Genomic DNA, 55,978 nt, shown 5'->3' with positions numbered 1-55,978 from the left:
GCGCCCCACAGTTCGGGCAGAAATAGCGCACGCAGGTAGTTGAAGATTCGTACTGCGCCGGCGTCCCTTTCAGCCATTTAAAGGCCGATACGGGAACCGTGATCCAGGTTGTCACGATCCCGCCGCTGACGCGCCGGCAGATCGAACAATGGCAGTGGGCGATGTCGTGCAAAGGTCCGCTGAATTGATAGCGCAGATGTCCGCAGTGGCAGCCGCCGGTGTGAAATTCGCTCATGACCTTACCTCCTGATGCGTATTTCCTGACGCTTTCGCGAGCAGGCTCGCTCCCACATTGGTTTTGTGTACGACACAGATCCTGTGTGGGAGCGAGCCTGCTCGCGATGCCCGCAACTCGGTCGCCCTCCCTGCCCCAGTCCGACGACCGGTTGCACATCCGGTCAATGCTTTCATCAGCGAAAGCTGGGTGAAAGCTTCCCCGATTAGGATCGCCCCCACTGCCGGCAAAAGACCGGTCGGCCAATGCCAGTGTTTTATCGCTCGCACAGCCCATTTAACAACAACAATGGTGATTCTGATGTCCTCTGCTACCCGCCGCTTCGCTGCAACTCCGCCCGTACGCCTCGTGCTTCCCGTTCTGCGCTGACCCACCCGGTTCGCCCATTCCCTAGCCGCGCTACGCCTGGAGTATTCCCATGCTGACTTTCCTTGGCTTCGCCATGGTCATCACGTTCATGTTCCTGATCATGACCAAGCGCCTGTCCGCGCTGATCGCCCTGATCATCATTCCTATCGTCTTCGCCCTGTTCGGTGGTTTCGCGCCGAAGATCGGCCCGATGATGCTCGAAGGCATCACCAAGCTGGCGCCGACCGGCGTGATGCTGATGTTTGCCATTCTGTATTTCGCCCTGATGATCGACTCCGGCCTGTTCGACCCGGCCGTGCGCAAGATCCTCAAACTGGTCAAGGGCGACCCGCTGAAAGTGTCGGTCGGCACCGCCGTACTGGCGCTCGTCGTTTCCCTCGACGGTGACGGCGCAACCACTTATATGATCTGCGTGGCCGCCATGCTGCCGCTCTACAGTCGCATCGGCATGAGCCCGCGGATCATGGCCGGCCTGATCATCCTCGCCGGTGGCGTGATGAACATGACGCCATGGGGCGGCCCGACTGCCCGTGCGGCCAGTGCGCTGCATGTGGACCCGTCCGACATTTTCGTTCCGATGATTCCAGCGATGGCGTTCGGCGTGGTGGCAATCCTGGCGATTGCCTACTTCTACGGCAAACGCGAGCGTGCGCGTCTGGGTGAACTGCACCTGGTGGGCGATGAAATCGACCACAGTGAAATCAGCGTTTCGCAATTCCCGGATGCCCGTCGTCCGAAGTTGATCTGGTTCAACGGCGCCCTGACCCTGGGCCTGATGTGCACCCTGATTGCCGGTCTGTTGCCGATGCCGGTGTTGTTCATGGTGGCGTTCAGTATTGCCATGATCGTCAACTATCCTTGCCTGCAACAGCAGAAGGATCGCGTCGCGGCTCACGCTGGCAGCGTACTTGCGGTGGTCGGTTTGATCTTCGCGGCGGGCATTTTCACCGGTATCCTGTCGGGCACCGGCATGGTCGATGCGATGTCGAAAAGCCTGCTGGCGGTGATCCCTGATTTCCTCGGCCCGTACCTGGCCGTGATTACCGCGCTGGTGAGCATGCCGTTCACGTTCTTTATGTCGAACGACGCATTTTATTACGGCGTGTTACCAGTACTTGCCGAAGCCGCCAGTCATTACGGTATAACCGCGGTTGAAATGGCACGTGCCTCGATCGTCGGTCAGCCCGTCCACCTGTTGAGCCCGCTGGTACCATCGACCTACTTGTTGGTGGCCCTGGCCGGCATCGATTTTGGTGACCATCAGCGCTTTACCCTGAAATGGGCAGTGCTGGTGTGCATGTGCATACTGGTAGCCGCATTGCTGATGGGGATTTTTCCGCTGTTCAGCACTCTATAAGCCCAAGACTCACCACAAAGGGTCCAGGCTTCGCTGTTTGAAGCCGGGCCTTTTGTGGTTTAACACTCGCTCAAAGGAATACACATGGAATGGCTGACCAACCCTGAAATCTGGGTTGCCTTCTTTACCCTGACCGCCCTGGAAATCGTCCTGGGTATCGATAACATCATCATGATTTCGATCCTGGTCAGCCGCATGCCCAAACACATGCAGCAGCGCACCCGGATCTTCGGCCTGGCGCTGGCCATGGTCACACGGATCCTGTTGCTGCTGTCGATCACTTGGGTCATGCGCCTTACCGCCGACTTGTTCGAAGTGTTCGGCCAAGGCATTTCCGGGCGAGACCTGATCCTGTTCTTCGGTGGCCTGTTCCTGCTGTGGAAGAGCTCGCAAGAGATGTACCACGCGCTGGAAGGTGAAGACGAAACGAACGAAGAGCCGAGTGGCAAGGGCGGCAACTTCCTCTACACCATCATCCAGATCGCGATCATCGACATCGTGTTCTCGCTGGACTCGGTGATTACCGCCGTCGGCATGGTCTCCCACGTACCGGTCATGGTCGCGGCGATCATCGTTGCGGTGCTGGTGATGATGCTGGCTGCCGGCACCATCAGTGAGTTCATCGACAAGCACCCGTCGCTGAAGATGCTGGCGCTGTCGTTCCTGCTGATCGTCGGTACGGTGCTGATTGCCGAATCCTTCGACGTTCACGTGCCAAAAGGCTACGTCTACTTCGCCATGGCGTTCTCGCTGGCGGTGGAAGCGATCAACATCAAGATGCGCACCGCGATTGCTAAAAAGCGCAAACAGCAGGATCCGGTGAAACTGCGCAAGGACATTCCGGGGCAATAACCCGAACCTGTGCACTGGCTGCTGCCAGTCAGTGCACAAAACCTGTGGGAGCGAGCCTGCTCGCGATAGCGGCCTGTCATTCAACATCAACGTTGAATGTGACGGCCTCATCGCGAGCAGGCTCGCTCCCACTTTTTTTGCTCTGTGATTAGCCTGGCGGATCGAGGTTATTCAACACTCGATTGCGGATACTTCACGATGGCGTGTTCAAAGGTTGACGCACCGAGCTCTGGTGGTTAGCGTCCCTCGCTCGCTTCAAACGACATGACAAGGAATGCATGTGTCTGGAAAACCGGCTGCACGCCTCACGGACCCGACCACCTGTCCCCTTCCCGGCCACGGCACCAACCCGATTGCCAGCGGCTCACCCGATGTCTTTTTCAACGGTCTTGCGGCCGCTCGGGTCAGCGACACATGCACCTGCGACCAGGCCCTGAACGGTGGATTCTCTTCAACCGTGTTCATCAACGGCCTGAATGCCATACGCTCGATAGCACCACCAGCCATGGCGGTGTGGTGATTGGCGGCTCCGGCAACGTCATCATCGGCAACTCTCATTCCCCTGCGCCCTTCATCCCGCCCTTGCCGATCATTGGCCAGCCTTTGGTCGAATTCAAAGCCGTCAGCGCTGGCAATGGCGAACCGATTGCCCAACAGGACTACGAAATCGAAACCGCTGAAGGCCGGATCGTCAAAGGCCAGACCAACGCGGAGGGCATGACCCAAAGCGTCGCTACCCTGCAGCCCGACCTCGCCGTCGTCCGCTGGACTGTCTGACGCCTCAAGGAAGAATGAAATGACTGGACAATGCATGGCCCCAGACGACCTGGACATGAAGAAACTCTGGGACAGCACCTGCGAACTCCCCGTTTGCAAACGCGAAACCACTAAGGGCGGCCCTAACCCGAAAACCCGCGTTGAAGTGCCATTACTGACCTGTAATTGCCTGTGGCGCAGGTTTCAAAAAGAAGCCGAAGAGTGGGTCGCACCGGGCGGCGTGTTGATTGCCGACCCGCAAGCCCGTAACCGCAAGATCAACGCGGCCTATGCACAGTTGTGGCTGGCGGATAACCGGTTTCAATGGGCGGGGTTGGCGGCGTTTGCTTCGAAGCAGGTGGGGTGTGGGTTGATCCATGCCACCAAGTTGCAAACGGCTATTGCGGCGCAGAAGGCTGCGCAGGAGAAATTACGGACGGGGAAATCGGAAACCCTTTTCGAAGGGTTTGGGTTCAAGCTCAGCAAGACTGATCCGGAAATCGAGAAAGAGTTAGCGAGCGCCAAAGCGGCCAATCCTCTTCCCACTGAGGATATTACCTTCGGCGACAACTCCCGCTCCGCTGTTCAGCAGCAGTTGGACTACGTGTATGAAATGCTGGCCCTCGGTAATACCTCGCTGTTTCTGGATGTTTATCCGTTGCATCGGTTTTTTATGGTGCGGGGCTTCAAAGAAATGGAAGCCTGTCTTTCCAAACGCAACCAACTAAAAAATGAAGTTCTGTGGCCCATCGCTGACAAAGTAGAGTTCGGTGCAGCGCGTGCAGAAGTGACCGATACTTTCAAAGCCATAGATGAAGGAAGAATTACCAAAAGCGTCGAATTCATGGCCGGTCATGAACAGCTGAACATTTTGCAACCTGCGATGTATGACGATTCCCACTTCGCTTACCTAATGCGCGGCACCCATGCTGGAGATGTCGTATCAGTAGTCACAGGGATGCTGTCCGGAGCCGCAGAAGAAATCCAGTTGACTCTGGCAAGTCAATGCAAAGCGGCAGACGGGCGAAAGGTTGCCTTCGGCAGTAATCCATTGGCCAATCTGGCAAACAAGGATCAACGAATGGAATTCGTACTTCGTGCTGCAACACAATTCGATGCCTTATTAAAAAACCCCACTTCAAAAGCCCAACTAAAGCAATCCATTACAGAAATATCTCAAGGTGGAGGGATCCGCTGATGAAACCACTCACCAGGCTATCTCTGATAAGCATGAGTGCAATTGTTATTGGGCTGTGTATTGCCTACTTCAATTGGAATACGGAAGTTTTGAGTGCGCACATAGGGAAGTCTTACAAGGATACCGTTGAGGACTCAACGTTTTCGGTGCCTGCGAATACCGCTTTTTATCCGAGCACGCCACCGCATCCTAGTTCTACATGGATATCAGAGCCAGTCATCATCCATTTTGATGATCCTGAGCATGGTTTTACGCTACCAGCAACCAAGTTTGGCGCCGTTGGTTTTGATGAAGGCAAAGTCTCGACCATGACAACTTCTCCAATGTTGGAGACCTTGCCTTTCAATCAGCTGATTCCCTTACTCACTCAGTTGCAGGGGAAGCTAAAAGACTCGGGCTGGGTACCGCGCAACCCACAAGATAACTCTTGGTTAGCCGTCGGCAGCGAAGTAGAAAAAAACGCTTTGCAAAGGCAGTTGTTCGATCAGGTAGTCATCGTGATGCTCCTTATACCTCACAAATACAGTCTTGCGCTAAACGTCAAATGCTACGCCCGCTGTGATGAGCGCGACCCGAAAACGGCGAAGTATTTGATAGATGTTAGCGTCGGTTCGGATTACTACAGCGAATGATGAGTCGCGCCAGAAGGCGGCGTCGGTGTTTGCAAAGAGCAGCATTTTTTACGCTGTTCATTTGTCTGACTTCTTTTCACCACCCAGTTGATTTTTTGAACATTCATATCGGGAAGTCATACAGAGAAGTCGCACAAGACTCGACATTCCCAAATATTTGATCGACGTAGGGCTAGGCGACGATATCTTTAGCGATTGAACTCCCACCGATTTTAAGGCTGCTGCGCAGCCCAGCGGGAGCAAGCTCCCTCGCCACAGGGGTTGTGTCGCGCACCTTTTCAACTGTCCGGCTGAGACCTTCGGGTCCCTTTTTTACTCTCTGCATCAACCTGTTTTCATGACAGTTTTGTTTCAATCACTTCTTTAGCTATGCGATGCTGGCGCCCAGACCGTTAGCCAACTACAGCTTAAGTACAGAACGTAGAACGTCGCGCGGCACCGTCAATTTGCCCCTCTGGGGCGCTACCACCACAGGGGGCCTGCATGCTCACCCTGCTCAATTTGTTATCGGCCGTGGCCTTGTTGATCTGGGGCACGCACATCGTCCGAACCGGCATCTTGCGGGTCTACGGTTCCAATCTGCGCCATGTGATCGGCCAGAACATGTCCAAACGCTGGCTCGCGTTCATCTCGGGGATCGTCGTTACCGCGATGGTCCAGAGCAGCAACGCCACGGCCATGCTCGTCACATCCTTCGTCGGTCAGGGCCTGATGGCGCTGACGCCCGCCCTGGCAACGATGCTCGGCGCGGATGTCGGTACGGCGCTGATGGCGCGGGTGCTGACGTTTGATTTGTCGTGGCTGTCGCCGCTGCTGATTTTTCTCGGGGTGATTTTCTTCCTGTCCCGCAAGCAGACTCGCCTGGGCCAGATGGGTCGCGTCAGCATCGGTCTTGGGCTGATCATCCTGGCGCTGCAACTGATCGTCGAATCCGCCGCGCCGATTACCCAGGCGCAGGGCGTGAAAGTGATTTTCGCCTCATTGACCGGCGATATCCTGCTGGACGCCCTGGTCGGCGCGTTGTTCGCGATGGTTTCCTATTCCAGCCTGGCCGCCGTGCTGCTGACCGCAACCCTGGCTGGCGCCGGCGTCATCAGCCTGCCGGTGGCGATCGGCCTGGTGATCGGTGCCAACATCGGCAGCGGTATCCTCGCGTTTCTCAGCACCAGCATGCAAAACGCCGCTGGCCGTCAGGTGGCGCTCGGCAGCCTGCTGTACAAACTGATCGGGCTGCTGCTGATCATTCCGGTGCTGGACCCGCTGGTGCACTGGATCGACAGCCTCGACTTCAGCCCTCAGGAAATGGTCATTGGCTTCCATCTGCTCTACAACACCGTGCGCTGCCTGATCCTGTTGCCCAGCGTCGGCCCGATGGCCAGGCTTTGCGCGTGGCTGCTGCCGGAGCGGCCGGAGCTCAACGGCACGGCGAAACCCCGCCACCTTGATCCGACCGCGCTGGTTACCCCCAGCCTGGCATTGGCCAACGCCGCGCGAGAAACCCTGCGCATGGGCGATCTGATCGACAACATGCTCGAAGCAATGCTCGACGTGCTGCGTGGTAAACAATCCGCCATCACCCAGGAAATGCGCAAACTGACGGATGATGTCGAAGCGCTCTACAGCGCCATCAAGCTTTACCTGGCGCAAATGCCCCGAGAAGATTTGAGCGACCAAGACAGCCGGCGTTGGGCGGAAATCATCGAACTGGCGATCAACCTCAAGCTGGCCAGCGATTTGATCGAACGCATGCTGCGCAAGGTGCAGCAGCAGAAAACCTCGCAGCGCCGGTCTTTTTCCGAGGTTGGTCTGGAAGAACTGGCCGGGTTGCACAGCCAGTTGATCTCCAACCTGCGTTTGGGCTTGTCGGTATTTCTCAGTGCCGACAAGGAAAGTGCCCGCCAGCTTCTGCGTGAGAAACGTCGCTTTCGCGCACAGGAACGCCGCCTGGCCCATGCTCACGTCAGCCGTCTGCAACGTAAGATCGTGCAAAGTATCGAGACCAGTTCACTGCACCTGGAGCTGATCGCCGACATGAAGCGCTTGAACTCGCTGTTCTGTAGCAGCGCTTATGTGGTGCTGGAAACATCGGACACCGGTGCACTGGCGGTCGACGATATGGCTGACATCACGCATTCGCCTTGAACGTCTGGCGGTGTGGTCAGTCAGTAACAGTGGTTCCGGTTCAAGATCATCGCGAGCAGGCTCGCTCCCACATTTGAATTGTGGTGTTCACAAAACCAATGTGGGAGCGAGCCTGCTCGCGATGGCTGCCTGGAAAGCGACACGGATCTCCAATCAGCCGTATGGAAGCTTGCTATGCGTTGTCTGCTGTTCGCCTGTCTGTTGCTTGGCTCATTTCCTTCGTTTGCCCTGGATCGTTTCCAGGTCGAGGGCTATACGCTGCCCAACGGTTTGCAATTACTGCTCAAACCCGGCACCGAGCGCGGGCACGTGGCGATTCGCCTGGTGGTCGGCGTAGGTCTGGATGATTTCAGCTGCGCCGACAAGGAGCTGCCGCATCTGCTCGAACACTTGTTGTTCAGCGGCATCGATGCAACCGGCGAAGGCGGCCTGGAAGAGCGCATGCAGGCGTTGGGCGGTGAGTGGAACGCGTTCACCAGCAACGCTGACACGACGTTCGTCATTGAAGCCCCGGCGAAAAACCAGCGCAAGGTGCTCGACCTGCTGCTGGCGCTGCTGACGCAGACCCGAATCGACGACAACGCCATCAACGCCGCCAAACAAGTGGTCGAGCGTGAGGACGGCGGCCATTACTCGCACTTGCAGCGCTGGCTGGATCGTCAGGACCTGGGCCACACCGCGAGCAATCAGCTGGCAGTGGAGCTGGGCCTTAAATGCCCCGAGCGCCCGGAAGTCGATAACCTGACTCGCGAGCAACTCGAGACGGTACGCAAGGCCTGGTACGCGCCCAATAACATGACGCTGATCGTGGTCGGCGAGCTCGACAAGTTGTTGCCGGCGTATCTGGAACGCTCCTATGGTGAACTTGAAGCGGTCGAGCCTACCGATCACCTGCCCTTGCCGGAAATCCAGGCCAGTGCCGCCCATGAACGAACGCTGAGCGATGGTTTCGTCGGCGGCGGCGCCAAGTTGCATTGGCTGGTGCCGGAACCGGTGCTGCAGGATCAGCACGACGAAACCTTCGACCTGCTCAAGGACTATCTGGACTGGGCGCTCTACCGCCAATTGCGCCTGTCCCACGGTTTGTCCTACGGCCCCTCGGCCGAGCGCGAGGTGTTTGGCGGGGTGGGCTTCATGAGCCTGAACGCCGACCTTGAGCGCGATGACGTGCCTAAGGCCCGGCAGGTGCTGGAGGATTTGAAGGCCGATTTGCTCAAGGACGGTCTCGACGCAAACACCTTCAACCGCCTCAAACAGGCCGCCATCGCCCGCCAGGCTTGGGCCGTGCAAGGCACCAGCGCGCTGGCCGATTACTACTGGAGCGCGCTGGGCGACTACCAGGACGGGCGTTTCGCCGCCCCGGCCAGGGAACTGCAAGGCGTGACGCTGGAAGAAGCGAACAAGGCCATGCGCGAGTTGCTCATGCAACCGGGGTATGTGCGGATCGAGAAGCCGCTGATGAGTTATGACCAGTTGATGTGGGCGATGGCCGGGGTGTTTGGATTGCTTGTCCTCGGGGTATTGGCTTGGCGAGTCCATCGCCGCCGGTAACTGGCCGCCCTGGCAGCAGGGCTTTTGTGGCGAGGGAGCTTGCTTCCGCTCGGCTGCGCAGCAGTCGTAAAACCGGTGCTTGCGCTCTACCTGATGACACGCAGTGTGCGGGTTTGGGGGCGCTTCGCACCCCAGCGGGAGCAAGCGCCCTCTCCACAATGTTGTATAGGGAAAACGGACGTATCCCCCTCGCCACGCCCCCGCCCGGGCGGTACTCTGTCGAGGATTTTTCCCACGACTATTGCGAACCGCCGAATGCCTACTCTGACCCTGTACGTCCAGCGCATCCTGGAATTGATGAAGCGCTATCCAGGGGTCATTGCGCTCGGTGGTTTTATCTCCGGAGTCGGCAGCTTCATCCTGGTGGATCGGCAACAGGGCCTGGCGACCTGGATCACCATCATCATGGTGCTCAGCTGGATCTGGCTGATGCTGGAAAACAGCCTGACCAAGTTGTTCACCAAACTCTTCAAGCGCGAAATCCCCCAGCCTTTGCTGCGTTACGCCACGCAGATGATCCACCAGGAAAGCCTGTTCTTCGTCCTGCCGTTCTTTTTCATCACCACGACCTGGAACAGTGGCCAGTTTTTCTTCACCGGTTTGCTGAGCATGGCGGCGTTGATTTCCATCATCGACCCGCTCTACTACAAATGGCTGGCACCCCGGCGCTGGGCGTTCCTGGCGTTGCACACGCTGACGCTGTTTGCCGCGCTGCTCACCGCCCTGCCCGTCATCCTGCACCTGACCACTTCGCAAAGCTTCAAACTGGCGCTGGGCACCGCTGTTTTACTGTCGTTCCCGAGCCTGGCCTCGATCTTCCCGATCCGCACGGTGCGCAACGCGTTGGCGATCCTGAGTATCACGCTGGGCATCGGTGCCCTCGGCTGGGTGCTGCGTTCCTGGGTGCCGCCGGCCACTTTATGGATGACCGACGTGGCGATCAGCACGCAAATGCAGGACCGCACACCCGGCAAGAGTCTGGACGAAGTCAGCGCCGAGCAGATCCGTGGGGACGGGTTGTACGCCTACACCGCCATCAACGCACCGCGCGGCCTCGATGAGCGGATTTATCACGTGTGGCAGTTCAACGGTAAAGAGGTCGACCGTATCCCGCTGGACATCCACGGCGGACGCAAGGAAGGCTACCGTGCCTGGACCCACAAGCAGAATTTCCCGGGCAATCCTGCCGGTAAATGGCAAGTGCGGGTGCTGACCGAGGATGGCCAGGTCATCGGCGTGCTGCGCTTCAAGATCACGGACAGCACACCGATCAAAGAAAAGTAATCCGGTTCGTGCTATTACGTAGCGCTGCGCTAATAGCCGAACAAGCACGGAGCTTATGACCAGCAGCACAATGGCCGGCAATGCCCAGCTAGATGTCTCTCACTCCCCTGCTCAACTGCGGGTCACGGGCGACTGGACGCTCGCCCACTACGCCGATCTCAAGCACCTGAGCGAAAAGCTCCGTGGTCAATACGACGACAGCACGCACATCGACCTCAATGGCCTCGGTGCGCTCGATACCGCCGGGGCGTCGTTGTTGGTGGAATTGCTCGGGTCCGAGCGTCTGGGGCGATCCGCCGAACACCCCGATTGCACGTTGTCCCCTGCTGACCGTGCCTTGTTGCAGACGGTTTATTGCTCGCTCAGCGACTTCTGCGTACCGGTCAAGGAACCGGAGATCAGTGTCGGCATTCAACTGCTGACCCGCATTGGCCGCGCAGTCGACACCGTCTGGCAGGACACCCTGCAACTGCTGGGCTTCGTCGGCCTGATCCTCGAAACCATTGCCCGCAATCTGTTTCGTCCCAAGCGCTGGCGCATCACGCCCATGGTCGCGCACATCGAACAGACTGGCCTCGACGCCGCGCCCATCGTCGCCCTGCTGACCTTTCTGGTCGGTGCGGTGGTGGCGTTTCTCGGGGCGACGGTGCTGGCCAGCTTCGGTGCGAGTATTTTTACCGTGGACCTGGTGGCGTTCTCCTTCCTGCGAGAGTTCGGAGTATTGCTGACCGCGATTCTGATGGCCGGCCGCACCGCCAGTGCGTTCACCGCGCAAATCGGTTCGATGAAGGCTAACGAAGAAATCGACGCGATCCGCACACTGGGCCTCGACCCGATGGAATTGCTCGTGGTGCCACGGGTGCTGGCGCTGCTGGTGGCGTTGCCGATGTTGACCTTCCTGGCCATGCTCTCGGGGATTATCGGCGGTGGCGTGGTCTGTGCCGTGTCGCTGGGTATCTCGCCGGCGATGTTCCTGTCGCTGCTGCAAACCGATATCGGCGTTCAGCACTTTCTGGTGGGGATCGTCAAAGCGCCGATCTTCGCGTTCCTGATCGCTGCAATCGGTTGCCTCGAAGGCTTCAAGGTCAGTGGCAGCGCTGAGTCCGTGGGCGCGCACACCACGTCGAGTGTGGTGCAGTCGATTTTCGTGGTGATCGTGCTCGATGCCGTGGCCGCGCTGTTTTTCATGGAGATGGGCTGGTGAGTCGTTTACCCCGAGCGCCCTCCGAGGCGGTGATCGAAGTCCGTGGGCTGTGCAATCGCTTCGGCAGCCAGAGCGTGCACGAAAACCTCGACCTCGATTTGTACAAAGGTGAAATCCTTGCCGTGGTCGGCGGTTCCGGCAGCGGAAAATCGGTGCTGCTGCGCAGCATCGTCGGCTTACGCCAGCCCAGCGAGGGTGTGGTGAAGGTCTTTGGCAAGAACCTGCCGACGCTGCCCGAACATGAACGCTCGATGGTCGAACGGCGTTTCGGCGTGCTGTTCCAGAAAGGCGCCCTGTTTTCTTCGCTGACCGTGACCGAGAACGTCGCCCTGCCCCTGATCGAACACGCCGGCCTGAGCCGTGAAGACGCCGAGCATCTGGCGGCGGTGAAACTGGCGTTGGCCGGGTTGCCGCTGTCCGCGGCGGACAAATACCCTGCCTCGCTGTCTGGCGGCATGATCAAGCGCGCGGCGCTGGCCCGGGCGTTGGCGCTGGACCCGGACATTCTGTTTCTCGACGAACCCACCGCCGGCCTCGACCCGATTGGCGCCGCAGCCTTTGATCAATTGATCCTGACGTTGCGCGATGCGTTGGGCCTGAGTGTGTTTCTGGTGACCCATGACCTCGACACGCTCTACACCATCACCGACCGGGTGGCGGTGCTGGCGCAGAAAAAGGTGCTGGTGGCGGACGCCATCGACAAGGTCTCGGAAACCGACGACCCGTGGATTCACGAATACTTCCATGGCCCTCGCGGCCGCGCGGCGCTGACCGCCGCTCAACAGTTGAAAGAGGTCTGACATGGAAACCCGAGCCCATCATGTATTGATCGGCCTGTTCACCGTGATTGTGGTGGCAGGTGCCCTGCTCTTCGGCCTGTGGCTGGCCAAGTCCAGTGTCGACACCGAGTTCAAGGATTACGAAGTCGTCTTCAACGAGGCGGTCAGTGGCTTGTCCAAGGGCAGCGCCGTGCAGTACAGCGGGATCAAGGTCGGTGATGTGGTGACGTTGCGCCTGGACCCGAAAGACCCGCGCCGGGTGCTGGCGCGGATTCGCCTGGGCGGCGATACGCCGATCAAGGAAGACACCCGGGCCATCCTGGCGCTGACCGGGATCACCGGCACATCGATCATTCAACTCAGTGGCGGTACGCCGCAAAGCCCGACCCTCAAAGGCAAGGACGGCCATCTGCCGGTGATTGTCGCTTCACCCTCGCCTATCGCTCGCTTGCTCAATGACAGCGGCGACCTGATGGCCGGTGTGAACACACTGATGCATAACGCCAACCTGATGTTTTCTACGGAGAACGTCGAGCGCATCAGCAAGACGCTGGAACATCTGGAACAAACCACCGGGACCATCGCCGACCAGCGCGGTGATATTCGTCAGGCGATGCAGCAACTGGCGTCGGTCGGCAAGCAGGCTGGCGCCATGCTGGAACAGACGTCGACGCTGATGCGCAACGCCAACGGCTTGCTCAACGATCAGGGCAAGCAGATGTTCGGCAGCGCCGAGCAGGCGATGAAATCACTGGAACAAAGCAGCGCGACCATCAACAAGTTGCTCACGACCAACCAGGATTCCCTGAACAGCGGCTTGCAGGGCCTCAATGGCCTGGCGCCAGCGGTGCGCGAGCTGCGCGACACCCTGACGTCGTTGCGAGCCATCTCCCAGCGCCTGGAAGCCAACCCCAGCGGTTATTTGCTGGGCAATGACAAGAACAAGGAGTTCACGCCATGAAGCTTGCGACCTTCGCCCTCCTCGCCAGCTTCACGTTGGTCAGCGCCTGCTCGATCCTGCCCAAGTCCGAGCCCTCCGATGTCTATCGCTTGCCGTCGACCCAGAGCAGCGTTTCGGCCAGCCACGGCACGCCGCAACGCTGGTCGCTGCGCCTGACCAAGCCGCAGGCCAGCGAAGCGTTGAACAGCCCGAAAATCGCCGTGATCCCGCAAGGTGATCTGATCAGCAGCTACACCGCCTCGCGCTGGAGTGATCCGGCGCCGGTGTTGCTGCGTAATCGGTTGCTGGATGGTTTCCAGCGGGACGGCCGGGTGCCGTTGCTGAGCACGGATGACAGCAACTTCCAGGCAGATCTGGAGTTGGGCGGGAGCCTGCAAGCATTTCAGACTGAGTACCAAGGCACCGCTGCGAGCGTGGTCGTGCGGCTGGATGCCTTGTTGGTGCGTGGGTATGACCAGCGCATCCTCGCCAGCCGCCGCTTTGAAGTGCGTCAGCCATTGAGCGATGTGAAAGTGCCGGCGGTGGTGGCCGGATTTGGCCAGGCGAGTGATCAGTTGACGGCGCAGGTGGTGGCTTGGACGGTAGAGCAAGGCCAGAAAGTCGCCCTTAAAGCCAACACGGGACCCCTGTAGGCGTAAGCCTGCTCGCGATAGCGGTAAATCAGTCACCACTAATGTCGACTGTCACACCGCTATCGCGAGCAGGCTTGCTCCCACAGGGGATCGTTGGTTAACCGAAGAACCAGTAGCAAACGCCGATGGCGCCCAGTACGCCAGCAAACTCCGCCAGCAACGCACACCCCACCGCGTGCCGCGCCCGCTGGATGCCCACCGCGCCGAAGTACACCGCCAGCACATAGAATGTCGTTTCCGTACTGCCCTGGACCGTCGCCGCCACCAGCGCCGGGAAGCTGTCCACGCCAGAGGTCTTCATCGTTTCGATCAGCATCGCCCGCGCGGCGCTGCCGGAGAACGGTTTGACCATCGCCGTCGGCAGTGCGTCGACGAAGCGCGTGTCCCAACCGGCCCACTCCACCAGATGCCGAATCCCGTCGAGACCAAAATCCAGCGCCCCGGACGCCCGCAGTACACCGACGGCGCAGAGCATCGCCACCAGATACGGCAGCAGGTTCTTGGCCACGTCGAAGCCCTCCTTGGCGCCTTCGACGAACGCTTCGTAGACCTTCACTTTGCGCAATGCGCCAACCACCAGAAACAGCATGATCAACCCGAACAGCGTCAGGTTGCCGAGGATCGATGACAGGCCGGCCAGAGCGGTCGCCGAGAGCGTCGCCAGCAGCGCCATGAAGCCACCGAGGGCCAAGGCACCGGGAATCAGATACGCGAGCACCACGGGGTCCCACAGTCGCAGACGTTGCATGAACGCCACCGACAGCAGGCCCACCAGTGTCGAGCAGCTGGTTGCCAGCAAAATCGGCAAGAACACCAGCGTCGGATCGGGCGCACCTTGCTGGGCGCGGTACATGAAGATCGTCACCGGCAGCAGGGTCAGGGAGGAGGCGTTGAGGACCAGGAACAGGATCTGCGCGTTGCTGGCGATGGTGGCGCTGGGGTTGAGTTCTTGCAGCGCCTTCATGGCCTTCAGCCCGATCGGCGTGGCGGCGTTGTCCAGGCCCAGGCCGTTGGCGGCGAAGTTCAGCGTGATCAGGCCGATGGCCGGGTGACCGGCCGGCACTTCCGGCATCAGGCGCAAAAACAAGGGACCCAGCGCCTTGGCCAGCCATTCGACGATCCCGGCCTTCTCGGCAATTCGCAGAAAGCCCAGCCAGAGGGTCAGGGTGCCGAACAGCAGGACCATGACTTCGACCGATAACTTGGCCATGGCGAAAATGCTTTCCACCATCGCCGCGAAGATCCCGGCGTTACCGCCGATCAGCCATTGCGCCAGTGCCGAAACGGCAGCCACGATGAAAAAGCCAAGCCACAGGCCATTGAGCACAGTTAAATCCCCCGAAGAATGCCGCGAATGATAGCGGGGTGTGCAGAAACGACAAACCCCGGATTTCTCCGGGGTTTGTTTGTTCGGCTTACACCGGACCTTTGTAGGAGTGAGCCTGCTCGCGATGGGGGCGGCACATCCAACATCTCTGTTGTTTGATGCACCGCTATCGCGAGCAGGCTCACTCCTGCAAGGTTTTGCGTTAGTTCTTGGAAACCTCGCCAACTGGCAGCTTTTCCTTGCTGCGCCAGTGCGGCAGCGAGTTCCAGTAGCGTTGGCCCTTGGCGTCGTCGTACATGCCTTCCCAGCGGGAGATGACCAGCACGGCCAAGGCATTGCCGATCACGTTCAAGGCAGTACGCGCCATGTCCATGATGCGGTCTACACCGGCGATGAAGGCCAGGCCTTCCAGCGGAATACCCACGCTGCCCAAGGTGGCCAGCAGCACTACGAAGGACACGCCCGGTACGCCGGCGATGCCTTTGGACGTCACCATCAGGGTCAGCACCAGCAGCAATTGCTGGCTGATCGACAGGTCGATGCCGTACAGCTGGGCAATGAAGATCGCCGCGATGCTCTGGTACAGGGTCGAGCCGTCGAGGTTGAACGAGTAACCGGTCGGCACCACGAAGCTGCAAATGGCTTTCGGCGCGCCGTAGGCTTCCATCTTCTCGATCACGCGCGGCAGCACGGTTTCGGAACTGGCGGTGGAGTAGGCCAGCACCAGCTCATCCTTGAAGATGCGCATCAGCTTGATCACCGAGAAGCCAAACATCCTGGCAATCAGGCCGAGAATGACAAAGGCGAAGAAGGCGATGGCGACGTAAACCAGGATCACCAGTTTGGCCAGCGGTATCAGAGAAGCGAAACCGAAGTTGGCCACGGTCACCGCGATCAGTGCGAACACGCCGATCGGGGCATAGTTCATGATCATGTGGGTGACTTTGAACATGCTCTCGGATACGCCCTGGAACATCTTCACCAGCGGCTCGCGCAGGTCCGATTGCAGGCTCGACAGACCGAGGCCGAACAATACGGAGAAGAAGATGATCGGCAGCATTTCGCCACGGGCCATGGCCGCGAAGATGTTCGACGGGATCAGGTTGAGGATGGTTTCGATGAACGCGTGTTCATGCTGAACCTCGGCAGCTGTGGCCTGGTACTTGGAAATATCCACCGTACCCAGGGTGCTCATGTCGATGCCGGTGCCCGGATGGAACACGTTGGCCAGCACCAGACCGACCACGATGGCGATGGTGGTGACGATCTCGAAGTAAATGATGGTCTTGAGGCCGATACGCCCGAGTTTCTTCGCATCGCCTACGCCAGCGATGCCGACGATCAACGATGAGATGACGATCGGGATCACGATCATCTTGATCAGACGGATAAAGATATCGCCTGCCGGTTGCAGGACGTTGCTGATCCACCAGGCTTTTTCGGCACTGAAATGGTTGAGCAGCGCACCGATTGCTATCCCCAGAACCAGACCGATGAGGATCTGCCAGGCGAGGCTGAGCTTTGCCTTCTTCATATCTTTACCCTTACTTGCGTTTGACTCAGGCGAATGCAAGAACTGGAACGCTCGTGGCGAAAAAGTCTGCGCATCTGCCCCCGTATAAGGTGCCCCGGAGCGCTTTGTTTCGGCTCTCTGGCAGGCGAAAAAAGGCGCAACTATTCCGATGCAAGGATGCGACGTCTAATGCCGTAAACGCCTACCCTATGCCGAATCGGCATGAGCTTTTTTAATTGAAACTCGCGTCCCAACCGGTTCGAATACGACATTTCGGCAGGCATAAGTGCCGTGAACCGGCCATTTCAGAGGAGGTTGGTTGTTTTTTAAACAGTTGAATTCATGACGAAATTTCGGAAAAAGCCTACGTTTGGCAGCGAAAACTCTTCTGCCGAAAGTCGAAGGTTTCTCGATATACGGTCGTGAAGAAACACCGCGAAACGGTTTTGTGGGGAATATGCAGCAGGGGGAATAGGGTGCAGTGCTCTAGATCAACGCTTTGCACGTTGAAGCTCTTCGCAAGTCCGTCCAGCCACTCTGGGCTGGCGAACTTGCGTCGCAGCTTTATTACCTGACCCGGCCCTTGCGCAGACACTCCATGTGCCCGTAGGTCACTCCGACCCTGAAACAGTCAGAACGTCCCGACCCCTTGGTCATGCGTCTACCTTCCTCGGGTAGCGCACTGGAAAGAAGCGATGCTGCTCCTTTCATGTTTCAAACTCAGTACCAGTTCGGATCTTTCTTGAGCTGTTCCATCAACATGTCCTGCATGCCTTGGTTCGGTTTCCCGAGGAAGCGGTAGTCGGCATGTCGCGTTGGCGACTTGTCGGCCGGCAATCCTGCAGGTACTTCGACCAGCATGGCGTAGGCGTCCTTTTTGTCGAAGCTGAAAGCCACGATCAAGCGCTTGTTCAGGCACGTCGGTTGCGTTTCGCAAAGCGGCCCGACCAGGTACTTGTCGCCATCCTCTTCAACAGCATTCATTTGCTCGGCATCGCCAGACAGGTTCATCACCCATTCCGGCAGTCGTTCTTCCTTTTTAACGACTTTAGTCCACGTTTCACGGTACTGCGGGTCCGAATTCAATAATTCGCTGGCCCGCGTCTGGCCGTCATTGGCCGCCATCGCCATGGCACTACCGCCCAGAAGCAGGGCGGCTGCCAGTGTCTTTAACAAAACGCTCATGTTCAGCCTCGACCGCGACGGCCAAAGAAGAAGGAAGCAATAAACATCACCAGGAACACGACAAAGAGAATCTTGGCGATACCCGTGGCGGTGCCCGCGATACCACCGAAGCCCAGTACTGCAGCGATGATGGCAATGATCAAGAATGTGATTGCCCAGCTCAACATGGTGATTCTCCTTACGCTTCTATATTAGAGGTGCAGCTTGTGTTGCTTTTCCCGGCGCATTGAGCGCGCCAAGTCCGGTTGCTCAGAACACCCAACGTTCCTGACGGGGCATCTCATCCACAGGCTGCGCCTGGTCGACGTCCATCATTCGCATCGGTGCGAGGTCAGCCTGGCTGCTGCTGACGGCGCTGAAATGGGTCTGGGTAGCGCGTTGAATCGACAGGTGCGGAGCCTCTGGTTGCTGGCTCTGTTCCCAAAGCAAAAACTGCTGACCTGCGATCAGCGTGATCAGCAGCGCCAGAATGCCAAACAGTCCTTGTTGGATATGCAAAGGCGAGATACGCAATTGGGCGACACGTTGGCGATTCATCCTGAAACTCCTCCCACTCTGGTGGTGATCTTGTTTAGTGGGCGTCGATTCAAAATGGCCCTGGTTATCTAGGCTATTGCAGCCTGCATGCCAGCTTTTTCAAAGAAAAAAATCGTTTTAAATCAATATGTTAGATCTGGCATATAAATCATGACGGACGCATCCTGCACGATGGGCCGTGCAGGGTCGTGCGTATTGCACGATCGTTTCCCGGCAACTTTGATTATTTTTGAATTGAGAGGAGGGCGCGGATGTCAGAAAAGAACGCAGGTAATCGCCTCAACGGCGATTTTTGTGCAAAAAACCAGAGAAATCAGTCCATTAGCTAATGGATGAGTAGAGAGCTACCCTGCCATGGCCGGAATGGATCAGAATCAACCATGCAACTTGCCCGATTTTTCCGGGACTAACTCAAGATCATTCATTAAAGGAGCGCAGGAACATGGAATCAGCCACTGAGCATCAAGGCCGCATTCTGCTGGTGGATGACGAATCCGCCATTCTGCGAACCTTCCGCTATTGCCTTGAAGATGAAGGCTATAGCGTCGCCACCGCGAACAGTGCAGCGCAGGCCGATGCGTTGCTGCAACGTCAGGTGTTTGATCTGTGCTTCCTCGATCTGCGCCTGGGTGAAGACAATGGCCTGGATGTGCTGGCCCAGATGCGCATTCAGGCACCCTGGATGCGGGTGGTGATCGTCACCGCTCACTCGGCTGTCGACACCGCCGTGGATGCGATCCAGGCCGGTGCCGCCGACTACCTCGTCAAACCTTGCAGCCCCGACCAGTTGCGTCTGGCCACCGCCAAACAGCTGGAAGTTCGGCAGCTCTCGGCGCGGCTGGAAGCCCTTGAAGGCGAAGTGCGTAAACCCAAGGACGGTCTGGATTCCCATAGCCCGGCCATGAAAGTGGTACTCGAAACCGCACGCCAGGTCGCCAGCACTGACGCCAACATTCTGATTCTCGGCGAGTCCGGTACCGGTAAAGGTGAACTGTCCCAAGCCATCCACGGTTGGAGCAAACGCCAGAAGAAATCCTGCGTCACCATCAACTGCCCGTCGCTGACGGCGGAATTGATGGAAAGTGAACTCTTCGGCCACAGCCGAGGCGCCTTCACCGGTGCCAGCGAAAGCACCTTGGGTCGGGTCAATCAAGCGGACGGCGGTACCTTGTTTCTCGACGAGATCGGCGACTTTCCCCTGACGTTGCAACCCAAGTTGCTGCGATTCATTCAGGACAAGGAATACGAGCGCGTGGGGGACCCCGTGACCCGCCGCGCCGATGTGCGCATCCTCGCCGCGACCAACCTGAACCTCGAAGACATGGTGCGCGACGGCCGTTTCCGTGAAGACCTGCTCTATCGCCTGAACGTCATCACCTTGCACTTGCCGCCACTGCGCGAGCGCCGGGAGGACATTCTGAACCTGGCCGACCGTTTCCTGGCGCGTTTCGTCAAGGAGTACGCGCGTCCGGCACGTGGCTTCAGTGACGAGGCTCGCGAAGCGTTGCTGGGTTACCGCTGGCCCGGCAACATCCGCGAACTGCGTAACGTGGTGGAGCGGGCGAGCATTATCTGCCCTCAGGAACGGGTCGAGATCAGCCACTTGGGCATGGCCGAGACCCCGACCAACAACGCTCCTCGAATCGGTGCGGCGTTGAGCCTGGATGAATTGGAGAAAGCCCACATCGGTGCCGTCCTCGCCACCGCCGATACCCTCGATCAGGCGGCCAAGACACTTGGCATCGATGCCTCGACCCTGTATCGCAAACGCAAGCAGTACAACCTGTGAGCCGGCAATGAAACTGGCGATGAAGCTGCGTACTCGGCTGTTCCTGAGTATTTCGGCGCTGATTACCGTGGCGCTGCTCGGGCTCTTGCTCGGGCTGGTCAGCGTGATGCAGATGGCTGGCACCCAGGAAGTGCTGGTTCGCAACAACTTTGTCACGCTGGACCTGGGCTTGAAATTGCGTCAGGCCTTGGGCGATCAACTGATGATCATGATCGACGAAAATCCCGATCCCGCAGCCTTCCAGGCCTCCAGGCAGCACTACCTCGAGCTGCTTGAGGAAGGCATTACCCTTCAGCAATCCGGCAATGGCGGCTACGGTTTCACACAGGCGAAGGCTGACTACCTCGACTTTCTTCAGGCCTACGATCAAACACAAGCCTCGGTGCCCGTATTGACCGGCAACGAGGCGCTGTTGGAAAAATTCAATACCCTGCGCAGCGGTCTCGTCTCTGAACAAAAGCGTTCCCTGGATAACATCAATGACATCGAACGCCAGGCCCGGGAACGCGCGTTGCTGATTGCCGGGCTGCTCGGTTTGATAGGGCTGGCCGTGCTGATCATCGGGTTCGTGACCGCCCATGCAATCGCCCGGCGGTTTGGCGCTCCGATTGAAGCGTTGGTCCAGGCTGCCGACGACATCGGCCAGGGTAATTTCGAGGTGACACTGCCGGTTTCCTCCGCCGAGGAAATGAACCAGCTGACCAAGCGCTTCGGCATCATGGCAGAGGCGCTACGTGAGCATCAGGCGATGAACATCGACGAGCTGCTCGCCGGTCAGCAGCGTTTGCAAGCGGTACTCGACAGCATCGACGATGGGTTGTTGATGATCGACCGCGAAGGGTATCTGGAACACCTCAACCCCGTGGCCCAGCGTCAGTTGGGGTGGGACACCGACCGACTCGGTCAAGGGCTGGGCACAGCGCTCGATCGTCCTGAACTGGATGAGCAGCTGCAATTGGTGCTGCGCGGCGGGACCCTGGAGCGGGCGCCGGAAGACCTGAGTATTGAGGTCGACGGTGAGTCGAGGTTACTGACGTACAGCCTGACCCCTGTCAGCCATACGCAGGGCCACATTCTTGGCGCCGTGATGGTGCTGCATGACGTCACAGAACAGCGTGCATTCGAACGGGTGCGCAGCGAGTTCGTCTTGCGCGCCTCCCATGAGTTGCGCACCCCGGTGACCGGGATGCACATGGCCTTCGGGCTGTTCCGCGAACGGGCGAAATTTCCTGAAGACTCTCGCGAAGCCGATTTACTGGACACCGTGAACGAAGAAATGCAGCGCTTGATGCAGCTGATCAACGACCTGCTGAATTTCTCGCGCTACCAAAACGGGTTGCAGAAACTCACGCTGGCGCCTTGTTCCATTGAAGAGTTACTGGAACAGGCTCAGGCACGCTTTGCCGGGGCTGCGGCGCAGAAGGGTATTGAGCTGCGGGTGGAAGTGCAGGGGCCGTTACCCCGATTGCAGGCCGACCAGGCGCAATTGGACCGGGTGCTCGATAACCTGATCGATAACGCTTTGCGTCATACCGCCCAGGATGGACTGATACGTTTGCAGGCGCGGCGCCATGGCGAGCGAGTGATCATCAGCGTTGAAGACAACGGTGAAGGTATTGCCTACGGTCAGCAGGGGCGGATCTTCGAGCCCTTCGTCCAGGTCGGACGCAAGAAGGGCGGTGCCGGACTTGGTTTGGCGTTGTGCAAGGAAATCGTGCAGTTGCATGGCGGGCGAATGGGCGTTTATTCGCGGCCGGGACAGGGCACGCAGTTCTACATGGCGCTGGCGGTGTAGACCCAGCAGTCTGCTCAGGCTTCATCATCCAGGCGTCGATTGCTCAATCGGCGCCCACGGGTAATCAGTTCGATGAACTGCACGGCGCTCAGTGCATGGGCGAACAGCCAGCCCTGACCATACTTGACGCCTTCGCTGCTCAGAAACGCCGCTTGGGCTTCATGTTCTATGCCCTCGGCAATCACCCTGAGTTGCAGGGCCTGGGCCATATGAATGATGTGCGGTGCCACGCCGCTGCTGGCGGCATCATGGCCCAGCGCATCAATGAACGCCTTGTCGATTTTCAGGCAGTCCACCGGCAGGGTTTGCAGGTAGGCGAGGCTGCAATAGCCCGTGCCGAAATCATCGATCAGGACCTGATGCCCGACATCGCGCAAGGCTTGCAGGTTTTCCCTGGCCACCACTACATCGATCAAGCCCCGCTCAGTCACCTCAAAAGCAATCTGCTTTGCCGCGACCCGGTGCAAGGTCAGCAGGCGTGCCATCACCTGGCCGATACGCGGCACCATGACGTCGCAAGCTGCAAGGTTGACGGAGATGTACAACTGCGGATTGGCGCGTAGCAGTTGCCCCAGTTGTTCGAGAAGTCGCTGCAATACGAAGTCGGTCATCTGGCGGATCTGGCCGGTGTTTTCCGCCATCGGGATAAACAGGTCGGGGCTGGTCAGCGTGCCGTCCGGCCTTCGCCAGCGCAGCAAGGCTTCGGCCCCGACACAGTTGCGGCTGTCGAGATCGAAGATCGGCTGATACAACACCTGCAATTCGCCCCGTCGAATGGCGCCGTTCAGTTCAGCGTCCAGTGACTGACGCTGGCGCACCAGCAGAAACACCATGAAACCGACCAAGGCACTCAGCGCCAGACTGGCCGGCAGAAGCCACCACCACACGGCTGGCACATGCATGTTCGTGCGTGGGGTGATCAGCACCAATTGGTATTCGGGGTTGTTGGTGGGCATGCGGTAAATCAAGCGGGTTTGTGTCACCTGCAGCGCATCGCGGCTTTCCAGGGGCCAGAATTCCGTGGGCGGCCAGGCCTGTGCGGCACCGAGGACAGGAATCGCACGAGTGCCATGGGAGAGCACCACCAGCAGGCTACTGCCGGGGGATAGATCGACCATGTCGGTCAAATGGCCGCGAGAGGTAGCGACCCGAAAGTTGCCGCGTCCCAGCATCAGCGCAGCACGGTTTTCATCGGGCTCGGTGGTGGTGTTCAGCCAGTAGCTGTAGGTGGGGCCCTTGATGTCCGGTGGTCGACTCAGCGACAGCCCTTCCTGGCGAGGGCGATTCGAGCAAATCCGCGAGGCGTCCATATAGGCAGCTTCATAAACGAATCGGTAATTGAAGCTGACCTGTTGCAAGGTTGCGATCATTTCATCATCGCAGCCACGCAGGGGCTGGGCTTCCAGATCGTCGAGGCTTTCGCGTAGCTGCCCGAATAGCTGTTCAAGCCGGGCGAGGAAACGCTCGCCCTGGGCATTCATTTCCTGGCTTTCCCGCTGCTCCACTTGATGCATCGCCAGAAACAGGCTGGCGGTCATCAATAGCGTTGCACTCAAGGCAGCAGCCAGCGTCGCCAAAAACCAAGGGCGATAGAACCAGCTACGGAGCGTCTCTCGAGCTACAGCCATTATGGATATCCGAAGAATTACCAATGAGTTATAGCTGCTGATTGAGAAAAAGCCCTTACCGTCGGGCGGCCGTCATTATTTTGTCTGATTCAAAACTTGTAGAAGCGCCGCCGTCTGAGCGTCAGGAGTGCCATCGAATCGAGCGGGGCGGAAATGCATTTGAAAGGCCGCCAGTACATGGCGCGTGGCGACATCAAGCTCGCCCGTTTGTGGCGTGGCATAACCCAGTCGGGCCAGCTGTCCCTGATACCAGCTGATGCTCGGCAGTTCTGCTGCGAACTGGGTTTGCTGGCGTGCGACGGCCTGCTCGTTTGGCCAGACGCCTATGCCTTCGCCGGCCAGGCGCTTCCAGGGGAACAGCGGGCCGGGATCGAGCTTGCGCAGCGGCGCGATGTCGCTGTGCCCGATGATGGAACGAGGGTTGATGTTGTAACGCTTGCTGATGTCTTTGAGCAGGAAGATCAGCGACTGAACCTGATCTTCACTGTAGGGATACCAAAGGCGGCCCGTCGGAGTGTCTTTGAAGCCAGGATTGACGATCTCGATGCCAATGGAGCTGGAGTTCAGCCAGGTCCGGCCTTGCCATTCGCTTTCGCCTGCGTGCCAGGACCGAAGATTTTCATCCATCAGCTTATAGATGGTGGCGCCTTTGTCGTCACCGATCAGGTAGTGACTGCTGACCTCGCCGTGGGTCAGCAATTGCAGGGAGCGCTCGAGGGAGGCGGAGGTGTAATGCACCACCACGAACTGAATACGACTGTCGTGATTGGCTGAAGGGTGGCTGGTGTCGATCCGCGGGCCGCTGGCACAACCGGCCAACAGGAGCAGCGACGTAAAGAGGGCAAGACATTTCATGGCAGTAGGCAGTACACGCAAGTCAGTAATGCAACAGTGTAACGTACTGACTTGCGCGCAGAGGGCAAAAGCGCTGTTTTAAATAAAATGGAACAATTGGCTGTCAACCAGCCTCGACGCGATTGCGACCAGCATTTTTCGCACGGTATAGCGCCTGATCGGCTCTTTTAAGCACCAGGTCGCTGTGTTCTCCGGGTTTGAATGCCGTAAAACCTATGGAAATGGTGATGGTTACCCGCTCGCCCTTGAAGTGAAAAGGGCAGGCTTCAATCGATGCGCGCAAAGTATCCAGCAGTTGTGCGCCATTTATCGGTGACGTGTCTGGCATCAGCAAGACAAACTCCTCACCCCCGAACCGCGCAATGAAATCCGTCCCGCGCAGGCGTTTGCGCAACACGCTGGCAATGATTTTCAGCACTTTGTCACCTGCCAGGTGACCGTAGTTATCGTTGATGCGTTTGAAGTGGTCGAGGTCGAGCATCGCCAGCAACAGGATGTTGCCGTGTTGCTGCCATTCGCGGACTTCGTGTTCCAGCCGCTCACTCCAGGCCGCGCGATTGGGCAGGCCGGTGAGGGGATCGAGCAGCGCTTTCTGCCGTTGTTCTTCAAGGTGTTCGCGGTAGCCCAGCGCTTCCTGTTCCATGTGCGCCACGCGTTCGGCCAGGCTTTGCAACCGAGCCGCGACTTCCTGCTCACGTTCGTCGCGCTGTTTCTGGTGTTGATCCATGGTGCCGAGCAGGCCTTCGAGGTGGTTCTCCAGGACGTGCTTGAGGTCGTCCAGGTCCGCCGCCTCTTGCACGCTGCTCTGCAGGCCGTCGACTTGCTCGCGAATCTGCGTATCCATCTCGCGTGCAGCCGAGCGGTTGTCGGCATGGCCGTCGCTGGCAGCTTGCAAGTTGCTCTGGAACGATTCGAGACGTTCGTTGAGTTGTTGCAGGTACGCTTCGAATTCGTGCTGGCCGCTGTCGGTGATCGCCAGCATCAACGTCGCCAGATCATCGAGGATCGGGATCAGTTCGTACCAGTTCAACCCGTTTTGCAGACGATCACGCATCGCTTCGGCTTGTGGTCGATGGCGTTCGGGCAGCGTCAGGTCGTCGAGGAGGCCAAGGAGCGTGTCTTCGATATGCTTGGCGACTGAACTATAGGACGGCTCGGGTGAGTCGGGCAGGGCGTAGAGAACTTCCTCTGGCGCCAGGTGCTCCGCCTCGATAGTCACCGGGGTCAGTTCATCCGGGTTGACTGCCTGTGGCTCTTGCTCGGCTGGCGTTGGATCTATCGGTTGTTCGATGTTCGGCTGGGTCTGTGGCTCTACCGCTTGCGCAGATGCAGTCTCTGACTGAAGCACAGGCGGGACAAACACCACCAATTCCGGAGCAGGTTCCGTTGCCTGTACTTCCAGTGATTCAGGGATCGCAGCGGCAGGTTGGACGTCGATGACCGTTGGCTGTTCGAATGGCGGATGCTCCACCGCGGGGGCGAGATCAACCGTTGCCGGCGGGGTCTCGGCAATCGGTTCGACAGTTTGCAGGGGCGCCGCTTGCACCGCAGGAACGGTGGCCTGCGGGGTGGCCTCATCCGCTTCCCGGTTACCAAAAAGGCGCTGCAGAAAACCGGGGCGATCAGGTTCTGCCGGGGTATCCAGTTGACGTAAGGCTTTGCCTTGCAGGCCACTCAGTTCGCTGAGCAGCAACGGAATCTCACGGGCCTGACTGACTCGACCATCCAGTTGTTTGGCAAAGTTCTTCAGCGTCCGACTGACTTCGCGAGGCAGTGGCAGTGTTTGCAGCTGAGTCACCAGCGCAGTCAATGCGGCGCTGGTCTGGTTGACCCGGGTTTCCCGGCGCTGCTCGGAGTCGAGTACGGCTTTTTCCAGGCGCGGAAGCAGGGCGGCCAGACCGGCGTCCATGTCATCGGTGCGCACGACTTCGCGCATTTCCTTCATGCACTGGTCAACGGCGCGATCGGTGCCTTCTGCGGCCAGGGTGCTGCGCACCAGCCCACGGCGCAGCAAGTCGAGCCGGGCATCCCATCGGCGTTCGAGCTTTTCCTGTTGTTCGATGCTTTTAAGGTATTTCTCTTTCCAGCGCTGTGTTTCGTCGCTCATTCATGGGATCCGCGAAGGGGCAGGACTCAACGCGGGGAATGCATCGGCCGTGAGCGAACCCGGCAGACGAATCTCTACCGCGACGGGCAGGTGATCTGAAATCGGTTGTGCCAGCACTTCGACCTTTTCAAGGGTCAGAGTGGGGCTGAGCAGAATATGGTCGAGGCAGCGCTGCGGGCGCCAGCTGGGGAAGGTCGCTTCCAGTTGCGGTGCTAGCAGACCGAGGTCACGCAACGGTGAGTTCTGCAGCAAATCACTGGCGTGGGTGTTCATGTCGCCCATCAGCACCTGGTGTTTGTAACCGCCGATCAACTCGCGGATGTAAGCCAGTTGCATGCTGCGAGCCCGGGCACCCAGCGCCAGGTGCATCATCACCACCACCAGCGCCTCCGGACCTTCGCCGAAACGCACCAGAATCGCCCCGCGGCCCTTGGGCCCCGGCAGCGGATGATCTTCGATTGCCCACGGGCGCAGGCGGCTGAGCACGCCATTGCTGTGCTGGCCGAGGCGACCGAGATTGCGATTGAGTTGTTGATACCAGTAGGGAAAGGCGCCGAGCTGCGCCAGGTGTTCAACCTGATTGACGTAGCCTGATCGCAGGCTGCCGCCATCGGCTTCCTGCAAGGCGACCAGATCGAAGTCGCCCAGCAGATTGCCGATCTTTTGCAGATTGTCGGCACGCCCGGTGTGCGGCAGCAGATGCTGCCAGCCTCGGGTCAGGTAGTGCCGATAGCGCTCGGTACTGATGCCGACCTGGATATTGAAACTGAGCAAGCGCAGACGGCTGTCTGCGGGCAATCCCGTCGATTCCAGGTGATGCTCGTTGACCCGCGGATCATGCAGGCCAACGACACGTTCAGTTCCCCAGCGGCGCATGGCGGGCCCCGCGCTTAGTTGGCAGCAGCCTTGTTAGCCGCTCGCTCTTTGGCTACCAGTTGGTCGGCCAGTTTCAGCGCTTGTTCGGCGCCGCCGGCAGAACCGATGTCAAAGCGATACTTGCCGTTGACGATCATGGTAGGCACGCCGGTGATTTCATATTTCTTGGCCAGTTCTTTGGCTTTGTTGATCTGGCCCTTGATGGCGAAGGAGTCGAAGGTGGCCAGGAACTTGTCCTTGTCTACGCCTTGAGTGGCCAGGAAGTCGGCCATGTCGTCTTTGTCGGTCAGTTTCTTGTGTTCTTTCTGGATTGCGTTGAATACCGCAGCGTGAACCTTGTTCTCTACGCCCATCGCTTCAAGGGTCAGGAACATCTGGCCGTGTGCGTCCCATGGGCCGCCGAACATGGCAGGGATACGGACGAAGTTCACGTCGGAAGGCAGTTTCTCGACCCAAGGGTTGATCACCGGTTCAAAAGCGTAGCAATGCGGGCAGCCGTACCAGAACAGCTCCACGACTTCGATCTTGCCAGGCACGGCGACCGGAACCGGATTGGTCAGTTCGACATAAGGGGCGGCGGGTGCTTCGGCGGCTTGGGCAGTCATGCCGAACAGGCTGGCAGCGACGAGTGCGGCGCTGATGATCAGATTACGCATGCTTTACTCCTGGACAATTTGGGTCGCCTCGCGCGACCTGTTTTCAGACAGGTCCTGGCGGGCTTGAGTTCTGTAGTGTAACGGCAGCGGCCACAAAAAAGGGCGGCCTGAGCCACCCTTTTTATACTTGCTGCGACGGATTAATAGAGCGTTAACGTTGCAGGAGATGTACTTCCCGCGGCACGCCCGGTTCGCCGGTCTTAGTGCAGGCCTTGAATGTAGCTGGACACCGCAGCGATATCTTCGTCGCTGAGCTTTTTGGCAATGCTTTGCATTGGTTTGGTATCGCCATCGTTGGCACGACCGCCTTCTTCCTTGCGGAAGTCGGTCAATTGCTTGGCAACGTATTGAGCGTGCTGACCACCCAGATGCGGGAAGCCGGCAGCCGCGTTGCCCTTGCCATCCGGAGAGTGGCAGCCGGTGCAGGCTGGCAGGCCCTTGGCCAGGTCGCCACCGCGGAACAAGGCCTCACCGCGAGCCACGACTTTCGGGTCGGCGGCGCCAACGCTGCCTTTCTGGCTGGCGAAGTAAGCGGCGATATCAGCCAGGTCCTGATCGCTCAGGTTGGTCAGCAGGCCGGTCATTTCCAGAACGGTGCGTTTGCCGGACTTGATGTCGTGCAGCTGCTTGTTCAGATAACGCTCGCCCTGGCCTGCCAGTTTCGGAAAGTTAGGCGCCATGCTGTTGCCATCCGGGCCATGACAGGCGCCACATACTGCGGCTTTCGCCTGACCAGCAGTTGCATCACCTGCAGCATGGGCTACGCCGGAGATCCCCACGGTCAACAGCAGACTCACGATCAATTTGTTCATCAGCTAATCCAACTACGGCTAAGGGTTAAAGAGTTATGGACCGGGATCACTCGCTCATCCACTGGATGATTGCCTGGTAATCCTCGGCACTGCAGTCCATGCACAAACCACGCGGCGGCATCGCCTTGAAACCCTGGGTCACGTGTTGCACCAGCGTCCCCATACCTTTCGCCAACCTCGGCGTCCAAGCTTCCTGGTCGCCCTTTTTGGGCGCCATGGGTAGTTGGCCGGAATGACAGGCACCACAAACACGGTTGTACACAGCTTCCGGATCCTGTGTAGCCTGAGCGCTGTAAAGCGGCATCAAGACACCGGCAGCTAGCAGCCATTTCGTCATAAAACGACCTTTTCAGGGTTGAGAGCGTTCTGCGTTCTAATGCGCAATCAAGGTCAATCGCTCTCGTGAACTTCATCCTACGCTGGGACAAAGCGCACACAAAATCTGCGGCATTATATACTGGCGTCACTGAAACGGAAACGACACCGCTTGCCGCGTCCATTCCCGGCGCCGCCCACATCGGAAATCCCATGCAACTCAAGAACCCCATCCTCGGCCTGTGCCAACAGTCCACCTTCATGCTCAGCGCTGCCAAAGTCGATCAATGTCCCGACGACGAAGGCTTTGAAGTGGCCTTCGCCGGGCGTTCCAACGCCGGCAAATCCAGCGCGCTGAACACCCTGACGCACGCCAGCCTGGCGCGAACCTCGAAAACTCCGGGTCGCACGCAGCTCTTGAACTTCTTCAAGCTAGACGATGATCGTCGTCTGGTCGACCTTCCGGGTTACGGTTACGCGAAAGTACCTATCCCGTTGAAGCTGCACTGGCAGCGTCACCTGGAAGCTTATCTGGGTGGTCGCGAAAGTCTGAAAGGCCTGATTTTGATGATGGACATCCGTCATCCAATGACCGATTTCGACCTGTTGATGCTTGACTGGGCCGTCGCCAGTGGCATGCCGATGCACATTTTGCTGACTAAAGCTGACAAGCTGACCTATGGCGCGGCGAAAAACGTGCTGCTCAAGGTTCAGGCAGACATCCGCAAAGGATGGGGCGATGCGATTAGCATCCAGCTGTTCTCGGCGCCAAAGCGCATGGGTCTGGAAGACGCCTACACTGTATTGGCAGGCTGGATGGAGCTGGCGGACAAAGGCTCCGAGGTTGCGGAGCAATAAATCGCAGGCAAAAAAAACCCCGGACTTCTTATGGGGAGGGGGAAGTTCCGGGGTTCAAGTTCCGGACCGCTAGGGCGGGGTCCAGATATCTGCCAACACTTAACACAACATAGGAGCATCGAAGGGCTTCACCAGCCATTCAGTAACTCTGAGTGGCAGTTCACAGGTTTAGTTCCGGAGCTTCAGAAACCATTTGTAATAAGTGTGATTTCTTTCCGAAATAAGGGCTCTTGACCCATCTGCCGCGGCACTATGCCGCAGCAGAAAACGCTCTTTCAGACGGCTCAGTGAGCCTCATCCCAGTTATTGCCTACGCCAACCTCGACCAGAAGCGGTACATCCAGCTTCACGGCGTCGCTCATGTGCACGCGAATTTCATCGCGGACCTGGTCGACCAGATCTTCACGCACCTCAAGCACCAATTCATCGTGCACCTGCAGGATGACTTTGGCGTCGAGGCCCGAGGAGGTCAGCCAGTTATCCACCGCCACCATGGCTTTTTTGATGATGTCCGCCGCCGTACCCTGCATCGGGGCGTTGATCGCCGTGCGTTCTGCGCCTTTGCGCAGGGCCGGGTTTTTCGCGTTGATTTCCGGCAGGTACAGGCGTCGGCCGAAGATCGTTTCGACAAAACCTTGCTCGGCCGCCTGGGTGCGGGTGCGTTCCATGTACGCCAGAACACCCGGATAGCGGGCGAAATAACGGTCGATGTATGCCTGGGATTGCTTGCGATCAACGCCGATCTGCTTGGCCAGGCCAAACGCGCTCATGCCGTAGATCAAACCGAAGTTGATCGCCTTGGCGCTGCGACGTTGATCGGTGGTGACGTCGGCCAGTTCCACGCCGAACACTTCGGCGGCGGTGGCCTTGTGCACGTCCAGGTCATTGCGGAAGGCGTGCAGCAAACCTTCGTCCTTGGCCAGGTGCGCCATGATCCGCAGCTCGATTTGCGAATAGTCCGCCGCCAGCAGCTTGTAGCCCTTTGGCGCGACGAACGCCTGACGAATCCGCCGCCCTTCGGCCGTGCGGATTGGAATGTTCTGCAAGTTCGGATCGCTGGACGACAAGCGCCCGGTCGCCGCGACAGCTTGATGATAGGACGTGTGAATCCGCCCGGTGCGCGGGTTGATCTGTTCCGGCAGGCGATCGGTGTAAGTGCTTTTCAGCTTGCTCATCGAGCGGTACTGCATCAGCACTTTGGGCAACGGGTAATCCTGCTCGGCCAGTTCCGCCAGGACGGCTTCGGCTGTGGACGCCTGGCCCTTGGCGGTTTTGCTGAGGATCGGCAACCCGAGTTTTTCGTACAGGATCACGCCCAATTGCTTCGGCGAGCCCAAGTTGAATTCTTCACCGGCGATGGCGAATGCCTCACGCTCCAGCGCGACCATTTTGTCGCCGAGCTCGACGCTTTGAATGCCGAGCAGGTTGGCATCGACCAACGCGCCCTGGCGTTCGATTCGCGCCAGTACCGGCACCAACGGCATTTCGATTTCGCTCAGGACTTTGCTCAGGCTCGGAATGGCATTGAGCTTTTCCTGCAAGGTCTGGTGCAGGCGCAGCGTCACGTCGGCGTCTTCGGCGGCGTAAGGTCCGGCCAGTTCCAGCGAGATCTGGTCAAACGTCAACTGCTTGGCACCCTTGCCGGCGATGTCCTGAAAACTCGTAGTGGTGTGGTTCAGGTACTTGAGCGCCAGGCTGTCCATGTCGTGGCGGGTCGCGGTGGAATCCAGCACGTAAGATTCGAGCATGGTGTCGAACGCGATGCCTTGCACGGTGATACCGCAATTCTGGTCGCCACCGATGGCGCAGTTGGCGAGGATGTTCATGTCGAACTTGGCGTGCTGGCCGACCTTGAGTTTGTTCGGATCTTCCAGAATCGGTTTCAGCGCGCGCAGCACGGTGTCGCGATCAAGCTGATCCGGCACACCCATGTAGGAATGGGTCAGCGGGATGTAGGCTGCTTCGTTGGCCTGTACAGCAAACGACAGGCCGACAAGCTGCGCCTGCTGCGCATCGATGCCGGTGGTTTCGGTATCAAAGGCGATCAATTTGGCGTCGTTGAGCTTCTTCAGCCACAGGTCGAAATCGGCCTGGGTCAGGATCGTGGTGTATTTGAGCTCGGTCTCGACAGCGGCTTCTTCAGCCACCGGCACGGTAACTTCCTGGCCGGAACGCTTGGCATCACGCTGGTTCTCTTCGAACCAGCTCTTGAATTCGAGCAGGGTGTAGAGCTCAGCGAGTTTGTCGTGATCCGGCCCGCCCATTTGCAGGTCGTCGAGCCCGATGTCCAGCGGCACGTCGATCTTGATGGTTGCCAATTGATAGGAGAGGAATGCCATCTCCTTATGCTCTTCGAGCTTGGCCGGCAGGGTCTTGGCGCCGCGAATCGGCAGGGTCGGAACGATGTCGAGCTGTGCGTACAGCTCGGTCAGACCGCCGTTCACACCCACCAACAGGCCGGAAGCGGTTTTAGGACCAATGCCTGGAACGCCCGGAATGTTGTCGGAAGAATCGCCCATCAGTGCCAGATAATCGATGATCTGCTCGGGAGCGACGCCGAATTTCTCCTTCACGCCCTCCACGTCCAGCGCGCTACCGGTCATGGTGTTGACCAAGGTAATGTGGCCGTCGACCAGTTGCGCCATGTCCTTGTCGCCGGTGGAGATCACCACTGGTCGGTCAGCTGCTGCGCTGCTGCGGGCCAAAGTGCCGATCACGTCATCGGCCTCGACGCCTTCAACGCACAGCAGCGGGAAGCCCAGCGCGATCACGCTCTGATGCAGTGGCTCGATCTGTACGCGCATGTCGTCGGGCATGCTCGGACGATTAGCTTTGTACTCGGCGAACATTTCGTCACGGAATGTCCCGCCCTTGGCGTCGAACACCACGGCGAACGGACTGTCCGGGTACTGCTTGCGCAGACTCTTGAGCATGTTCAACACGCCTTTGACCGCTCCGGTCGGCAAACCCTTGGAAGTGGTCAGCGGCGGCAGGGCGTGAAAGGCGCGGTACAGGTAAGAAGAACCGTCCACCAGGACGAGGGGGGCTTGGCTCATGAGCAGGATCAACCTTTTCGGCGGGTCCGGCGCTAGAATAGCGGGACCGTTGACGACAAAGGGACAAGGTTATCATGCGCACACTAAATCGCCTGTTGCTGGCTGGCTTGTTTGCAACCGTTCCCCTGGCCGTCATGGCGGCGGATGATGCGCCCACACCGGAGCCGGAAGTCACGATCCGCACGGAAGGGGACAAAACGATTCAGGAGTACCGCCAAAACGGTTTCCTGTACGCGATCAAGGTCACGCCGAAGGGCGCACCGCCGTATTTCCTGGTGCGTGCGGATGGGACAGATGCAAACTTCATCCGCTCGGATCAGCCGGATATGCTGATTCCGTCGTGGAAGATTTTTGAATGGAAGTAGTTTCTTAATTTCAATCGGCGCTGGCTCATGCAGCGGCGCCCGTACTGGCAGTTTAAACATGTCTGTGTTCACCCCGCTGGCTCGGCCCGAGCTGGAAACCTTTCTCGCCCCATACGGGCTCGGCCGCCTGCTTGATTTCCAGGGAATTGCCGCCGGTAGTGAAAACACCAATTTCTTCATCAGCCTGGAGCAGGGCGAATTTGTCCTGACCCTGGTCGAGCGCGGTCCGGTTCAGGAGATGCCGTTCTTCATCGAACTGCTCGATGTGCTGCACGAGGCCGATTTGCCGGTGCCTTACGCACTGCGCACCACCGACGGCGTGGCCTTGCGCGAACTGGCCGGCAAGCCTGCGCTGTTGCAACCACGCCTGGCCGGCAAGCACATCAAGGAAGCCAACGCGCAGCATTGCGCCCAAGTCGGCGAGTTGCTGGGCCATCTGCATCTGGCGACCCAGGCCAACATGATCAAGCGCAAAACCGATCGTGGCCTGGACTGGATGCTGGAGGAGGGCACGCAGTTGCTCTCCCACCTGAATGCCGAGCAGAGTGATTTGTTGCAGCGGGCGCTGGACGAAATCACTCAGCAGAAGACGAAAATCCTGGCGTTGCCACGGGCCAACATCCACGCGGATCTGTTCCGCGACAACGCGATGTTCGAAGGCACGCACCTGACCGGGTTGATCGACTTCTACAACGCGTGCTCGGGGCCGATGCTCTACGACGTTGCAATTGCCTTGAATGACTGGTGTTCGGATGACGACGGGCTGATCGATGGGCCGCGGGCGCGGGCGTTGCTCGGGGCCTATGCTGCGTTGCGTCCGTTCACTGCCGCAGAGGCTGAACTGTGGCCGACCATGTTGCGCGTGGCGTGTGTGCGGTTCTGGTTGTCACGGTTGATTGCCGCGGAGTCGTTTGCCGGTCAGGACGTGTTGATTCACGATCCGATGGAGTTTCAGCAGCGGTTGGCGCAGCGGCAGAAGGTCAGTACGCCGCTACCGTTCGCCCTTTAACAGCTTCGCGGGCAAGCCTCGCTCCTACAGGTTTGTGTCGTGCACATTATCTGTGAACGGCACAAATTCCGTAGGAGCGAGGCTTGCCCGCGGATGGGGCGTCGCAGATCCCGCCGTTACAACGACTCCAGACACCCCGCCAAATCATTCCCCAACTTCTCCAGCACCTGCTCATACCCCTGCGCAGTCGCCGGCGTGTACCCGCCCAACGCATCCAGCTCCGCCAATTTCACCGGCAGGCCTGCCACCAGGGTTTCCGCCAGGCGCGGACGCAACGGCGGCTCACTGAACACACAGGTCTTGCCGACTTCCTGCAACCGCGTGCGCATCGCTGCGACGTGCTGGGCGCCCGGCTGGACTTCGGCGGCGACGCTGAATACGCCGGCGTGCTTGAGGCCGTAGGCGTCTTCAAAATAGTCGAAGGCCTCGTGGAATACGAAGTACGGTTTGCCTGCGATGCCGGCCAGACGCGCTTTCAAGCGAAGATCCATTGCATCCAGACGCTCATCGAACGCCTTGAGGTTGCTCTGATAACGCGTGGCGTTGGCCGGATCGGTTGCACTCAAGTCAGCAGCCATTTTTGTGGCGATCACGCGAGCGTTTACCGGAGACAACCACAAATGCGCGTCCAGGCTGCCAAGGCGATGATCGTGGTCATGCTCGTCGGCTTCTTCCGCGTGTGATTGGTTGTCTTCGCCGAAGTGGCGAAGTTTCAGTCCCGGCAGATCCTGCACAGCGACGCTCGGCAGCGTTCGACCGTTCAGCACGCGAGGCAGGAACCCTTCCATGTCTGGACCGATCCAGTAAACCAGATCCACCGATTGCACCTTCCGTACGTCGGAAGGACGCAAGGCATAGTTATGCGGTGAAGCGCCCGGTGGTAGCAGCACTTCCGGGATTGCCACGCCGTCCTGCACCGCAGCGGCAATCAGCTGTAGCGGCTTGATGCTGGTGAGGACTTTGACGTCGGCTTGAGCTGAGCCAATGAACAGAAAACTTGCGGCAAATGTGACAAAGATAGAAAAAAGTCGGGACACGATGACCACTCGAAGAGGCGAGAACGGGTAACATAATAACGTCTCTCACAAAACTCGTCGCCGCTCATGCCTAAAACACCGATTGCCAGCCGTCCACACGACCACTCTCATTGCGTACATAGCGCACTGACTGAGGCCGATGCCTTGTGCGCACGTCAAGGCCTGCGCCTGACCGCCTTGCGTCGGCGGGTGCTGGAGCTGGTGTGGCAAAGTCACAAGCCCTTGGGTGCCTACGACATTCTTGCGGTACTCAGTGAGCAGGATGGCCGCCGCGCTGCGCCGCCTACCGTGTACCGTGCGCTGGATTTCCTGTTGGAAAACGGCCTCGTCCACCGCATCTCCTCGCTCAACGCCTTCGTCGGCTGCAATCACCCGGAGCATGCCCACCAGGGTCAATTCCTGATCTGCCGCGAATGTCACGCCGCCATTGAGCTCGAACAGAAATCCATCAGCGACGCGATCATCAGCAGCGCCAAGGATGTCGGTTTCGTCGTCGAAGGCCAGACCGTTGAAGTGGTCGGCCTCTGCTCGGGTTGCCAGGGGGCTTGATGAGCAATGCGCTGATTCGCCTCGAGCAGGTTGTCGTCACCTTTGCCGGGCAAAACGTGCTGGATAACATCGAGCTGAGCGTCGAGCCGGGGCAGATCGTCACGCTGATCGGCCCGAACGGCGCGGGCAAGACCACGCTGGTGCGCGCGGTGCTCGGTCTGTTGAAGCCGGACAGCGGCAGCGTCTGGCGCAAGCCGAAACTGCGGGTCGGTTACATGCCGCAAAAACTTCACGTCGATCCGACGCTGCCGTTGTCGGTACTGCGCTTTTTGCGTCTGGTGCCCGGCGTGGACCGTGCCAGGGCCTTGGCGGCACTCAAGGAAGTCGGCGCCGAGCAGGTGATCGACAGCCCGGTGCAAAGTGTTTCCGGTGGCGAAATGCAGCGCGTGCTGCTGGCTCGAGCCCTGCTGCGTGAGCCGGAACTGCTGGTGCTCGACGAACCGGTGCAAGGCGTCGATGTGGCCGGCCAAGCCGAGCTCTACAGCCTGATCACGCGGCTGCGCGACCGTCACGGCTGCGGGGTATTGATGGTCTCCCACGATTTGCACCTGGTCATGAGCACCACCGACCAGGTGGTCTGTCTGAATCGTCATGTCTGCTGCTCCGGGCACCCGGAACAAGTCAGCGGCGATCCGGCTTTCGTCGAGCTGTTCGGCAAGAACGCACAAAGCCTGGCGATTTATCACCACCACCACGACCACGCCCATGACCTGCATGGTTCGGTGGTCAACGCGGCCCCGACGGCCCAACCCCATGTCCATGGAGATAGCTGCAAGCATGGCTGATTTTCTGCTCTACGCCCTGCTTGCAGGTCTGGCTTTGGCGCTGGTCGCAGGACCGCTGGGTTCGTTCGTGGTCTGGCGGCGCATGGCCTATTTCGGCGACACCTTGTCCCACGCGGCCTTGCTCGGCGTGGCATTGGGCTTTCTGCTGGATGTCAGCCCTACCGTTGCCGTCACCGTCGGTTGCTTGCTGTTGGCGGTGCTGCTGGTGACGTTGCAACAGCGTCAGCCGCTGGCGTCCGACACGCTTTTGGGAATTCTCGCACCAAGCACGCTCTCTCTGGGCCTGGTCGTACTAAGCTTCATGCACGAAGTGCGGATCGACCTGATGGCGTATCTGTTCGGCGACTTGCTGGCGATCAGCCCGACCGACTTGGCCTGGATACTCGGTGGCAGCGCCGGTGTTCTTGCGTTGCTGGTGACGTTGTGGCGGCCATTGTTGGCGATCACGGTGCATGAAGAACTGGCCCGGGTGGAAGGTTTGCCCGTGCCGGCGCTGCGCCTGGCATTGATGTTGCTGATCGCGGTGGTGATCGCTGTGGCGATGAAAATCGTCGGTGTGTTGCTGATTACTTCGCTGTTGATCATCCCGGCGGCTGCGGCACAACGTCACGCTCGCTCGCCGGAACAGATGGCGCTGGGCGCGAGCCTGCTGGGCATGCTCGCGGTCTGTGGCGGGCTGGCGTTGTCGTGGTTCAAAGACACCCCGGCGGGCCCGTCGATTGTTGTGACGGCCGCCGCACTGTTTCTGCTGAGTTTTGTCCTGCCCCGTCGAGGGGTGTAGACTTGCTCGTTTTTTGCGCAAATAGAGAGTCGCAGGAATGAAGCTGTCAGCCTCCCGTTATCTGCTCCTTGTCGCATTTTCGCTGCTACTGGGCGCTTGCCAAAGCACGCCATCGGCCACCACTGCGGCGACCGATGCCCGGGCCACGGCCATCGCGCAGCTGGAACAAAACCTGGCCAGCAGCGAGCTGGCCACCGCCGAAGACCAGTTGGCGACCTTGCAGGCCCAGTCGCCAGACGATCCGTCCCTCGTGCACTATCAGCGGCAATTGGCCGAAGCCTATCTGCGTCGCAGCCAGATCGTGCTGCAAAAAGGCGATGTGAATGCGGCCGCTACGGCGCTGGCCCGGGCCCGGGCATTAATGCCAAAGGCTCCGGCGCTGACGGGTGGGGTCAACAACGCCATCGTCAATGCCCGTAAAGCTGAACTGGACAGGGCTGAAGCGGCGCTCATGGCAGCCGAGGCCAAGCCACCGGCCAAAGTCATTGATCCTACGGCTGAGAGCACCACAATTGCCTTGAACCTCACGGATATGAGCAAACTTCGCCGTCAATTGGATGCGATTGCCGCCGATGTGGTGAATTACCAGTGCGATGTCAGCATTCAGGCGCCGCGTACCCAGGATTACCCATGGTTGGCGACGTTGCTGACTAAACGGGTGAAGAAGCTGGATTCGGAGTTCGATCTGAATCTGCAGAAGCAGATTCTGCGCAACGTTCCGGCGCAGATCGTCTTGAGTCCGCGTAAACCCTGAAAGCGTCGCGAGCAGACTCGCTCTCACAGTGAATCGGGGTTGATTACACTTTCTATGATCAAACCCAAACCCTGTGGGAGCGAGCCTGCTTGCGAAGGCGCCCTCCCTAACGATACAAAACCTTAAGCCGGAATCGCCTTGGCCTTCGGCTCCCGATCCCAAACCCGATGCTGCCCGATGGCGGCAAAGAACGGTTTGATCAACTTGGCATCCGCACCTACGACCAGCCCCGCATCCACCTCAAGCTTCAACACGTCCAGCAACTGCTTCGCCTCGCCATGCAGCGCAATCGCTTTCAAGTGTTTGTAAGCTTCCAACAGGTAATGCAGCGCTACGCCATCGCCACTCAACGCCTTGATCGACGCCGCGCCACCGGGTACGAACACCGCATCGAATGCCACCGAAGGCAAGCCTTCCATTGAAGCGTCCACCGGCAGTGTCTTGCCATCGGCGGTGGTCACTGGCGCGGAAGTCGGGCCGAGCAGCTTGGCGTGCGCACCTTCTGCCTTCAGCGCCTTCTTCATCGCATCAATCGCAGCACCATCGACACCGTTGGCCGCCAGAATCGCCACTTTCCGCGTTTTGATATCCCCCGGCAGCAGGTTGGCCTGGCTCAAGGCCGGTGAGCGATCGAGTGAAGTTTTACGCACTTCGACGGTGCCAGCCTTCGGCGCCGGCAAACCAAGGTTCTGCGCCACGCGTTTGGCCAGTTCCAGATCGATATTGGCCAGGATCTCGTTCACCTGACGTGCACGGATGAATTCACGCTCAACCTTGCCCAGCTCAAAGCTGTAAGCCGAGATGATGTGTTCCTGCTCGTGCTTGCTCATGCTGTGGAAAAACAGGCGCGCTTGGGAGAAGTGATCGCCGAACGACTCGCTGCGCTGGCGAATCTTGTTGGCGTCGATGCGCTCTGGATAGGTCTCGAATCCACCGTCCTGCGCGGCAGGCGGCGTTTCTTTCGGCCAACCGCCATCGATGGAATTCGGCTCGTAGGAGGCGCGCCCCTTGTCGATGGTGGTGCGATGCAGCGCATCCCGCTGGCCGTTATGGAAGGGTGCTACGGGACGGTTGATCGGGATCTCGTGAAAATTCGGCCCACCGAGTCGGCTGATCTGCGTATCGGTGTAGGAAAACAGCCGCCCTTGCAGCAGCGGATCATTGGAGAAGTCGATGCCCGGCACGATATGGCCCGGGCAGAACGCAACCTGCTCGGTTTCGGCGAAGAAATTATCCGGGTTGCGGTTGAGCACCATCTTGCCCAGCGGGGTAATGGGCACCAGTTCTTCCGGGATCAGTTTGGTCGGGTCGAGGATGTCGAAGTCGAAGTTATGTTCGTTTTCTTCTTCGATGACCTGCACGCCCAACTCCCACTCCGGGTAGTCGCCCATCTCGATCGACTCCCACAGATCGCGGCGGTGGTAATCGGTGTCTTTACCGGCGAGCTTCTGCGCTTCATCCCACACCAGTGAGCAAGTACCGGCGGTAGGGCGCCAGTGGAATTTGACGAAGCGTGATTTTCCTTCGGCATTGATCAAGCGGAACGTGTGTACGCCAAAGCCCTGCATGCTGCGCAGGCTTTTCGGGATCGCCCGGTCGGACATGGCCCAGATCACCATGTGCGCCGACTCTGGCACCAGCGAGACGAAATCCCAGAAGGTGTCGTGAGCCGAGCCGCCGGTAGGGATCTCGTTGTGTGGCTCCGGTTTCACCGCGTGCACGAAGTCAGGGAACTTGATCGCATCCTGAATGAAAAACACCGGCATGTTATTGCCCACCAGGTCGAAGTTGCCTTCGTCGGTGAACAACTTCACGGCGAAACCTCGCACGTCCCGCACGGTATCGCCTGACCCTCGCGGGCCCTGCACCGTGGAAAAGCGCACGAAGACCGGGGTTTTCTTGCCGGGATCTTGTAGGAAACCGGCTTTGGTCAGTACGGAATGGTTTTCATAGGTCTGGAAAAAACCATGAGCGCCAGTGCCCCGAGCATGGACGATGCGCTCTGGAATGCGCTCATGGTCAAAATGCGTGATTTTTTCACGCATGATGAAGTCTTCCAGCAACGACGGCCCGCGCGCGCCGACCTTCAACGTGTTTTGGTTGTCCGAAACCTTCACGCCCTGATTGGTGCGCAGGGCTTGTTCGGTGGCGTCGGAGCGAAACTTTTCCAGGCTCTCGAGCTTGGCATTGGTGTTGCCGCGGTCCAGGGTATCGGTCCCGGCCAGTGCGCTTTTAGGTGCGGCAGGCTTTTTAGTACTCATCAGTCGTAAACTCCTCGTTGCGATCCCGTAGCCAGGACTTATATGCATTCCCCAGGCACGGCACCGGGGGCGTTTTCGAGTTGCCTTATTAGTGACTGGCGAGCTTTTTAGCCGTTCCTTTTTTCTAACCTTCGATCGCGTTATTGCCAAATGGAAGGTTGAATGCGGAATAAATGCTAATAACCTCTATACGGACAGGCTAAAATGCGCGCCCGGCTAACCGCTGACCCTTTTCCAACGCGCCCCACAAGGTTCGCTACGTGATCGAGTTTCAAAACGTCCACAAAACCTACCGCGTCGCCGGTAAGGATATTCCCGCCCTGCACCCGACCAGTCTGACGATTGAGAACGGTCAGGTCTTCGGCCTGATCGGTCACTCCGGCGCGGGAAAAAGTACCCTGCTGCGTCTGATCAATCGCCTGGAAGAGTCCAGCGGCGGCAAGATCTTCGTCGACGGCGAAGAAGTCACCGCGCTCGACGCCAACAGCCTGCGCCGCTTCCGCCAGCAGGTCGGGATGATTTTCCAGCACTTCAACCTGCTGGCGTCCAAGACCGTGGCCGACAACGTCGCGCTGCCGCTGACCCTGGCCGGTGAACTGTCGCGCAGCGAGATTGACCAGCGTGTCGCCGAGTTGCTGGCGCGGGTCGGTCTGTCTGACCACGCCAAAAAGTACCCGGCGCAGCTGTCCGGCGGCCAGAAGCAGCGCGTCGGCATTGCCCGCGCCCTGGCGACCAAGCCGAAAATCCTGCTGTGCGATGAAGCCACCAGCGCCCTGGACCCACAGACCACGGCGTCGGTCCTGCAATTGCTGGCTGAGATCAATCGCGAGCTGAAACTGACCATCGTCCTGATTACCCACGAGATGGACGTGATCCGCCGGGTCTGCGACCAGGTCGCCGTAATGGACGCGGGTGTGATCGTCGAGCAAGGTTCGGTGGCCCAGGTGTTCCTGCATCCGAAACACCCGACCACCAAACGTTTCGTGCAAGAAGACGAGCAGATCGATGAAAGCGAACAGCGTGACGACTTCTCCCATGTGCCGGGCCGCATCGTGCGTCTGACCTTCCAGGGCGAAGCGACCTACGCACCACTGTTGGGGACCGTCGCTCGGGAAACGGGCGTGGACTACAGCATCCTGGCCGGTCGTATCGACCGCATCAAAGACGTCCCTTACGGGCAATTGACCCTGGCTGTTACCGGTGGCGACATGGAGGCGGCGTTCGCCCACTTCACCGCAGCTGACGTCCACATGGAGGTCCTGCGCTGATGGAAGTCCTGACAAGTTTCTTCGTTAACATCGACTGGTTCGAAATCTGGCTGGCTACCGGCGATACCCTGCTGATGCTCTTCGGTTCGTTGTTGTTCACCGTGTTGCTCGGCCTCCCGCTGGGTGTGTTGTTGTTCCTGTGCAGTCCGCGTCAGTTGCTGGAATCCAGAACGCTATACGCCGTGCTGTCGCTGGTGGTGAACATCCTGCGTTCGCTGCCGTTCATCATTTTGCTGATCGTGATGATCCCGTTCACCGTGCTGATCACCGGCACCTCGCTCGGCGTCGCCGGTGCGATCCCGCCGCTGGTAGTGGGTGCCACGCCGTTCTTCGGGCGACTGGTGGAAACCGCCCTGCGTGAAGTGGATCGCGGCATCATCGAAGCCACCCAGGCCATGGGTGCGACGACCCGGCAGATCATCATCAACGCCCTACTGCCAGAAGCCCGCCCGGGCATTTACGCGGCGATTACGGTGACGGCTATTACACTGGTGTCCTACACGGCGATGGCCGGTGTGGTCGGTGCCGGTGGGTTGGGCGACCTGGCGATCCGTTTTGGTTATCAGCGTTTCCAGACCGATGTGATGATCGTCACCGTGGTGCTGTTGCTGGTGCTGGTGCAGGTTCTGCAAATGGTTGGTGACAAACTGGTCGTCCATTTCTCCAGAAAATAAACAGTTCTCGTAAACAAGACATGAGCCGGCCATTCGCTGGCAGGCGCCAAATCCAGGCGCCGCAAGCGGGTACCCACAAGGAGTTAGCTGAATGAAAAAACTACTCGTCGCGTTCGCAGCCGTTGCAGCGTTTTCCGCTCACGCTGACACTCTGACCGTTGCAGCCACCCCGGTGCCGCACGCGGAAATCCTCGAATTCGTCAAACCGGCCCTGGCCAAAGACGGCGTGGACCTGAAGGTCAAAGTGTTCACTGACTACATCCAGCCAAACGTGCAGGTTGCCGAAAAACGCCTGGACGCCAACTTCTTCCAGCACCAGCCGTACCTCGATGAGTTCAACAAGGCCAAGGGCACCGACCTGGTCGCCGTTGCCGGTGTACACCTGGAACCGCTGGGCGCTTACTCCAGCAAGTACAAGGCCCTGACCGAACTGCCAGGCGGCGCCAACGTGGTGATCCCGAACGACGCCACCAACGGCGGTCGCGCGCTGTTGCTGCTGGCCAAGGCCGGCCTGATCAAGTTGAAGGATTCCAACAACATCCTCTCGACGGTCAAGGACATCACCGAGAACACCAAGGACCTGAAATTCCGTGAGCTGGAAGCCGCGACCATCCCGCGCGTGCTGACCCAGGTCGACCTGGCGCTGATCAACACCAACTACGCGCTGGAAGCCAAGCTCGATCCGTCCAAGGATGCACTGGTCATCGAAGGCAACGACTCGCCTTACGTGAACATCCTCGTAGCCCGCCCGGACGACAAGGACAGCGAAGACATGAAGAAACTGGTTGCTGCGCTGCACAGCCCGGAAGTGAAGGCCTTTATCCTCGAGAAGTACAAAGGCGCGGTATTGCCGGCGTTCTGATCTGAGTCGTTAACAAAAAATGGGGCGCATCGAATGCGCCCCATTTTTTTATGCCTGAAACACCGTCCCCTGTAGGAGCCAGGCTTGCCGGCGACGGCGATCTCACGGGCGCTTTCGCCGGCAAGCCTGGCTCCTACAGGGGGCGTGGTGTTTATTTGCGGTTGAGCATCACCGGCAACTGCGCCACCAACTTGGCGTTATTCAGCGGTGCACGAATGAAGCCACGCTGTGTCCCGTCCGGCCCGATCACCGCGAGGTTGCCGCTGTGATCAACCGTGTAATTCGGCTTGCTGGTGTCTGCCGGAATGAACGGAATGCTCACCGCATTGGCCAGTTTCTGAATGTCTTCAATCGACGAAGGCGTCAGGCCTGTGAACTGCGGATCGAAGTAGCCCAGGTACTGCTTGAGCTGCTTGGGCGTGTCGCGGTTCGGGTCGACGCTGACCAGGATGATCTGCAACTTCGCCACAGCCTCTGGCGGCAGTTCACTTTTGATCTGGCGCAGCTGGGCGAGGGTGGTCGGGCAGATGTCGGGGCAGAAGGTGTAGCCGAAGAACAGCAGTGACCATTTGTCTTTCAGCTCGTTGACCATCACCGGCTTGCCGTCCTGATCGGTCATCGTCACGTTTGGCAGGTTGCGGCTTTGCGGCAGCAAAATGATCCCGGCATCGATCAATGCCGTAGGATCGCCCTGGCCTTTTCCGGACAGCACTTTGTTGATGGTCAGGCCCAGAACCAGCGCGATCAGGGCGACGAGGATAAAGACGGTTTTCTGAGTTCGAGTCATAGGTTCAACAGTAAGTAGTGGTCTACGAGCAGCGCGATAAACAGCAGGAACAAGTAGTAGATAGAGTACTTGAAGGTGTTGATCGCCGCGTGCGGCCGAGTGCCACGGTACAGCACCACGGCCCATTGCAGAAACCTTGCGCCCAGTCCCAGGGCGCAAATCAGGTAAAGCATGCCGCTCATGTGGATCACGTAGGGCATCAGGCTGACCGCCAGCAGCGCGAAGGTATAAAGCAGGATGTGGACCTTGGTGTAATGCTCGCCATGGGTCACCGGCAACATCGGGATGTTGGCCTTGGCATATTCCTCTTTGCGGTGAATGGCCAGGGCCCAGAAGTGAGGCGGGGTCCAGGCGAAAATGATCAACACCAGCAACAGGGGTTCGGCGCTGACATGACCGGTGGCCGCGGTCCAGCCGAGCAACGGCGGGGCAGCGCCGGCCAGGCCACCGATAACGATGTTCTGCGGCGTCGCGCGCTTCAGGAAACCGGTATAGATCACCGCATAACCGAGCAGGGACGCGAGGGTCAGCCAGGCCGTCAGCGCATTGGTGAAGGCCAGCAGCACGGCTTGCCCAATCACCGCCAATACCAGGGCAAATGTCAGCGCCGCCGCAGGTGAAACCCGCCCTTCAGCCAAGGGACGTTTGTGGGTACGCGCCATCACTGCATCGATACGCCGGTCCACCACATGATTCACCGCCGCCGCACCCCCGGCACACAACGCGATCCCCAGGTTGCCGAACACCAGCACCGTCCACGGCACCCCGGCGCGGGTCGCGAGGAACATGCCGACCAGCGAGGTGATGAGCATCAGCACCACCACTTTAGGCTTGGTCAGCTCCAGGTAGTCACGCCAGATCGCCTGACTGTGACGTTCGCCGATCAAAGTCGCCATGGCATCTCTCCTTTTATTGTTATGGGCCCGGCTGAGTGTTTACGCGGGCTGAACCGCCAGCGTGCAAGGTTTTGCTGTTTGACCCGAACCAGGCTGGTTCGCGCGTGATAATTGACCAGCACCATCGTGAGCAACAGCGCTGCGCCCCCCGCGTTATGCGCGACCGCGACCGGCAGCGGCAGGTGGAACAAGACGTTGCTGATACCGAGGGTGATTTGGGCCGCAAGGGCGATCAGCACCATTGCGGCCAAGCGCGTCATGCCAACCACTTTCAGTTGCCAGGCCAGCCCCAGCAGCACGAGCGTCACCAGCAACGCGCCGATGCGGTGAGTCAGATGGATCGCTGTGCGGGCATCACTGTCCAGTTGCCCGCCCAGGTAATTGGGGCCGATGTGTTGGGTCAGGTGAAAACCGTTGGCGAAATCAGCCGGTGGCAGCCATTGCCCATGGCAGGTCGGGAAGTCGATGCAAGCCACGGCTGCATAGTTGGAACTGACCCAGCCCCCGAGGGCGATTTGCAGGATTACCAGCAGCAACCCGGCCGTCGCCCAGTGCTGCAAACGCCGTGGCACGGTCAGCGCCGGCAGTACGCCGGACAGGCGCAAGGTCAGCAAAAACAGCAGGCTCAAGGTCGCAAAACCGCCGAGCAAATGCCCGGTCACCACCTGCGGCCAGAGCTTGAGCGTCACCGTCCACATGCCGAACGCCGCTTGGGCGATGACAACCACCAGCAGAAACAGCGGCAGCTTCACCGGTTGCCCCGGATGATGACGATGCATCCAGGCGCGACCGGCCAGCACTGAAATCAACAACCCGAGGGTGCCGGCGAAATAGCGGTGGACCATCTCGTTCCAGCCTTTGTGGGCTTCGACGGGTGCATCGGGAAAATGCAATTCGGCATGGGCCAGTTGGGCTTCGCTTTTCGGCACGCTGATAAAGCCGTAGCAACCCGGCCAGTCCGGGCAGCCGAGGCCGGCGTGGGTCAGGCGGGTGTAGGCGCCGAGCAACACCACAATCAGTGCCAGCAAGGTGGCAAACAGCGCGAGGCGAAATCCAGGTTTGGCCATGACGATGCCCTTATCCGATGTTCGACAGTTTCAGCAAATGACGCAGGTCGTTGAGCAGGTCCTTACCCTTCACCGTCGGGTCGTAGCGCAGCACCAGATTGCCGTGCGGGTCGATGATCCACAGTTGCGGTGCGGTTTTGCCTCCCGCTGTTTTGGTGAAAGTGGTCAGGTCCATTGGGTAGCGTTGCAGTTGCGGGTATTCGCGGGTCAGCTTGGCGTCGTAATCGGCCGCCAACGGTTGGGCCGCGGCCAGGGCGTGACTGGCACGCCCGGCATCGCGACCGAGGCCGATCTGGATCTGCCGCGCCAGATAAACCAGCTGCTGGCAGTCCACCGAACACTCCTTGGGCGCCGTGACCAGCAATTGCCAACGGTCCTCCTGCGCTTGCACGCCAAGGTCGGCGCGGGTCTGGCCGTTGCCGATCAGCTCGCCGTGATAACTGCGGCCTTCCGGCACCCAGAACTGCAACTTGTACATGCCCGTGGCGAGGATCATCGGACCGATCACCCCCAGCAGGATCAGCAATAACTGCAACCGGCCCTTGCGCCGACTCGCCGGCGTTTTCGCCTCAGACATGCTGGGTGGATTCATGGCCGCTCCCATGGTGTTTCTCCTTTGCGTTGTGCCAGCCGAGATAGAGATAAAGGCCGAACAGGGCGATCGACATGGCGAACCACTGCACGGCATAAGCGATATGTTTTTCCGGCCCCATGGCCACTACCGGCCAATCGGCCTGGTAGGACGCGGAGCCGGCTTCTGCGCGTAATTCGTAGGCAAAACCGTCACGGTCGAGCGCCGTCCACAGCTTGGCGGGTTCGACGGCAGTGATCAGTTGTGGCCAGGTGGTGGTGCTCGGGTCGGCGTGCAATTGGAAGGTGGCGCCGGGGGAGACGTAGACCCAGGCATCCAGGCTCAGGGCCTGAGTCGGTGTCGTGAACTGCGGCGGGGTACGCCGATCCGGCCACGGCAGCCAGCCGCGATTGACCAGCAACCAGAGCCCGGTCGCCTGGTCCTGAAACGGTTGCAGCAGTTCGACGCCGACCTTGCCGTCGCGCTGGCGGTTATCCAGCAGCAGGCTGTGTGCGGCATCGAACTGGCCGTGAATTTGAACCCGGCGAAAGGCTGGATCCTCGGTGTGTAGCAGCTCGGTGCTGGCCATCGGTTCAGCCGTGCGGCGCTCGGCGTAGCTGTGCAGCAGCGCGCTTTTCTCCGCGCCCCGGCTCAATTGCCAGAACCCCAGTGACACCAGCATGGGCAATAGAAGTGCGACCACCAGGGTCGGCACGATGCCCGGCCGGAAGCGCTTCATGGCGTCGCCAGAAAGTCGCTGGTTGCGATAGCTATACTCAAGTGCATCGCCTTTCCCCCGGAGTCCCACCATGCTCAAAGCAGCCATCGTCCTGATGCTGATTGCCACGGTTGTCAGCCTGTTCAGCGGCCTGTTTTTTCTGGTCAAGGACGACAGCAGCTCGAACCGCCTCGTCATTGCCTTGAGTGTTCGTGTTGCCCTGGCCGCTATCACCGTCGGCTTGATTGCCTGGGGTTTTTTCAGCGGCCAGTTGGTTTCTAGTGCGCCTTGGTAAAGCCTCAGAGCACGTAGACGAAAACGAACAGCCCGATCCACACCACGTCCACGAAGTGCCAATACCAACTCGCCGCTTCAAACGCGAACTGGTGCTCGTTATCGAAGTGCCCACGCATGATCCGCATCAGCATCACAAACAGAATGATGGTGCCGATGGTCACGTGGGCGCCGTGGAACCCGGTGAGCATGAAGAACGTCGCGCCGTAGATGCCGGAACCCAGGGTCAGGCCCAGTTCGCGATAGGCGTGGATATATTCTTCGGCCTGAAAACCGAGGAACGCACAGCCGAGCAAGACAGTGATCGCCAGCCAGATTTTCAGCGCACCGCGATGGCCCTTTTTCAAAGCGTGGTGGGCGATGGTCACGGTGACGCTGGAGCTCACGAGCAATACGGTATTGAGCAGCGGCAGGCCCCAGGGGCTGATAACGTCCTTGGGTGCCGGGAAGAGTTTCGGATCCGGGTTGTTCAACAGCGGCCAAACGAACTCGAAGTTCGGCCACAGCATGTGCGCCAGGCCTTTCGCGCCTTCACCGCCGAGCGCCGGACCGGACACATGCCGCACATAAAACAGTGCACCGAAGAAGGCGATGAAGAACATCACCTCCGAAAAGATGAACCAGCTCATGCCCCAGCGGAACGAGCGGTCCATCTGGGCGCTGTACAACCCGCTGCGACTTTCCTTGATTACCGTGCCGAACCAGCCGAACAGCATGTAAGCCAAGAGCAGGCCGCCGACGAAAAAGATCAGCGGGCCGTGGGATTCCGGCCGCGCAGCCTTCAGGTCGTTGAACCAGGTGGCCAGGCCGAACACGGTGACAAACATGCCGACGGTGGCGATGATCGGCCATTTGCTCTGGGCCGGTACGTAATAGTGTTCATGAGTTGCCATTTATTGTTCTCCTTATCGGGCACGCTCAGCCGCCAGTGTTTACAGCTACCGGTGGATGTCGGGCGGTGATATCGAACAGCGTGTAGGACAGCGTCAGGTGCTTCACTTCCTTGGGCATGTCGCGGTCAACGATGAAACGTACCGGCATCTCGATCCGTTGACCGGGCTGCAGCACTTGCTGGGTAAAGCAGAAACATTCGGTCTTGTGGAAGTACGCTGCCGCGTTGCTGGGTGCGATGCTCGGCACTGCCTGGGCGCTCATCGGTTTGTCGGTCGGGTTGTGCGCGATAAAAATCATCTCGTTCACTGCCCCCGGGTTGGCCGTCAGTTCGTCACTTTTGGGATAGAAATCCCAGGACATGTCGGCGGAGTTGGTCGACAGGAACTGCACACGCACCTGTCGCGAAGTGTCGACCGTCTGCTCGCCCTCGTACTGCCCGGCGGTCTTGCCATTGATGCCGAACGCCTTGCACATCACGTCATAGATCGGCACCAGGGCAAACCCGAAGATAAACATCGCCACCACCACCAACAGCAGACGCGTGACCAGCTTCTTCATCGAAATCGAGTCAGCCATGGTTTCCAACCTCTTCGCCGAACCCTGTGGGAGCGAGCCTGCTCGCGAAGCAAACACCGCGGTTTAACAGGCAGACCGCGTCATCGTTCTTCGCGAGCAGGCTCGCTCCCACATAGGTTTGTGTGTTCATTTCACTTCCGGCGGCGTAGTGAAGGTGTGATACGGCGCTGGTGACGGAATGCTCCACTCCAGGCCTTCCGCGCCATCCCACGGTTTGGCGGGTGCTGGCGGGCCGCCGCGGATGGTCTTGATTACGATGAACAGGAAGAAGATCTGCGTGGCGCCGAACATGAACGCACCAATCGACGACACCATGTTGAAGTCGGCGAATTGCAGGTTGTAGTCCGGAATCCGCCGCGGCATGCCCGCCAGGCCCACGAAGTGCATCGGGAAGAACGCCATGTTCATGCCGATGAACGAGAGCCAGAAATGCAGCTTGCCGAGGGTTTCGTCGTACATGTGGCCGGTCCATTTCGGCAACCAATAGTAGGCCGACGCGAAGATCCCGAAGATCGCCCCCGGCACCAATACATAGTGGAAATGCGCGACCACGAAGTAGGTGTCCTGGTACTGGAAGTCCGCCGGGGCAATGGCAAGCATCAGCCCGGAGAAGCCGCCGATGGAGAACAGGATCACGAACGCCACCGCGAACAGCATCGGTGTCTCGAAGGTCAGCGAGCCTTGCCACATGGTGCTGGCCCAGTTGAACACTTTCACCCCGGTTGGCACCGCGATCAGCAGTGTGGCGTACATGAAGAACAACTCGCCCACCAGCGGAATGCCGACCACGAACATGTGGTGCGCCCAGACGATGAACGACAGGAACGCGATGCTCGCCGTGGCGTAGACCATCGAGGTGTAGCCAAACAGCGGCTTGCGCGAGAAGGTCGGGATGATCGAGCTGACGGCACCGAAGGCCGGCAGGATCATGATGTACACCTCGGGGTGACCGAAGAACCAGAACACATGCTGGAACAACACCGGATCACCGCCACCGGCGGCACTGAAGAAGCTGGTGCCGAAGTGGATGTCCATCAGCATCATCGTCACGCACCCGGCCAGCACCGGCATCACCGCGATCAGCAGGAAAGCGGTGATCAGCCACGTCCAGACGAACAGCGGCATCTTCATCAACGTCATGCCGGGGGCGCGCAGGTTGAGGATGGTGGCAATCACGTTGATCGCACCCATGATCGAACTGATCCCCATCAAGTGGATGGCGAAGATGAAGAACGTCACGCTTTCCGGTGCATAGGTCGTCGACAGCGGGGCGTAGAACGTCCAGCCGAAGTTCGGTCCGCCACCGGGGGTGAACAGGGTCGACACCAGCAGGATGAACGCCGCCGGCAACAGCCAGAAGCTGAAGTTGTTCATCCGTGGCAGGGCCATGTCGGGCGCGCCGATCATCAACGGGATCATCCAGTTGGCGAGGCCGACGAACGCCGGCATCACCGCACCGAACACCATGACCAGACCATGCATGGTCGTCATCTGGTTGAAGAATTCCGGCTGGACGATTTGCAGTCCCGGCTGGAACAGCTCGGCGCGAATCACCATCGCGAACGAGCCACCCAACAGGAACATGGAAAACGCAAACCACAGGTACAGCGTGCCGATGTCCTTGTGGTTGGTGGTCAGCACCCAACGCATCAGGCCTTTGGCGGGACCGTGGGCGTGATCGGCATGACCATGGTCATCGATGACGGCGCTCATGGCGTGTCTCCTGCAAACAGATGGGCTGGGCAGGCCGGGGCGTGCTGCCCCGACCGGTTCCTTGGTTGCGCAATAGAGCGGGTCATTTGCTTTCCGCCTGTTTCAGCTCCAGCACTTCTTTAGGAGTGACCATGTCGCCTTTTTTGTTGCCCCAGGCGTTACGTTCGTAGGTCACCACCGCCGCGATATCGACTTCCGAGAGCTGCTTGCCGAACGCCGCCATCGCGGTCCCCGGCTTGCCGTGGTAGACAATGCTCAGGTGACCTTCCTTCGGTCCGGTGGCGATTTTCGAGCCTTTGAGCGCCGGGAACATCGGCGGCAAGCCCTGACCTTCGGCCTGGTGACAGGCGACGCAGGCGGTGTGATAGACCTTGTCGCCGCGCTCCTTGAGCTCGTCGAGGGTCCATTCCTTGCTGGTCAGTTCTTTAAGCTGCAGGGATTCGGCCTTGCGTTCGGCCAGCCATTTTTCGTAATCGGCCTTTTCCTTGACCTCGACCACGATCGGCATGAAGCCATGGTCCTTGCCGCACAGTTCGGCGCACTGGCCACGATAGATGCCGGGCTTGTCGACGCGGGTCCAGGCTTCGTTGACGAACCCCGGAATCGCATCGCGCTTGACCGCGAAGGCCGGCACCCACCAGGAGTGGATAACGTCGGCGGACGTCACGAGGAAACGCACCTTGGCGCCAATCGGCAGCACTAAAGGCTTGTCGACCTCAAGCAAGTAATGCTCGCCCTTGGTTTCCTTGTTGTGGATCTGGTCGGCAGGGGTCGTCAGGTTGCTGAAGAATTCGACGTCCTGGCCCAGGTATTTGTAGTGCCACTTCCACTGATAGCCGGTGACCTGGATATCGATATCCGGCTCACTGGCGTCGTACATCTTGATCAGGGTTGCCGTCGCAGGAACCGCCATGGCCACCAGAATCAGGAAGGGCACGATGGTCCAGAGGATTTCGACGGTGGTGCTTTCATGAAATTTTGCGGCCACCTGCCCGGTGGAGCGGCGGTGGACCATCATCGACCAGAACATGGCGCCGAAGACGATGATGCCGATCACTACACAGATCCAGAAAATGGTCATGTGCAGGTCAAATACTGCGTGACTGATTTCAGTCGCTCCCGGCGCCATATTCACAGTCCAGGCGGCTTGCGCCTGGCTGAAAATCGACCACAACAGGAGGCCCATCCAGACGTGTGGATGTCGCATCATTGCGGGTTCCCCTTATCGTTCTTGTTATCCCGCCGGCTTTCACCTGCGGCAAGGGAGCGGCTTTTTCAGACTACGAAACTTGAATCGCCGAGCCTTGCTGCGTGTGCAGTCGGGCGTCATCAGCTAACTCCATTCCCACCCGAGTATAGACAGCGACTGCTACCTCGCAACGTGATGGCGTAAATGATCTGAAACAGCTGGGACTTGCGTTCAAGGTCACGAATGGAGAAGGATGCAGACGAGTGGTGGCAAATCGATATAACGGAGGCGTCTCAAGGATGAAACAATTATGACAAATGCGTCTTAGCATTTTTCATAAGCCAGCTAAGTTATGTCTTCCCTATTTCATTGCCTTTGTTTCCTGGAGTTTTCATGAACACCGCCGCATTGCGCGAGCAGATCCAAAAAGCCCAACAACACGAGGCCGAGACCGGCCTGCTGACTCGTCAGCTTGAAACTCAATTGCCACACCTTCACTCCGCCATCCAATTGCCGGATGCCGACGCCAACGGCGTGATGACGCGTTTTGTGGCCGCGTACATAGAGCAAGTGCCGGACCTGCTGGACGCAGCCAATGAAGTCGCCAGGGAAGCGGGTATCGAATCACAGATCAAGCCGGTGCTGACAATCGCCGAGCAGTTCTTCCTCCAGCCACCGGCAATCATGGCCGGTCATGTCGGCCTGGACAGCCTGCTGGATGAAGCCTATCTGGCGCATCGGTTGGTGGAAGAGGTCAATGACCTGTACATCAAGCATTTTGGCCAGCCACTGATCCCCTTGGACATGACGGTCGCCAACCTGATTGCTCACCAACTGATCGGCGAGGATTTTGCCAACCAACTGGATGAGGCGGTGCATCACGCTGTGGATGAGATGCTCAATGAAGACAGTTTCGCGCTGGAGTCCGTGGAGGCCTACCGCGAAAAACTCAACAGCCCGGACACCGGCGCCGCCTGGAAGCGCTGGCCGTGCCTGTCGCGCCAGCTGGGCGTAGGGCTGGAGCTGGATCAGCCGGCGGCTTGATTCTTTAGAATCAGCACCGTCCCCTGTGGGAGCGAGCCTGCTCGCGATTGCGATATGTCATTCAACATTTATGTCGATTGATACACCGCCTTCGCGAGCAGGCTCGCTCCCACATTGATTACTTCTATGCCGTAGAGCCCACTCCGGAGGTGGTTCGTAAACGCCCCTCCAACCGACGCTTCAACCCCCGCGCTTCAATAATCAGCTTCGACCCCTTGGCCGCATTGGCCCGACCCCATTCCTCAAGCAACTCCAGACACGAGTGATCGATGTAGCTCAGGTTATTGAGCGGCACATGCACCGTCGCGCCTGGGGGAATGGTCCCCAGCACCTGGGTCAGCGCCGGCACCTTGAGAAAGGTTGCGGCCCCCGTCAGTCGTAACTCCATCTCACCGTCGGCCGGCAGGTCGATCAGGCTGATTTTCAACCGCGAGGCCTTCCAGGCCAGTTTGGCCAGGGTCAACCCGAAGCCGATCAGCACGCCGGTCAACAGGTCGGTGAAGATGATTGCCAGCGCTGTCGCGGCGTAGGTGAACATCGGCATCCGGCCATAACGGCCCAGGCCGCGAAAGGCCTTGAGGTCGACCAGTTTGAAACCGGTATACACCAGCACACCCGCCAGGCTTGCCACCGGAATGCTTTGCAGCACGCTGGACAGCAACAACACGAAAGCCAGCAACCACAGACCGTGGAAGATCGCCGACATTCGCGTGGTGGCGCCAGCCTGGACGTTGGCAGAACTGCGCACGATCACGCCGGTCATGGGCAGCGCGCCAAGCAGGCCGCAGAGCATGTTGCCGACGCCCTGTGCCGACAACTCCCGATCGAAATCGGAGCGCTGGCCGCTGTGCATGCGATCCACCGCCGCTGCGGAGAGCAGGGTCTCGGCGCTGGCGATGAAGGCCACGGCGAAAGCGGCGATCAATAACGTCGGGTCGGCCAGATTGAGCAAGTCGGCAGGCTTCAGCCAGTCGATGGCTTCTGCCAGGTTGGCCGGGACTTCCACGCGTTTGACCTGCAAGGCGAGCATCAGGCTGGCCACCGTCGCCAGACCTACGCCAAGCAGCGCGCCGGGTATGAAGCGAAGGGAGTGCGGACGGAATTTTTCCCACAGCCACATCACCGCAATCGTCGACAGGCCAAGCAACCCAGCCTGCCAGCCGAGGGAAGGCAAGGCCTGGATCACGGCCGCCGGGAAGGCTGCAAGGTTATCCAGCCCCGAAGGCTTGGGCACGGCGTCCAGCATCACATGCACTTGCGACAACACGATCAGCACGCCAATCCCGGCGAGCATGCCGTACACCACCGCTGGCGCCGTAACCCGAAACCAGCAACCCAGCTTGAAGCGCCCGGCCATCAGTTGCAGAAAACCCGCCAACAGCAGGATGGGACCGAGCATGGCAACACCATGCTGGCGCACCAGTTCAAAAACCAGCACCGCCAGACCCGCCGCCGGGCCGCTGACTTGCAGAGGCGAACCTGCAAGCCAACCGACGACCAGTCCACCGATGATCCCGGTGATCAAACCCTTGGCCGGCGGCAGGCCCGAGGCGATGGCGATGCCCATGCACAAGGGCAGGGCGACCAGAAACACAACCACGGACGCCAGCAGCTCCCGTGGCAGAACAGCTTTGAGTTGAGCAGCACGCATGGTGACTCTCCCGAAGTTTTCTTCAGGCGTGGCAAAGCCAGGCTGCTTGATCAGCAACCTCGGCTAAACCACACCTGGGAGGATTTAGAAGCGCGCTTTGGGCGTCGCCACGGGGATCGGATGGCTGCCATCAAGCGGCAGGAAACACCCTTTGTCCGCGTCGTAAGCTCTGATTTCGCTGGTTTCGATGTTGTAGATCCAGCCATGGATAAACAGCTGACCGTTAGCCATGCGCGAGGCGACCGAAGGGTGCGTGCGCAAATGCTGAAGCTGGGCGATCACGTTTTCTTCGGTGAGGACATGCATGCTTTCGCTTTCGTCAGCGCAATGGCAGTTTTCCTGGACCATCGATTTCGCCACTTCGGCATGACGCAGCCAGGCTTTGACCGTGGGCATTTTTTCCAGGCTTTGCGGGTTGAGCACGGCGCGCATCGCGCCACAGTCGGAGTGCCCGCAAATGATGATGTGCTGTACGCCGAGGGCCAGGACCGCGTATTCGATGGCCGTGGAAACACCGCCGTTCATCTGCCCATAAGGCGGCACAACGTTGCCGACGTTACGGGTCACGAACAGGTCGCCGGGGGCGCTTTGGGTGATCAGTTCAGGAACGATGCGCGAATCGGCGCAGGCGATAAACATCGCTCGAGGGCTCTGAGCCGTGGCGAGTTTTTTGAAGAGTTCTTCCTGCTGGGGAAAAACTTCGTGATGAAAATGCAAAAAGCCGTCAACGATATGCTTCAGCGCTGCATCGGCGGTTTCCGCCTCGGGTTGGGCTGAAGCCGACGCAGCCAACGGCTGTTTATCCTTGTCACTCATGATTCATCCTCTTTGGCGGAGTCAGGGAATTTTCCCGTTTTGTCCGGTGTGAAGCCAGTGGCTGTTTAAAAAACATCCAGGCCGAAGATCTCGACCCGTCAGTCACTCGATGAACAAGGTATCTGTCGAAACTTAACTCAAACTGAATCAAGCGCT

The 55,978-nt window shown here is 59.2% G+C and carries 52 protein-coding genes and 1 pseudogene (1 of these 53 running past the window's edge); 26 read left to right on the top strand and 27 right to left on the bottom strand.

Annotated features, from left to right (window positions below; genetic code table 11):
* Positions 1–235, bottom strand: partial view of a GFA family protein gene (locus AB4N91_RS26570; protein ID WP_010465546.1) — the 5' portion only. The gene continues 167 nt to the left of window position 1, outside the view; only the first 235 of its 402 coding nucleotides appear in the window; the start codon lies at positions 233–235; the stop codon falls past the left edge of the window.
* Positions 236–653: 418 nt separating this feature from the next.
* Here AB4N91_RS26570 and AB4N91_RS26565 point away from each other — a divergent pair, with 418 nt between their 5' ends.
* The 12 genes and pseudogenes from AB4N91_RS26565 to AB4N91_RS26510 all read left to right on the top strand — a co-directional run bounded on the left by AB4N91_RS26565 (position 654) and on the right by AB4N91_RS26510 (position 13,952).
* Entirely contained in the window at positions 654–1,961 is a 1,308-nt protein-coding gene (locus AB4N91_RS26565; protein ID WP_017341736.1) for a CitMHS family transporter, read from the top strand.
* An 84-nt stretch (positions 1,962–2,045) separates the two neighbouring features.
* Positions 2,046–2,813: a TerC family protein gene (locus tag AB4N91_RS26560; protein ID WP_077748839.1), complete on the top strand. Its 768-nt coding sequence runs from the start codon at positions 2,046–2,048 to the stop codon at positions 2,811–2,813.
* Positions 2,814–3,093: 280 nt separating this feature from the next.
* A pseudogene (locus AB4N91_RS26555) lies at positions 3,094–3,590 on the top strand (PAAR domain-containing protein).
* Positions 3,591–3,609: 19 nt separating this feature from the next.
* Complete coding sequence (locus tag AB4N91_RS26550) at positions 3,610–4,767, top strand: DUF2515 family protein (RefSeq protein WP_083375356.1); 1,158 nt, start codon at positions 3,610–3,612, stop codon at positions 4,765–4,767.
* Complete coding sequence (locus tag AB4N91_RS26545; RefSeq protein ID WP_083375355.1) at positions 4,767–5,399, top strand: hypothetical protein; 633 nt, start codon at positions 4,767–4,769, stop codon at positions 5,397–5,399. Before AB4N91_RS26550 ends, AB4N91_RS26545 begins: the two co-directional genes overlap by 1 nt.
* A gap of 483 nt (positions 5,400–5,882) precedes the next feature.
* Positions 5,883–7,541, top strand: coding sequence for a Na/Pi cotransporter family protein (locus AB4N91_RS26540; RefSeq protein ID WP_460111905.1), 1,659 nt, complete (start codon positions 5,883–5,885; stop codon positions 7,539–7,541).
* Positions 7,542–7,715: 174 nt separating this feature from the next.
* A complete protein-coding gene (locus AB4N91_RS26535) occupies positions 7,716–9,092 on the top strand; it encodes a M16 family metallopeptidase (protein ID WP_083375353.1) in 1,377 nt (458 codons plus the stop codon).
* 255 nt (positions 9,093–9,347) lie between these two features.
* The gene (locus tag AB4N91_RS26530) at positions 9,348–10,376 is read left to right on the top strand and encodes a DUF5924 family protein (RefSeq protein ID WP_010465563.1); all 1,029 of its coding nucleotides are present in this window, start codon (positions 9,348–9,350) and stop codon (positions 10,374–10,376) included.
* A 55-nt stretch (positions 10,377–10,431) separates the two neighbouring features.
* Positions 10,432–11,580, top strand: coding sequence for an ABC transporter permease (locus AB4N91_RS26525; protein WP_424478976.1), 1,149 nt, complete (start codon positions 10,432–10,434; stop codon positions 11,578–11,580).
* The gene (locus AB4N91_RS26520) at positions 11,577–12,380 is read left to right on the top strand and encodes an ABC transporter ATP-binding protein (RefSeq protein ID WP_010465567.1); all 804 of its coding nucleotides are present in this window, start codon (positions 11,577–11,579) and stop codon (positions 12,378–12,380) included. Before AB4N91_RS26525 ends, AB4N91_RS26520 begins: the two co-directional genes overlap by 4 nt.
* A 1-nt stretch (position 12,381) precedes the next feature.
* Positions 12,382–13,320, top strand: coding sequence for an MlaD family protein (locus tag AB4N91_RS26515; protein ID WP_010465569.1), 939 nt, complete (start codon positions 12,382–12,384; stop codon positions 13,318–13,320).
* On the top strand, positions 13,317–13,952 hold the full coding sequence (locus AB4N91_RS26510; protein ID WP_460111904.1) for an ABC-type transport auxiliary lipoprotein family protein: 636 nt from the start codon (positions 13,317–13,319) through the stop codon (positions 13,950–13,952). Before AB4N91_RS26515 ends, AB4N91_RS26510 begins: the two co-directional genes overlap by 4 nt.
* Positions 13,953–14,049: 97 nt before the next feature.
* Here the strand turns inward: AB4N91_RS26510 and AB4N91_RS26505 are convergent, their stop codons facing one another.
* The 5 genes from AB4N91_RS26505 to AB4N91_RS26485 all read right to left on the bottom strand — a co-directional run bounded on the left by AB4N91_RS26505 (position 14,050) and on the right by AB4N91_RS26485 (position 18,514).
* Positions 14,050–15,279, bottom strand: a complete 1,230-nt coding sequence (locus AB4N91_RS26505) for a nucleoside recognition domain-containing protein (protein ID WP_010465573.1) — start codon at positions 15,277–15,279, stop codon at positions 14,050–14,052.
* 202 nt (positions 15,280–15,481) lie between these two features.
* Positions 15,482–16,813 (bottom strand): glutamate/aspartate:proton symporter GltP, encoded by a 1,332-nt coding sequence (gene gltP / locus AB4N91_RS26500; RefSeq protein WP_010465575.1) that lies wholly within the window; start codon positions 16,811–16,813, stop codon positions 15,482–15,484.
* Between the two features lie 699 nt (positions 16,814–17,512).
* Positions 17,513–17,977, bottom strand: a complete 465-nt coding sequence (locus AB4N91_RS26495; protein WP_460111903.1) for an inhibitor of vertebrate lysozyme family protein — start codon at positions 17,975–17,977, stop codon at positions 17,513–17,515.
* Between the two features lie 2 nt (positions 17,978–17,979).
* Positions 17,980–18,144 carry a DUF1328 domain-containing protein gene (locus AB4N91_RS26490; protein WP_003177151.1) on the bottom strand — a complete coding sequence of 55 codons (165 nt, stop codon included), beginning with the start codon at positions 18,142–18,144 and terminating at the stop codon, positions 17,980–17,982.
* Between the two features lie 82 nt (positions 18,145–18,226).
* A complete protein-coding gene (locus tag AB4N91_RS26485) occupies positions 18,227–18,514 on the bottom strand; it encodes a hypothetical protein (protein ID WP_010465600.1) in 288 nt (95 codons plus the stop codon).
* Positions 18,515–18,956: 442 nt separating this feature from the next.
* Between AB4N91_RS26485 and algB the strand changes: the two genes are divergently transcribed.
* Together algB and AB4N91_RS26475 are read left to right on the top strand one after the other, a co-directional pair.
* On the top strand, positions 18,957–20,303 hold the full coding sequence (algB, locus tag AB4N91_RS26480; protein ID WP_010465602.1) for a sigma-54-dependent response regulator transcription factor AlgB: 1,347 nt from the start codon (positions 18,957–18,959) through the stop codon (positions 20,301–20,303).
* A gap of 7 nt (positions 20,304–20,310) precedes the next feature.
* The gene (locus AB4N91_RS26475; RefSeq protein WP_304873358.1) at positions 20,311–22,098 is read left to right on the top strand and encodes an ATP-binding protein; all 1,788 of its coding nucleotides are present in this window, start codon (positions 20,311–20,313) and stop codon (positions 22,096–22,098) included.
* Between the two features lie 14 nt (positions 22,099–22,112).
* Here the strand turns inward: AB4N91_RS26475 and AB4N91_RS26470 are convergent, their stop codons facing one another.
* From AB4N91_RS26470 to AB4N91_RS26440, 7 genes are all read right to left on the bottom strand, one after another.
* Entirely contained in the window at positions 22,113–23,726 is a 1,614-nt protein-coding gene (locus tag AB4N91_RS26470) for an EAL domain-containing protein (RefSeq protein ID WP_042932459.1), read from the bottom strand.
* A gap of 75 nt (positions 23,727–23,801) precedes the next feature.
* A complete protein-coding gene (locus tag AB4N91_RS26465) occupies positions 23,802–24,581 on the bottom strand; it encodes an N-acetylmuramoyl-L-alanine amidase (RefSeq protein ID WP_077748832.1) in 780 nt (259 codons plus the stop codon).
* Positions 24,582–24,684: 103 nt separating this feature from the next.
* A complete protein-coding gene (locus AB4N91_RS26460; protein WP_460111902.1) occupies positions 24,685–26,688 on the bottom strand; it encodes a GGDEF domain-containing protein in 2,004 nt (667 codons plus the stop codon).
* Complete coding sequence (locus tag AB4N91_RS26455) at positions 26,689–27,564, bottom strand: endonuclease/exonuclease/phosphatase family protein (protein ID WP_010465613.1); 876 nt, start codon at positions 27,562–27,564, stop codon at positions 26,689–26,691.
* 14 nt (positions 27,565–27,578) lie between these two features.
* On the bottom strand, positions 27,579–28,220 hold the full coding sequence (locus AB4N91_RS26450) for a thiol:disulfide interchange protein DsbA/DsbL (RefSeq protein ID WP_145306404.1): 642 nt from the start codon (positions 28,218–28,220) through the stop codon (positions 27,579–27,581).
* 200 nt (positions 28,221–28,420) lie between these two features.
* Positions 28,421–29,032 carry a c-type cytochrome gene (locus tag AB4N91_RS26445; RefSeq protein ID WP_010465618.1) on the bottom strand — a complete coding sequence of 204 codons (612 nt, stop codon included), beginning with the start codon at positions 29,030–29,032 and terminating at the stop codon, positions 28,421–28,423.
* Between the two features lie 46 nt (positions 29,033–29,078).
* Positions 29,079–29,369 (bottom strand): c-type cytochrome, encoded by a 291-nt coding sequence (locus AB4N91_RS26440; protein ID WP_010465620.1) that lies wholly within the window; start codon positions 29,367–29,369, stop codon positions 29,079–29,081.
* A gap of 191 nt (positions 29,370–29,560) precedes the next feature.
* On the opposite strand from AB4N91_RS26440, the gene yihA reads away from it, so the two are divergent.
* Positions 29,561–30,205, top strand: coding sequence for a ribosome biogenesis GTP-binding protein YihA/YsxC (gene yihA / locus AB4N91_RS26435; RefSeq protein WP_010465622.1), 645 nt, complete (start codon positions 29,561–29,563; stop codon positions 30,203–30,205).
* Between the two features lie 284 nt (positions 30,206–30,489).
* Here yihA and polA read toward each other — a convergent pair whose 3' ends face one another.
* On the bottom strand, positions 30,490–33,261 hold the full coding sequence (gene polA / locus AB4N91_RS26430) for a DNA polymerase I (protein ID WP_169858122.1): 2,772 nt from the start codon (positions 33,259–33,261) through the stop codon (positions 30,490–30,492).
* A 74-nt stretch (positions 33,262–33,335) separates the two neighbouring features.
* Between polA and AB4N91_RS26425 the strand changes: the two genes are divergently transcribed.
* Together AB4N91_RS26425 and AB4N91_RS26420 are read left to right on the top strand one after the other, a co-directional pair.
* The gene (locus AB4N91_RS26425) at positions 33,336–33,626 is read left to right on the top strand and encodes a DUF2782 domain-containing protein (RefSeq protein WP_076029142.1); all 291 of its coding nucleotides are present in this window, start codon (positions 33,336–33,338) and stop codon (positions 33,624–33,626) included.
* 58 nt (positions 33,627–33,684) lie between these two features.
* Positions 33,685–34,635, top strand: a complete 951-nt coding sequence (locus tag AB4N91_RS26420) for a homoserine kinase (protein ID WP_083375345.1) — start codon at positions 33,685–33,687, stop codon at positions 34,633–34,635.
* 116 nt (positions 34,636–34,751) lie between these two features.
* Here AB4N91_RS26420 and AB4N91_RS26415 read toward each other — a convergent pair whose 3' ends face one another.
* A complete protein-coding gene (locus tag AB4N91_RS26415; RefSeq protein WP_154913665.1) occupies positions 34,752–35,672 on the bottom strand; it encodes a zinc ABC transporter substrate-binding protein in 921 nt (306 codons plus the stop codon).
* Between the two features lie 66 nt (positions 35,673–35,738).
* On the opposite strand from AB4N91_RS26415, the gene zur reads away from it, so the two are divergent.
* The 4 genes from zur to AB4N91_RS26395 are packed head-to-tail and all read left to right on the top strand — an operon-like array spanning position 35,739 to position 38,541.
* Complete coding sequence (zur, locus tag AB4N91_RS26410; RefSeq protein WP_010465632.1) at positions 35,739–36,221, top strand: zinc uptake transcriptional repressor Zur; 483 nt, start codon at positions 35,739–35,741, stop codon at positions 36,219–36,221.
* Complete coding sequence (znuC, locus tag AB4N91_RS26405) at positions 36,221–37,006, top strand: zinc ABC transporter ATP-binding protein ZnuC (protein ID WP_010465634.1); 786 nt, start codon at positions 36,221–36,223, stop codon at positions 37,004–37,006. The genes zur and znuC overlap by 1 nt, the downstream gene beginning before the upstream one ends.
* Positions 36,999–37,787, top strand: coding sequence for a zinc ABC transporter permease subunit ZnuB (gene znuB / locus AB4N91_RS26400; RefSeq protein WP_010465635.1), 789 nt, complete (start codon positions 36,999–37,001; stop codon positions 37,785–37,787). The genes znuC and znuB overlap by 8 nt, the downstream gene beginning before the upstream one ends.
* 37 nt (positions 37,788–37,824) lie before the next feature.
* Positions 37,825–38,541, top strand: a complete 717-nt coding sequence (locus AB4N91_RS26395; RefSeq protein WP_102594700.1) for a PA5502 family lipoprotein — start codon at positions 37,825–37,827, stop codon at positions 38,539–38,541.
* 122 nt (positions 38,542–38,663) lie between these two features.
* On the opposite strand, the gene katE is transcribed toward AB4N91_RS26395, so the two are convergent.
* On the bottom strand, positions 38,664–40,802 hold the full coding sequence (katE, locus tag AB4N91_RS26390; RefSeq protein WP_460111901.1) for a catalase HPII: 2,139 nt from the start codon (positions 40,800–40,802) through the stop codon (positions 38,664–38,666).
* A gap of 260 nt (positions 40,803–41,062) precedes the next feature.
* On the opposite strand from katE, the gene AB4N91_RS26385 reads away from it, so the two are divergent.
* From AB4N91_RS26385 to AB4N91_RS26375, 3 genes are all read left to right on the top strand, one after another.
* Positions 41,063–42,070, top strand: coding sequence for a methionine ABC transporter ATP-binding protein (locus AB4N91_RS26385; protein WP_010465641.1), 1,008 nt, complete (start codon positions 41,063–41,065; stop codon positions 42,068–42,070).
* Positions 42,070–42,744 (top strand): methionine ABC transporter permease, encoded by a 675-nt coding sequence (locus AB4N91_RS26380; RefSeq protein WP_010465643.1) that lies wholly within the window; start codon positions 42,070–42,072, stop codon positions 42,742–42,744. The genes AB4N91_RS26385 and AB4N91_RS26380 overlap by 1 nt, the downstream gene beginning before the upstream one ends.
* A 91-nt stretch (positions 42,745–42,835) precedes the next feature.
* Positions 42,836–43,606, top strand: coding sequence for a MetQ/NlpA family ABC transporter substrate-binding protein (locus AB4N91_RS26375; protein WP_460111900.1), 771 nt, complete (start codon positions 42,836–42,838; stop codon positions 43,604–43,606).
* 151 nt (positions 43,607–43,757) lie between these two features.
* Here AB4N91_RS26375 and AB4N91_RS26370 read toward each other — a convergent pair whose 3' ends face one another.
* Genes AB4N91_RS26370 through AB4N91_RS26350 form a run of 5 tightly spaced genes read right to left on the bottom strand, consistent with a single transcriptional unit; the run spans position 43,758 to position 47,666 of the window.
* Complete coding sequence (locus AB4N91_RS26370; protein WP_010465646.1) at positions 43,758–44,393, bottom strand: SCO family protein; 636 nt, start codon at positions 44,391–44,393, stop codon at positions 43,758–43,760.
* A complete protein-coding gene (gene cyoE, locus AB4N91_RS26365; protein ID WP_010465648.1) occupies positions 44,390–45,289 on the bottom strand; it encodes a heme o synthase in 900 nt (299 codons plus the stop codon). Before cyoE ends, AB4N91_RS26370 begins: the two co-directional genes overlap by 4 nt.
* Entirely contained in the window at positions 45,277–46,356 is a 1,080-nt protein-coding gene (locus AB4N91_RS26360; RefSeq protein ID WP_010465651.1) for a COX15/CtaA family protein, read from the bottom strand. Before AB4N91_RS26360 ends, cyoE begins: the two co-directional genes overlap by 13 nt.
* Positions 46,357–46,366: 10 nt before the next feature.
* Positions 46,367–46,960, bottom strand: a complete 594-nt coding sequence (locus AB4N91_RS26355; protein ID WP_042932974.1) for a hypothetical protein — start codon at positions 46,958–46,960, stop codon at positions 46,367–46,369.
* On the bottom strand, positions 46,926–47,666 hold the full coding sequence (locus AB4N91_RS26350) for an SURF1 family protein (protein ID WP_460111898.1): 741 nt from the start codon (positions 47,664–47,666) through the stop codon (positions 46,926–46,928). Before AB4N91_RS26350 ends, AB4N91_RS26355 begins: the two co-directional genes overlap by 35 nt.
* Positions 47,667–47,736: 70 nt before the next feature.
* On the opposite strand from AB4N91_RS26350, the gene AB4N91_RS26345 reads away from it, so the two are divergent.
* Positions 47,737–47,940, top strand: a complete 204-nt coding sequence (locus AB4N91_RS26345; protein WP_010465658.1) for a twin transmembrane helix small protein — start codon at positions 47,737–47,739, stop codon at positions 47,938–47,940.
* Positions 47,941–47,944: 4 nt separating this feature from the next.
* On the opposite strand, the gene AB4N91_RS26340 is transcribed toward AB4N91_RS26345, so the two are convergent.
* The 4 genes from AB4N91_RS26340 to coxB form a co-directional block, all read right to left on the bottom strand.
* Positions 47,945–48,832 carry a cytochrome c oxidase subunit 3 gene (locus tag AB4N91_RS26340; RefSeq protein ID WP_010465659.1) on the bottom strand — a complete coding sequence of 296 codons (888 nt, stop codon included), beginning with the start codon at positions 48,830–48,832 and terminating at the stop codon, positions 47,945–47,947.
* 25 nt (positions 48,833–48,857) lie between these two features.
* Positions 48,858–49,409: a cytochrome c oxidase assembly protein gene (locus AB4N91_RS26335; RefSeq protein ID WP_010465661.1), complete on the bottom strand. Its 552-nt coding sequence runs from the start codon at positions 49,407–49,409 to the stop codon at positions 48,858–48,860.
* Between the two features lie 126 nt (positions 49,410–49,535).
* Complete coding sequence (gene ctaD / locus AB4N91_RS26330; RefSeq protein WP_010465663.1) at positions 49,536–51,122, bottom strand: cytochrome c oxidase subunit I; 1,587 nt, start codon at positions 51,120–51,122, stop codon at positions 49,536–49,538.
* Positions 51,123–51,204: 82 nt separating this feature from the next.
* Positions 51,205–52,332: a cytochrome c oxidase subunit II gene (gene coxB, locus AB4N91_RS26325; RefSeq protein WP_460111897.1), complete on the bottom strand. Its 1,128-nt coding sequence runs from the start codon at positions 52,330–52,332 to the stop codon at positions 51,205–51,207.
* Between the two features lie 372 nt (positions 52,333–52,704).
* On the opposite strand from coxB, the gene AB4N91_RS26320 reads away from it, so the two are divergent.
* A complete protein-coding gene (locus AB4N91_RS26320) occupies positions 52,705–53,355 on the top strand; it encodes a hypothetical protein (protein ID WP_010465667.1) in 651 nt (216 codons plus the stop codon).
* 124 nt (positions 53,356–53,479) lie between these two features.
* Here the strand turns inward: AB4N91_RS26320 and AB4N91_RS26315 are convergent, their stop codons facing one another.
* Both AB4N91_RS26315 and AB4N91_RS26310 read right to left on the bottom strand, forming a co-directional pair.
* On the bottom strand, positions 53,480–55,006 hold the full coding sequence (locus tag AB4N91_RS26315; protein WP_010465670.1) for a SulP family inorganic anion transporter: 1,527 nt from the start codon (positions 55,004–55,006) through the stop codon (positions 53,480–53,482).
* Between the two features lie 84 nt (positions 55,007–55,090).
* Complete coding sequence (locus tag AB4N91_RS26310; protein ID WP_010465672.1) at positions 55,091–55,822, bottom strand: carbonic anhydrase; 732 nt, start codon at positions 55,820–55,822, stop codon at positions 55,091–55,093.
* Positions 55,823–55,978 lie beyond the last annotated feature (156 nt).

The sequence above is a fragment of the Pseudomonas sp. H3_D04 genome (assembly GCF_054669175.1).
This window is presented reverse-complemented; position numbering and strand designations above follow the sequence as displayed.

What these genes read in the sequence shown, in the direction of transcription:
- AB4N91_RS26565 (WP_017341736.1), top strand. Translation starts at nt 654, where the DNA reads ATGCTGACTTTCCTTGGCTTCGCCATGGTCATCACGTTCATGTTCCTG.
- AB4N91_RS26560 (WP_077748839.1), top strand. Translation starts at nt 2,046, where the DNA reads ATGGAATGGCTGACCAACCCTGAAATCTGGGTTGCCTTCTTTACCCTG.
- AB4N91_RS26550 (WP_083375356.1), top strand. Translation starts at nt 3,610, where the DNA reads ATGACTGGACAATGCATGGCCCCAGACGACCTGGACATGAAGAAACTC.
- AB4N91_RS26545 (WP_083375355.1), top strand. Translation starts at nt 4,767, where the DNA reads ATGAAACCACTCACCAGGCTATCTCTGATAAGCATGAGTGCAATTGTT.
- AB4N91_RS26540 (WP_460111905.1), top strand. Translation starts at nt 5,883, where the DNA reads ATGCTCACCCTGCTCAATTTGTTATCGGCCGTGGCCTTGTTGATCTGG.
- AB4N91_RS26535 (WP_083375353.1), top strand. Translation starts at nt 7,716, where the DNA reads ATGCGTTGTCTGCTGTTCGCCTGTCTGTTGCTTGGCTCATTTCCTTCG.
- AB4N91_RS26530 (WP_010465563.1), top strand. Translation starts at nt 9,348, where the DNA reads ATGCCTACTCTGACCCTGTACGTCCAGCGCATCCTGGAATTGATGAAG.
- AB4N91_RS26525 (WP_424478976.1), top strand. Translation starts at nt 10,432, where the DNA reads ATGACCAGCAGCACAATGGCCGGCAATGCCCAGCTAGATGTCTCTCAC.
- AB4N91_RS26515 (WP_010465569.1), top strand. Translation starts at nt 12,382, where the DNA reads ATGGAAACCCGAGCCCATCATGTATTGATCGGCCTGTTCACCGTGATT.
- AB4N91_RS26510 (WP_460111904.1), top strand. Translation starts at nt 13,317, where the DNA reads ATGAAGCTTGCGACCTTCGCCCTCCTCGCCAGCTTCACGTTGGTCAGC.
- gltP (WP_010465575.1), bottom strand. Translation starts at nt 16,813, where the DNA reads ATGAAGAAGGCAAAGCTCAGCCTCGCCTGGCAGATCCTCATCGGTCTG.
- AB4N91_RS26495 (WP_460111903.1), bottom strand. Translation starts at nt 17,977, where the DNA reads ATGAGCGTTTTGTTAAAGACACTGGCAGCCGCCCTGCTTCTGGGCGGT.
- AB4N91_RS26490 (WP_003177151.1), bottom strand. Translation starts at nt 18,144, where the DNA reads ATGTTGAGCTGGGCAATCACATTCTTGATCATTGCCATCATCGCTGCA.
- AB4N91_RS26485 (WP_010465600.1), bottom strand. Translation starts at nt 18,514, where the DNA reads ATGAATCGCCAACGTGTCGCCCAATTGCGTATCTCGCCTTTGCATATC.
- algB (WP_010465602.1), top strand. Translation starts at nt 18,957, where the DNA reads ATGGAATCAGCCACTGAGCATCAAGGCCGCATTCTGCTGGTGGATGAC.
- AB4N91_RS26475 (WP_304873358.1), top strand. Translation starts at nt 20,311, where the DNA reads ATGAAACTGGCGATGAAGCTGCGTACTCGGCTGTTCCTGAGTATTTCG.
- AB4N91_RS26470 (WP_042932459.1), bottom strand. Translation starts at nt 23,726, where the DNA reads ATGGCTGTAGCTCGAGAGACGCTCCGTAGCTGGTTCTATCGCCCTTGG.
- AB4N91_RS26465 (WP_077748832.1), bottom strand. Translation starts at nt 24,581, where the DNA reads ATGAAATGTCTTGCCCTCTTTACGTCGCTGCTCCTGTTGGCCGGTTGT.
- AB4N91_RS26460 (WP_460111902.1), bottom strand. Translation starts at nt 26,688, where the DNA reads ATGAGCGACGAAACACAGCGCTGGAAAGAGAAATACCTTAAAAGCATC.
- AB4N91_RS26455 (WP_010465613.1), bottom strand. Translation starts at nt 27,564, where the DNA reads ATGCGCCGCTGGGGAACTGAACGTGTCGTTGGCCTGCATGATCCGCGG.
- AB4N91_RS26450 (WP_145306404.1), bottom strand. Translation starts at nt 28,220, where the DNA reads ATGCGTAATCTGATCATCAGCGCCGCACTCGTCGCTGCCAGCCTGTTC.
- AB4N91_RS26445 (WP_010465618.1), bottom strand. Translation starts at nt 29,032, where the DNA reads ATGAACAAATTGATCGTGAGTCTGCTGTTGACCGTGGGGATCTCCGGC.
- AB4N91_RS26440 (WP_010465620.1), bottom strand. Translation starts at nt 29,369, where the DNA reads ATGACGAAATGGCTGCTAGCTGCCGGTGTCTTGATGCCGCTTTACAGC.
- yihA (WP_010465622.1), top strand. Translation starts at nt 29,561, where the DNA reads ATGCAACTCAAGAACCCCATCCTCGGCCTGTGCCAACAGTCCACCTTC.
- polA (WP_169858122.1), bottom strand. Translation starts at nt 33,261, where the DNA reads ATGAGCCAAGCCCCCCTCGTCCTGGTGGACGGTTCTTCTTACCTGTAC.
- AB4N91_RS26425 (WP_076029142.1), top strand. Translation starts at nt 33,336, where the DNA reads ATGCGCACACTAAATCGCCTGTTGCTGGCTGGCTTGTTTGCAACCGTT.
- AB4N91_RS26420 (WP_083375345.1), top strand. Translation starts at nt 33,685, where the DNA reads ATGTCTGTGTTCACCCCGCTGGCTCGGCCCGAGCTGGAAACCTTTCTC.
- zur (WP_010465632.1), top strand. Translation starts at nt 35,739, where the DNA reads ATGCCTAAAACACCGATTGCCAGCCGTCCACACGACCACTCTCATTGC.
- znuC (WP_010465634.1), top strand. Translation starts at nt 36,221, where the DNA reads ATGAGCAATGCGCTGATTCGCCTCGAGCAGGTTGTCGTCACCTTTGCC.
- znuB (WP_010465635.1), top strand. Translation starts at nt 36,999, where the DNA reads ATGGCTGATTTTCTGCTCTACGCCCTGCTTGCAGGTCTGGCTTTGGCG.
- AB4N91_RS26395 (WP_102594700.1), top strand. Translation starts at nt 37,825, where the DNA reads ATGAAGCTGTCAGCCTCCCGTTATCTGCTCCTTGTCGCATTTTCGCTG.
- katE (WP_460111901.1), bottom strand. Translation starts at nt 40,802, where the DNA reads ATGAGTACTAAAAAGCCTGCCGCACCTAAAAGCGCACTGGCCGGGACC.
- AB4N91_RS26380 (WP_010465643.1), top strand. Translation starts at nt 42,070, where the DNA reads ATGGAAGTCCTGACAAGTTTCTTCGTTAACATCGACTGGTTCGAAATC.
- AB4N91_RS26375 (WP_460111900.1), top strand. Translation starts at nt 42,836, where the DNA reads ATGAAAAAACTACTCGTCGCGTTCGCAGCCGTTGCAGCGTTTTCCGCT.
- AB4N91_RS26370 (WP_010465646.1), bottom strand. Translation starts at nt 44,393, where the DNA reads ATGACTCGAACTCAGAAAACCGTCTTTATCCTCGTCGCCCTGATCGCG.
- cyoE (WP_010465648.1), bottom strand. Translation starts at nt 45,289, where the DNA reads ATGGCGACTTTGATCGGCGAACGTCACAGTCAGGCGATCTGGCGTGAC.
- AB4N91_RS26360 (WP_010465651.1), bottom strand. Translation starts at nt 46,356, where the DNA reads ATGGCCAAACCTGGATTTCGCCTCGCGCTGTTTGCCACCTTGCTGGCA.
- AB4N91_RS26355 (WP_042932974.1), bottom strand. Translation starts at nt 46,960, where the DNA reads ATGGGAGCGGCCATGAATCCACCCAGCATGTCTGAGGCGAAAACGCCG.
- AB4N91_RS26350 (WP_460111898.1), bottom strand. Translation starts at nt 47,666, where the DNA reads ATGAAGCGCTTCCGGCCGGGCATCGTGCCGACCCTGGTGGTCGCACTT.
- AB4N91_RS26345 (WP_010465658.1), top strand. Translation starts at nt 47,737, where the DNA reads ATGCTCAAAGCAGCCATCGTCCTGATGCTGATTGCCACGGTTGTCAGC.
- AB4N91_RS26340 (WP_010465659.1), bottom strand. Translation starts at nt 48,832, where the DNA reads ATGGCAACTCATGAACACTATTACGTACCGGCCCAGAGCAAATGGCCG.
- AB4N91_RS26335 (WP_010465661.1), bottom strand. Translation starts at nt 49,409, where the DNA reads ATGGCTGACTCGATTTCGATGAAGAAGCTGGTCACGCGTCTGCTGTTG.
- ctaD (WP_010465663.1), bottom strand. Translation starts at nt 51,122, where the DNA reads ATGAGCGCCGTCATCGATGACCATGGTCATGCCGATCACGCCCACGGT.
- coxB (WP_460111897.1), bottom strand. Translation starts at nt 52,332, where the DNA reads ATGATGCGACATCCACACGTCTGGATGGGCCTCCTGTTGTGGTCGATT.
- AB4N91_RS26320 (WP_010465667.1), top strand. Translation starts at nt 52,705, where the DNA reads ATGAACACCGCCGCATTGCGCGAGCAGATCCAAAAAGCCCAACAACAC.
- AB4N91_RS26315 (WP_010465670.1), bottom strand. Translation starts at nt 55,006, where the DNA reads ATGCGTGCTGCTCAACTCAAAGCTGTTCTGCCACGGGAGCTGCTGGCG.
- AB4N91_RS26310 (WP_010465672.1), bottom strand. Translation starts at nt 55,822, where the DNA reads ATGAGTGACAAGGATAAACAGCCGTTGGCTGCGTCGGCTTCAGCCCAA.